The 57671-nt window shown below is 63.6% G+C and carries 51 protein-coding genes, 1 tRNA gene and 1 other RNA gene (2 of these 53 only partly in view); 28 read left to right on the top strand and 25 right to left on the bottom strand.

What is annotated here, in order from left to right; translation table 11 throughout:
• Positions 1-95: the end of an MraY family glycosyltransferase gene (locus AKL02_RS09745; protein WP_232621763.1), read on the top strand. The gene continues 964 nt to the left of window position 1, outside the view; only the last 95 of its 1059 coding nucleotides appear in the window; its start codon lies beyond the left edge, outside the window; its stop codon occupies positions 93-95.
• A gap of 462 nt (positions 96-557) precedes the next feature.
• Here the strand turns inward: AKL02_RS09745 and AKL02_RS09740 are convergent, their stop codons facing one another.
• The 4 genes from AKL02_RS09740 to AKL02_RS09725 form a co-directional block, all read right to left on the bottom strand.
• Positions 558-893, bottom strand: coding sequence for a hypothetical protein (locus tag AKL02_RS09740; protein ID WP_078541095.1), 336 nt, complete (start codon positions 891-893; stop codon positions 558-560).
• A gap of 99 nt (positions 894-992) precedes the next feature.
• Positions 993-1640: a YjbF family lipoprotein gene (locus tag AKL02_RS09735; protein WP_083077921.1), complete on the bottom strand. Its 648-nt coding sequence runs from the start codon at positions 1638-1640 to the stop codon at positions 993-995.
• Complete coding sequence (locus AKL02_RS09730) at positions 1637-3751, bottom strand: YjbH domain-containing protein (protein WP_083077920.1); 2115 nt, start codon at positions 3749-3751, stop codon at positions 1637-1639. Before AKL02_RS09730 ends, AKL02_RS09735 begins: the two co-directional genes overlap by 4 nt.
• 140 nt (positions 3752-3891) lie before the next feature.
• On the bottom strand, positions 3892-5322 hold the full coding sequence (locus AKL02_RS09725) for a mannose-1-phosphate guanylyltransferase/mannose-6-phosphate isomerase (RefSeq protein ID WP_083077919.1): 1431 nt from the start codon (positions 5320-5322) through the stop codon (positions 3892-3894).
• 196 nt (positions 5323-5518) lie between these two features.
• On the opposite strand from AKL02_RS09725, the gene nusG reads away from it, so the two are divergent.
• On the top strand, positions 5519-6025 hold the full coding sequence (gene nusG / locus AKL02_RS09720; RefSeq protein ID WP_083077918.1) for a transcription termination/antitermination protein NusG: 507 nt from the start codon (positions 5519-5521) through the stop codon (positions 6023-6025).
• A gap of 22 nt (positions 6026-6047) precedes the next feature.
• Here the strand turns inward: nusG and AKL02_RS09715 are convergent, their stop codons facing one another.
• Entirely contained in the window at positions 6048-7460 is a 1413-nt protein-coding gene (locus AKL02_RS09715) for a cryptochrome/photolyase family protein (RefSeq protein WP_083077917.1), read from the bottom strand.
• A gap of 206 nt (positions 7461-7666) precedes the next feature.
• Between AKL02_RS09715 and AKL02_RS09710 the strand changes: the two genes are divergently transcribed.
• Positions 7667-8719, top strand: a complete 1053-nt coding sequence (locus AKL02_RS09710) for an ABC transporter substrate-binding protein (RefSeq protein ID WP_083077916.1) — start codon at positions 7667-7669, stop codon at positions 8717-8719.
• A gap of 103 nt (positions 8720-8822) precedes the next feature.
• Complete coding sequence (locus AKL02_RS09705) at positions 8823-10004, top strand: Aq_097 family APC-type transporter (protein WP_198453280.1); 1182 nt, start codon at positions 8823-8825, stop codon at positions 10002-10004.
• A 19-nt stretch (positions 10005-10023) separates the two neighbouring features.
• Here the strand turns inward: AKL02_RS09705 and AKL02_RS09700 are convergent, their stop codons facing one another.
• The 3 genes from AKL02_RS09700 to AKL02_RS09690 are packed head-to-tail and all read right to left on the bottom strand — an operon-like array spanning position 10024 to position 13741.
• Complete coding sequence (locus tag AKL02_RS09700) at positions 10024-11034, bottom strand: sulfotransferase family 2 domain-containing protein (protein WP_083077915.1); 1011 nt, start codon at positions 11032-11034, stop codon at positions 10024-10026.
• The gene (locus AKL02_RS09695; RefSeq protein WP_165756978.1) at positions 11031-12176 is read right to left on the bottom strand and encodes a glycosyltransferase; all 1146 of its coding nucleotides are present in this window, start codon (positions 12174-12176) and stop codon (positions 11031-11033) included. The genes AKL02_RS09700 and AKL02_RS09695 overlap by 4 nt, the downstream gene beginning before the upstream one ends.
• Positions 12173-13741 carry a glycosyltransferase gene (locus AKL02_RS09690; protein WP_083077913.1) on the bottom strand — a complete coding sequence of 523 codons (1569 nt, stop codon included), beginning with the start codon at positions 13739-13741 and terminating at the stop codon, positions 12173-12175. The genes AKL02_RS09695 and AKL02_RS09690 overlap by 4 nt, the downstream gene beginning before the upstream one ends.
• A gap of 89 nt (positions 13742-13830) precedes the next feature.
• Between AKL02_RS09690 and ssrA the strand changes: the two genes are divergently transcribed.
• From ssrA to fumC, 5 genes are all read left to right on the top strand, one after another.
• Positions 13831-14186, top strand: a transfer-messenger RNA (tmRNA) gene (ssrA, locus tag AKL02_RS09685).
• 95 nt (positions 14187-14281) lie between these two features.
• Positions 14282-14707, top strand: a complete 426-nt coding sequence (locus tag AKL02_RS09680) for a nuclear transport factor 2 family protein (RefSeq protein ID WP_078523285.1) — start codon at positions 14282-14284, stop codon at positions 14705-14707.
• Between the two features lie 154 nt (positions 14708-14861).
• Complete coding sequence (locus AKL02_RS09675; protein WP_078541119.1) at positions 14862-15326, top strand: SspB family protein; 465 nt, start codon at positions 14862-14864, stop codon at positions 15324-15326.
• Positions 15327-15330: 4 nt separating this feature from the next.
• The gene (locus AKL02_RS09670; RefSeq protein WP_232621762.1) at positions 15331-15732 is read left to right on the top strand and encodes an ester cyclase; all 402 of its coding nucleotides are present in this window, start codon (positions 15331-15333) and stop codon (positions 15730-15732) included.
• A 96-nt stretch (positions 15733-15828) separates the two neighbouring features.
• Positions 15829-17223: a class II fumarate hydratase gene (gene fumC / locus AKL02_RS09665; RefSeq protein ID WP_083077911.1), complete on the top strand. Its 1395-nt coding sequence runs from the start codon at positions 15829-15831 to the stop codon at positions 17221-17223.
• A gap of 140 nt (positions 17224-17363) precedes the next feature.
• On the opposite strand, the gene AKL02_RS09660 is transcribed toward fumC, so the two are convergent.
• The 7 genes from AKL02_RS09660 to AKL02_RS09630 all read right to left on the bottom strand — a co-directional run bounded on the left by AKL02_RS09660 (position 17364) and on the right by AKL02_RS09630 (position 26348).
• Positions 17364-18110, bottom strand: a complete 747-nt coding sequence (locus AKL02_RS09660) for an alanyl-tRNA editing protein (RefSeq protein WP_083077910.1) — start codon at positions 18108-18110, stop codon at positions 17364-17366.
• Complete coding sequence (locus AKL02_RS09655; protein WP_232621761.1) at positions 18094-20643, bottom strand: DUF3772 domain-containing protein; 2550 nt, start codon at positions 20641-20643, stop codon at positions 18094-18096. Before AKL02_RS09655 ends, AKL02_RS09660 begins: the two co-directional genes overlap by 17 nt.
• Positions 20640-21671 (bottom strand): cysteine synthase A, encoded by a 1032-nt coding sequence (locus tag AKL02_RS09650; protein WP_078541125.1) that lies wholly within the window; start codon positions 21669-21671, stop codon positions 20640-20642. Before AKL02_RS09650 ends, AKL02_RS09655 begins: the two co-directional genes overlap by 4 nt.
• Positions 21672-21757: 86 nt before the next feature.
• Entirely contained in the window at positions 21758-22891 is a 1134-nt protein-coding gene (locus AKL02_RS09645) for an NUDIX domain-containing protein (RefSeq protein ID WP_165756977.1), read from the bottom strand.
• Positions 22892-22978: 87 nt separating this feature from the next.
• A complete protein-coding gene (locus AKL02_RS09640) occupies positions 22979-23464 on the bottom strand; it encodes a TrgA family protein (protein ID WP_083077908.1) in 486 nt (161 codons plus the stop codon).
• A 172-nt stretch (positions 23465-23636) separates the two neighbouring features.
• On the bottom strand, positions 23637-25085 hold the full coding sequence (gene guaB, locus AKL02_RS09635) for an IMP dehydrogenase (RefSeq protein ID WP_078550562.1): 1449 nt from the start codon (positions 25083-25085) through the stop codon (positions 23637-23639).
• A gap of 300 nt (positions 25086-25385) precedes the next feature.
• Positions 25386-26348, bottom strand: coding sequence for a TDT family transporter (locus tag AKL02_RS09630; RefSeq protein ID WP_083077907.1), 963 nt, complete (start codon positions 26346-26348; stop codon positions 25386-25388).
• A gap of 107 nt (positions 26349-26455) precedes the next feature.
• On the opposite strand from AKL02_RS09630, the gene speB reads away from it, so the two are divergent.
• Positions 26456-27445, top strand: coding sequence for an agmatinase (gene speB / locus AKL02_RS09625; protein WP_083077906.1), 990 nt, complete (start codon positions 26456-26458; stop codon positions 27443-27445).
• Positions 27446-27484: 39 nt separating this feature from the next.
• Here speB and AKL02_RS09620 read toward each other — a convergent pair whose 3' ends face one another.
• Positions 27485-28387 (bottom strand): GNAT family N-acetyltransferase, encoded by a 903-nt coding sequence (locus AKL02_RS09620; RefSeq protein ID WP_083077905.1) that lies wholly within the window; start codon positions 28385-28387, stop codon positions 27485-27487.
• 470 nt (positions 28388-28857) lie between these two features.
• Here AKL02_RS09620 and AKL02_RS09615 point away from each other — a divergent pair, with 470 nt between their 5' ends.
• The 7 genes from AKL02_RS09615 (at position 28858) to AKL02_RS09585 (ending at position 35474) form a co-directional block, all read left to right on the top strand.
• Positions 28858-29979, top strand: a complete 1122-nt coding sequence (locus tag AKL02_RS09615; RefSeq protein ID WP_083077904.1) for an outer membrane protein transport protein — start codon at positions 28858-28860, stop codon at positions 29977-29979.
• A 118-nt stretch (positions 29980-30097) separates the two neighbouring features.
• Positions 30098-31003, top strand: coding sequence for a DMT family transporter (locus AKL02_RS09610; RefSeq protein ID WP_083077903.1), 906 nt, complete (start codon positions 30098-30100; stop codon positions 31001-31003).
• A 50-nt stretch (positions 31004-31053) separates the two neighbouring features.
• Positions 31054-31908, top strand: a complete 855-nt coding sequence (locus AKL02_RS09605) for an ATPase (protein WP_083077902.1) — start codon at positions 31054-31056, stop codon at positions 31906-31908.
• Between the two features lie 54 nt (positions 31909-31962).
• A complete protein-coding gene (locus tag AKL02_RS09600; RefSeq protein WP_078541143.1) occupies positions 31963-32883 on the top strand; it encodes a homoserine O-succinyltransferase in 921 nt (306 codons plus the stop codon).
• The gene (locus AKL02_RS09595) at positions 32858-33841 is read left to right on the top strand and encodes an alpha/beta fold hydrolase (protein WP_083077901.1); all 984 of its coding nucleotides are present in this window, start codon (positions 32858-32860) and stop codon (positions 33839-33841) included. The genes AKL02_RS09600 and AKL02_RS09595 overlap by 26 nt, the downstream gene beginning before the upstream one ends.
• A 135-nt stretch (positions 33842-33976) precedes the next feature.
• Positions 33977-34873: a polyphosphate kinase 2 gene (gene ppk2 / locus AKL02_RS09590; protein WP_083077900.1), complete on the top strand. Its 897-nt coding sequence runs from the start codon at positions 33977-33979 to the stop codon at positions 34871-34873.
• Positions 34866-35474 carry a TetR/AcrR family transcriptional regulator gene (locus AKL02_RS09585; protein ID WP_083077899.1) on the top strand — a complete coding sequence of 203 codons (609 nt, stop codon included), beginning with the start codon at positions 34866-34868 and terminating at the stop codon, positions 35472-35474. Before ppk2 ends, AKL02_RS09585 begins: the two co-directional genes overlap by 8 nt.
• A gap of 100 nt (positions 35475-35574) precedes the next feature.
• Here AKL02_RS09585 and AKL02_RS09580 read toward each other — a convergent pair whose 3' ends face one another.
• Positions 35575-36168, bottom strand: coding sequence for an outer membrane protein (locus AKL02_RS09580; protein WP_158522152.1), 594 nt, complete (start codon positions 36166-36168; stop codon positions 35575-35577).
• A gap of 251 nt (positions 36169-36419) precedes the next feature.
• Here AKL02_RS09580 and AKL02_RS09575 point away from each other — a divergent pair, with 251 nt between their 5' ends.
• Both AKL02_RS09575 and AKL02_RS09570 read left to right on the top strand, forming a co-directional pair.
• Positions 36420-37166, top strand: a complete 747-nt coding sequence (locus AKL02_RS09575; protein ID WP_083077898.1) for an SDR family oxidoreductase — start codon at positions 36420-36422, stop codon at positions 37164-37166.
• Between the two features lie 109 nt (positions 37167-37275).
• Positions 37276-37365: transfer RNA gene (locus tag AKL02_RS09570), tRNA-Ser, on the top strand.
• Between the two features lie 162 nt (positions 37366-37527).
• Here AKL02_RS09570 and AKL02_RS09565 read toward each other — a convergent pair.
• The 8 genes from AKL02_RS09565 to dctP form a co-directional block, all read right to left on the bottom strand.
• Positions 37528-38664, bottom strand: coding sequence for an ATP-binding protein (locus AKL02_RS09565; RefSeq protein ID WP_083077897.1), 1137 nt, complete (start codon positions 38662-38664; stop codon positions 37528-37530).
• Entirely contained in the window at positions 38661-39671 is a 1011-nt protein-coding gene (locus tag AKL02_RS09560) for an ATP-binding SpoIIE family protein phosphatase (RefSeq protein WP_083077896.1), read from the bottom strand. The genes AKL02_RS09565 and AKL02_RS09560 overlap by 4 nt, the downstream gene beginning before the upstream one ends.
• Positions 39668-40087 (bottom strand): ATP-binding protein, encoded by a 420-nt coding sequence (locus tag AKL02_RS09555; RefSeq protein WP_232621760.1) that lies wholly within the window; start codon positions 40085-40087, stop codon positions 39668-39670. The genes AKL02_RS09560 and AKL02_RS09555 overlap by 4 nt, the downstream gene beginning before the upstream one ends.
• Complete coding sequence (locus tag AKL02_RS09550) at positions 40080-40424, bottom strand: STAS domain-containing protein (protein ID WP_232621759.1); 345 nt, start codon at positions 40422-40424, stop codon at positions 40080-40082. Before AKL02_RS09550 ends, AKL02_RS09555 begins: the two co-directional genes overlap by 8 nt.
• Before the next feature lie 10 nt (positions 40425-40434).
• On the bottom strand, positions 40435-41310 hold the full coding sequence (locus AKL02_RS09545) for an STAS domain-containing protein (RefSeq protein WP_078523189.1): 876 nt from the start codon (positions 41308-41310) through the stop codon (positions 40435-40437).
• Positions 41311-41588: 278 nt separating this feature from the next.
• Positions 41589-42944 (bottom strand): TRAP transporter large permease, encoded by a 1356-nt coding sequence (locus tag AKL02_RS09540; protein ID WP_078523188.1) that lies wholly within the window; start codon positions 42942-42944, stop codon positions 41589-41591.
• Between the two features lie 3 nt (positions 42945-42947).
• A complete protein-coding gene (locus AKL02_RS09535) occupies positions 42948-44270 on the bottom strand; it encodes a TRAP transporter small permease subunit (protein ID WP_083077895.1) in 1323 nt (440 codons plus the stop codon).
• 92 nt (positions 44271-44362) lie between these two features.
• Positions 44363-45460 carry a TRAP transporter substrate-binding protein DctP gene (dctP, locus tag AKL02_RS09530; RefSeq protein ID WP_078541260.1) on the bottom strand — a complete coding sequence of 366 codons (1098 nt, stop codon included), beginning with the start codon at positions 45458-45460 and terminating at the stop codon, positions 44363-44365.
• Positions 45461-46089: 629 nt separating this feature from the next.
• Here dctP and AKL02_RS09525 point away from each other — a divergent pair.
• From AKL02_RS09525 to AKL02_RS09485, 9 genes are all read left to right on the top strand, one after another.
• Positions 46090-46677 carry a hypothetical protein gene (locus AKL02_RS09525; RefSeq protein ID WP_133051958.1) on the top strand — a complete coding sequence of 196 codons (588 nt, stop codon included), beginning with the start codon at positions 46090-46092 and terminating at the stop codon, positions 46675-46677.
• A 685-nt stretch (positions 46678-47362) separates the two neighbouring features.
• Entirely contained in the window at positions 47363-48466 is a 1104-nt protein-coding gene (locus tag AKL02_RS09520; RefSeq protein WP_083077894.1) for a transporter substrate-binding protein, read from the top strand.
• Entirely contained in the window at positions 48463-49071 is a 609-nt protein-coding gene (locus AKL02_RS09515) for an ANTAR domain-containing response regulator (RefSeq protein ID WP_078541264.1), read from the top strand. The genes AKL02_RS09520 and AKL02_RS09515 overlap by 4 nt, the downstream gene beginning before the upstream one ends.
• The gene (locus AKL02_RS09510; protein WP_078550588.1) at positions 49049-49936 is read left to right on the top strand and encodes an ABC transporter permease; all 888 of its coding nucleotides are present in this window, start codon (positions 49049-49051) and stop codon (positions 49934-49936) included. The genes AKL02_RS09515 and AKL02_RS09510 overlap by 23 nt, the downstream gene beginning before the upstream one ends.
• On the top strand, positions 49936-50856 hold the full coding sequence (locus AKL02_RS09505; RefSeq protein ID WP_078523182.1) for an ABC transporter permease: 921 nt from the start codon (positions 49936-49938) through the stop codon (positions 50854-50856). Before AKL02_RS09510 ends, AKL02_RS09505 begins: the two co-directional genes overlap by 1 nt.
• 81 nt (positions 50857-50937) lie before the next feature.
• Positions 50938-52569, top strand: coding sequence for an ABC transporter substrate-binding protein (locus tag AKL02_RS09500; RefSeq protein ID WP_083077947.1), 1632 nt, complete (start codon positions 50938-50940; stop codon positions 52567-52569).
• A 6-nt stretch (positions 52570-52575) separates the two neighbouring features.
• Entirely contained in the window at positions 52576-53535 is a 960-nt protein-coding gene (locus tag AKL02_RS09495; protein WP_078523181.1) for an acetamidase/formamidase family protein, read from the top strand.
• Positions 53536-53540: 5 nt separating this feature from the next.
• Entirely contained in the window at positions 53541-55355 is a 1815-nt protein-coding gene (locus AKL02_RS09490) for an ABC transporter ATP-binding protein (protein WP_083077946.1), read from the top strand.
• A 356-nt stretch (positions 55356-55711) separates the two neighbouring features.
• A protein-coding gene (locus AKL02_RS09485; protein ID WP_083077893.1) for a choice-of-anchor F family protein crosses the window boundary here: on the top strand, positions 55712-57671 show its 5' portion. It continues 260 nt past the right edge of the window; the window shows 1960 of its 2220 coding nt (coding positions 1-1960); it begins with the start codon at positions 55712-55714; its stop codon lies off the right edge, out of view.

Below are 57671 nucleotides of genomic sequence, written 5' to 3'. Positions count from 1 at the left end.
TCGTCTGCTACATGCTGATCTACCGCCGCGTCGCGCTTGGCAGCAAACTGCGTCGCGCGATGGCCACTTCCCGCCGTGAACGGGTAAAAATCTAACGCAAATAGGCCCTTATCAACTCGGGCCTCAAAGTGGCGCAGCATGTCTGCGTGTATCTTTTCAGGTGGCGCCGAGCGCTGATTGGCGCATTAAGTCTTACCTATCCTGCGCGGATCGGCGCTCGTCACCACCTCGCCGGGGCCGTAACCGGCCCAAGCGGTCCCTACTTAGCCACCTCGCGATACGGCGCTTCGTCCTGCATCGGTGCGACACTCTCGCAGAGCATCATCCACACCAGAGCCGCGAGAGGAAAAATTGCGAGTCCCGTAAGCATCGCGTGAATCCCCATTCACCTCATACCCGTCACAAATATGTCATATCACAGGATGCGCGAATCGGCATGAAATAAAGTTGCTGGAGCCGCTGTCTATTTGGACAGTTTCTCTGGCCCGACTTAGGTTTAGCCCGAATCAAAAAGGCCCCGCAGATGCGGGGCCCTTCTTATTCTCGGCTCGAACGGATCAGTTCGTGCCGTTGGTCCCGTTGGTACCATTGGTACCGCCGCCGCTGCCCATCGCAGCCGCTGCAAGACCGACACCAATGATCACCGCTGCGACCGGGGTGGCGCCGCTAAGAGTGCTCTTCGTCGCCTTGGGCGTGCAAGTCACAGCGACGTTCCCGTCGGCGTTGTAAACGGCATCGGAAACGGCCGTTTCACAAACGTTATTGGCTTTTGCCCAAGCGACGAGCGCGTCATGGCTGAGATTGGCCGGCGCTTGCAAATCCTGCGCCGCGCCCGGAAGGGCGCCGGCGAGAGTAGCTGCCACTGCAATGGCACCGGTAAAGAACTTCGTCATCGAAACCTCCGATTAGGTTGGGATAGGTAAGACGTGATAATCTTATATTAATCTTTTGGTGAACCATAGGGTTAATTAATCCCGAACGGTTCAACCGGCTTAGTTGAGCACACCAATCGCGATCTGCCCGACAGTGGGGGAAACCCATTGCCGCCCGGCTTGGATCCGTCCCTTTTTATTGGTCCAATAAATATTGGTGACGGTCATTTTCGGATTGCTGCATTTTTCTTCGTGACGCAGCAAATTCTGCCCCGCGAGCGTTTCATTTCCGGCGGTCGTCATTTCGCAGCCAAGCAGGACATAATCCGAGTGGTCGTCCGCCGTGAGGAAGCGGTAGGTCCGGCGATAGGCGCCGATCTTCGCCCCGCGAAGGGCGGCGAGCGTCGGTCCGGAATCCGCAGCCATCAGATCATCGCCTAAACCTCTGGTTGCAACCACCACGCCACGATCCACGGACACCGTGATGTCGTCATCCGTGCGCCAGGTCTCGACCGTGCCGTTACGCCCGGCCAGAGACAGGGTCGCATTGGCGTCGCGCGACGGAATTACCACCTCGAGCCCGCGCGCGGGAGCGGTCTGCGTCACAACCTTCACGCCGACGCCCTCGCCTTGAGCTGTAGCAGTCGGCGCAGTCGCGCCCTGCCCCGCGGAACGGCTGCCCGAGAACGTCACGGTATTGCTCAGACTTTCGAGCTGCGCACAGCCCCCCAGCGCCAGCAGCGCCGCACCGAAAACGAGTGATCTCATCGCCAGAACCGCTCCCAATTGCCGTCGAAGGAGGCGGGCTGATCCTCGCGCACCATCCCGTAAAGCCGGTTCGACACCCCCAGCCGCGCCCCGCCATCGCGCACGATCGGCTGAATCACCGTCGAATAACGTTGCTTCGTCGTTTGACCCGTCGCCCAGTGCAGCGGGATCGTGATCATGAAGCCCTTGTCGAAGGAGCCCTCGCCGAAATCTGCCGAGGACACATCGGTCTTCGTCGCATAGACACCGACCTTCCAGCCATTGTCGAAAACGCGCGAGAAGCTCAGTGTCGCCCCCCAGTCGCCCGCGAGATACCGGCCCACATCGAGCTGCGTATAGAACTGGTCGGTGAACTGGTAATAGGCCGACAGATGGCCCGTCGTGACCTCGTAATCGCGCAGATCGAAACGCTGATCATAGCCGCGCTGGCGCACCCGGTTGAGCTCAGCCCCGAGCGCGAGACGGCTGTGTTCGGGCGCCCAGAGCAGCTCGGTTGAGACGCCCGCGAACATCGGTTCCAGATAGCCCGCGGTCACACGCCCGAAGAGATCGCGCCCCGGACGGAAGAAATAGGCCCCCGTCAGTTCGGGAACCGTCGGACCCGAGCCTTTATAATAGAGCCACGCATCCGAGCGCACATGCGGCAGCACCGAATCCGAGGGCCGGTTCGCCTGATTGAGATTGCCGATCACCTTCTGGTTCACGCGCCCGGTCAGCAGCAGGCCCGGCGCGATCTCGTATTGCGCATTGACGCTGACACCCAGATCGGCGCGCAACGGATCGTCGGGATCGAACAGGCCCGGGCGCAGATACGGCCCGACATTCCACGAGAACCGCGGATAGGCGCCCGGTGCGACCGGAAGCTGTACGGGCGCGCCGTCGATCTGAGCATGGGCGCGCATCAGCTCGCCGCCCACCGGGTGGAATTCATAGGCCTCGAGGTCGTCGCGGCGGATCGTCGTGGTCGAGACTGGCTGCGAATTTTCCGACAGGGTGATCGCGAAGCGGTCGACGCTCGCCGGGGCCTGCGCACTCAGCACGCGGGCGGCGCGCCCAATCGCCTCGGGCGGCGCGTTGTAGCGATCGTTGCGGATCTGGATCGCGAGGGTGGAGCCACTGAGCTTCGCGCCTTCCAGCACGAGGCCTTGCTGCGCCAAGTCCGGGCGGAGCTTCGCTGCGAGATAGGCCGGATCGTTCGTCCAGCTTTGCGCGGCCTCGACGCCCGCCCGCGGCACGACCGGCGGCGGCGCGTCGTTGAGCCCGCTCGGGTGCGCGTTGTGTTTCGGGTTCAGCGCATAGCTCAGCTGCACGCTCAGATCGGTTCCGTAGAGATAGCCCGCCGTGATCGAGGCGTTGTCGCTGAGCTTGTATTGCGCCGCAATGTTGATCGGGGATTTGCGATCGAAGGTCGGGCCGTCCTCGCGGGTATAGGCGTCGGAGGAATATTCCGCCATCAGACGCAGCCGGTCCGTCGCCTGCCACTCGACGCCGCCGAAAAACGCCGACGGGCCGCGAAACCATTGCTGCGGCTGGAAGGTGCCGCCCTTGCCGAAATCCAAATTGGGCCGCGAGTCAAGCCGATCCGAGATCACGCCCAGTGGATTGTCAAAACTGCCGAACGACCCCAGCCGCCCCCAGCCAATCCCTGCCGTCGCGCGCAGTTTCGGCGTGAGCGCTTTCGACGCCACGACATATTCTCCGGCATAGACGCCGGTGCCAGCCATGTCGTTGATTCCCACTGCCATCGCGGGCCGGATCCGGCCTTCGTCGAGGAAACGATACTGGATCGAGAAGCTGCGGTCGTAGAGTGTGCCGCCGCCCATGTAGTTCTTGATCGTCGAATACCGGAAGCCAGCCGACAGGCGCGGCGTGATCTGGAACGCGGCCGAGACGCGGGTTTGTCCTGCGAAGGTGAAGACGTTGAAGCCCAGTTCCGCATCCTCGCGGCTGCCAGCTACGGGCATGTCGATCAGCCCGGGGATGCCATAGCTGTTATAGCCCCACGCTCGGTCGGCCGATTGCGCGCCGGCGGGGCCAAACCCGACCCCTGCAAGCGCGCTGCTCGCCATCGCGAGGAAGAGGAAACGGGAGCGGTAGGGGCGCACCAACATGTGTGTAGAAATCCGGCTCGGTCACAATCAGTTGGAGACCTAGCAGAGAGTCATACTCCTCCGAAACGCGAATTCATGCTTTCGTAAGGAGCTGTCGCAGATTTGCACGGACGGGTGGCGGTGCACCGCCGAGTTGGCCGCTATTCGCCGGCCAAGCGCATGTAGACGTCTTCGTAGCGGATGATGTCATCCTCGCCCAGATAGGCGCCGGTCTGCACCTCGATCAGCACCATCGGTAGCTTGCCGGGGTTTTCGAGCCGGTGAGTCTCGCCGATCGGGATGTAGACGGATTCGTTTTCCGTCACGAGGCGGGTCTCGGGGCCCAGCGTCACCAGCGCGGTGCCTTGCACGACGATCCAATGCTCCGCCCGGTGGTGATGGCTTTGCAGGCTGAGCGCCGCGCCGGGCTTGACCGTGATCCGCTTCACCTGAAAACGATCACTAAGCACAAGGCGTTCGAACCAGCCCCAGGGCCGGTGATCGCGCGGAAAATCCGTAGCTTGCGCGGCATTTCGCGCCTTGAGCGCACTCACCGCCGCCTTCACATCCTGCGCGCGCGAGCGATGCGCGACAAGCACCGCATCGGGCATCGCCACCGCGATCACGTCCTCGACCCCGATCCCGACCATCTCGATGCGCGGGTCTTCGGAGCGCAGCAGACTGTCGCGGCAATCAATAGCTGTCGCGGGTCCAGAGAGCGTCACCCCATCGAGGCGCGAGGAAGCATGAGCACGGCGCACCGCTTCCCAGTCGCCAAGATCGGACCAGCCCGCCTGCACCGGCATGACGGAGACGGTCTCTGCCCTCTCCATGATCGCGTAATCGATAGAGATGTCGGGGGCGTCGCTCCATGCCTCCGGGTCGAGGCGTAGAAACCCAAGATCGGTGCGCGCCGCGGCAAAGGCCGCTTCAACCGGAGCGAGAACCGTCGGCGCATGGGTTCGGGCTGCGGCGAGAATTGCGCCTGCCGAAAACAGGAACACCCCGGCATTCCACAGGTAACCCCCGCTCTCATGCATCGCGCGGGCCTGCGCGATGTCGGGTTTCTCGATGAACCGGAGCAAAGGCACGACGCCCTGCGCATCTGCTTCCCTACCGGGTTCGAGATAGCCATACCCCGTTTCGGCACGGTCGGGTGTGACGCCGAAAGTCACCAGCCGCCCTGCCCGCGCCGCGGGCTCCGCCGCCGCGATCGCGCGCCGAAACGCGTCTGGATCGGCGATGACATGATCCGACGGAGCGACCAGCATCAGCGCCTGCTCCCCGGCCTGTTGCGAAACCCAAAGCGCGGCCGCAAGAATGGCGGGCGCGGTATTGCGGCCCTCGGGCTCGAGCATCACCGCGCCCGGGTCGATCCCGGTATCGGTGAGCTGCTCGGTCGCTATGAACCGAAAATCGGACTGTGTCAGGACCACGGGGGGCGCGAAACCCTCGCCCGAGAGCCGTTCGGCCGTCGCCTGAAACAACGTCTTGGGGCCAGTCAGTTCTGCGAATTGCTTCGGATAGCTGCGCCGTGATAGCGGCCATAGCCGAGTGCCCGATCCGCCCGCGAGAAGAACCGGAGTTATCATGTATGTCCTCCCCAAATCAGCGGCAGATTTTCTGCCCTCCGCGAGCCTGGCACAGGTATCCCTAACGCAAGGTTAACTTCACAACGGACAACCTAAGCGCGCACGTTTCCGCGCAGGTTCGCCTTGTCTGATTGACTTTCCGCGCCCGATCCCTCAGCCAATACGGGCGTAATTCGATTGAACAGAAAGCCCTTTCATGACCGATCAAAGCCCGGCCCGCGCGTGGCATGTGGCCCAGTTCAAGCCCAACAGCGCCGCGATCGCCCGGCGCAATCTGGAGCGGCAGCGGTTCGACATTTTCTTGCCGATGGTCGAGACGACGCGTCGCCAGTCGGGCAAATTCGTGACCCGCAGTGCGCCGCTCTTTCCGGGCTATCTTTTCGTGCGCGAACAAGAGAAATCGGCGCGTCTGGGCGCGGTGAACGGCACGCAGGGGATCACGCGGCTCGTGGCGCTCGCGGGGCGCCCGACACCGGTTTCCGATGCGATGATCGAGGCGCTGCGCGCGCGCTGCGATACGCAAGATCAGCTGCAGCCGCTGCCGGAATACGCGCCGGGAGACGAGGTCACGCTGGCGACCGGTCCCTTCGCGGATTTCGTGGCCACGGTCGAAAAGGTCGATGCCGAGAAACGGGTCTGGCTGCTGCTCGATTTCATGGGCCGCGAGACCCGGATCAAGGCGACATCCGACGCCTTGATCTGAGGCTCTCAATTACCGCGACAGCCTAGCCTTTGTGCTGCTCATACGCGGCCAAGGCGCGCGCGCGTCCCTCCTTCAGACCGATCAGCCGCTCGGGATAATCCTGATCCGGCGACAGTTGCCAACTCTCTGGGATCGCTTCGAAATAATCCGTCGCCGTCTCGGACGGGTTGGCCTGACCCTCGGCGATGAAATCCTTCCGGTAACGCCCGTCCTTGTCGAATTTCTCGAGCTGCGTCTCGGGGTTGAACACGCGGAAATAGGGCGTCGCATCCGGCCCCGGCCCGGCCACCCATTGCCAGCCCATCGCGTTGCTCGCCGGGTCCCAATCGATCAGGCAATCCTCGAACCAGCGCAGCCCCACCCGCCAATCGGTCATCAGGTGCTTGCTGAGATAGGAGGCCACGATCATGCGCGCGCGGTTATGCATCGTGCCGGTGACATACATTTCGCGCATCGCCGCATCGACGAAGGGCTCCCCGGTCATGCCGCGCCGCCACGCCTCGGCGTCATTGTTGTCGCGCCGCCAGTCGAATCCGTTCCACTCCTCGCGCCAATTGCGCTCGGCCATATCGGGCCAGTGGAAGAACAGATGCCACGCGAATTCGCGCCAGACGAGCTCTTTCAGGAAGGTCTCGGCGCCTTGATTGCCCTCCGCCATCTTATGATAGCCGGCGTGCCAGATCGTGCGCGGGGAAATCTCGCCATAGGTCAGGTTTTCAGACAGGCCCGAGGTGCCGCCCGAAGCGGGCACGTCGCGCTGCGTCTTGTAGTCCGAGAGGCGATCGCGCAGGAAATTCGACAGCCGCGACTGGGCGGCGCGCTCGCCGACATTGACATGTTTCGCGACGATTTCCGCACCGCGCCGCATCGCCGCGCCCATCGTCCAGTCGTCCAGCTTTTTGCTTTCTGGCCAAGTATTTGGAACGCGAAGTTCAGAGACCGTCTTAACTTCCGGCGGGATGTCCGTGCCCTTCACTGCGTTCCAATAGGGCGTGTAGACCTTGTAAGGCCCGCCCGTTTTCGTCTCCACGGTCCACGGCTCGAACAAAAGATGTCCGATGAAGCTTTTGGCCTCGATCCCCGCCTCGGAGAGCGTGGATTTGACCTCCGTATCGGTGTCGCGGCCTGGCTTGTCGTAGCGGCGCGACCAGTAGACCGCACCTGCCCCAATCTCCTCGATCAGTGCTTGCAGAACCTTCAGCGAATCGCCTTTGCGCAGGATCAGCTTTGAGCCTTTCTCCGCGAGGCTTTCCGCGAAGGCCTCCACGGCAAGACTGAGCCGCCATTTCGCCGCTGCCCCCAAGGCTTCGACCTGATCGTCATGGATGAAGACCGGGATCACCGGCGCGCCGGTCTTCGCGGCCGCCGCCATCGCCTCATGATCGTGGAATCGGAAGTCGCGCCGCAGCCATAACAGGACGGGGGTGTCATTCATGCTCGTCTCCTTTGCCTCCCTTTCCCTACGCGCGGCGCCCGATCCGGTTCAGTCACGCCCAATTTTTCCGCAACGCCCCTCCGCGTCGAGGCTTTTCCACACTTTGCCGCAGGGCTCCTGCCTATCTGCCGTGCAAATGCCTCTTGCGAGGGCGAAAAAGCCGCTCTAGCGTTTTCACAAAACGAACACAAAACAGGGAATATGCAATGAAGACTTCTGCTCTCCTTCTGGCGGGGATTGCCGTGGCCGCGCTGAGCGCCCCGGCCCGTGCCGCCGATCCGGACCTGACCATCTTCGATTGGGCCGGCTTCGAGATTCCGGGGCTCTTCCAGCCTTACATCGATAAATACGGCGACAGCCCGACCTACGCTTTCTTCGGCGATGACGACGAGGCCTATCAGAAGCTCGCTTCGGGCTTCAAAGCAGACGCGGCGCATCCCTGTTCGCAGATGATCTCGAAATACAAGGATGCCGGGCTGATCGAACCGTGGGACGTCTCGAAGATCCCGGAATTCAAGAATATCGACCCCAAGTATCTGAATTCGAAGATCTTCGTCGATGACGACAAGAACGTCTGGTATCTGCCGACCGACTGGGGGGCGACCGCGATCGCCTACAACCCCGACAAGGTCCCGGCCGAAGATGTGGCGAGCCTCAATGTCTTCGTGAACCCGAAATATGCAGGCCGCACTTCGCTGCCCGACAGCTCGGACGATGTCTGGGCGCTGGCCTATCTCGCGACCGGCGTGACCGACTGGACCAATGTCACCGACGAGCAGTTCCAGGCCGCCGCCGACTGGCTGCGCGAGGCCAACAAGAACGTCCAAAGCTACTGGACCGACCCCTCGCAGCAGGCGCAGCTGATGGCCTCGGGCGAGGTGCTGGTCGCGTGGTCGTGGAATGACGGCGTCGCCTATCTGCAGGACGACAACTACCCAGTCGCCTTCCAGCGCGAGGCGAAAGAGGGCTCGTCGACCTGGTTCTGCGGCTTCGTGAACCTCAAGGATGGCCCCGGCTCCGAAGAGAAGCTCTACGATTTCATGAACGCATGGCTGCGCCCCGAGGCGGGCCCGGTTCTCGTCGACGAGATCGGCTACGGTCACACGAACACCGAAGCGATGAAGCTGATCCCGCCGGAGCAGCTGGAAACGGCGGGCCTGACCGAGATCAACGCGCCAATCCTCGCCCAGACGCCGAACTCGCCGGAACTGCGCGAAAAGCAGCTGGCCGAGTTCGAGAAAATCAAGGCTGGCTTCTGATCACTGCGCCGAATAAATCACAGCGAAGGGCCGCGTCTGACGCGGCCCTTTTTAATTCCCCCTGCTGCGCTAGCTGCGTCCAATCGACCATTTGAGACAGCCCATGATACTCGACGCAGCCATTATCCTTCTCGCCCTGATCGTCCTTGCCGCAATGTTCCTGCCCCAACTGCGCGACCGCCCGAAATGGCGCGCGATGGTGACCCCGCTGGCCTCGATCATTGGCTCCGGCTTTCTGGTACTGGGCCCGATTTTGGAGGTCCGCTACGGCAGTTTCGCCCCGCTCGCAATGGCGGCTTTGTGCGGTCTGGGATGGTTTTTCGGCGCGGCAGTGCGCGCCAATATCCGCGCCGAGGAGGTGCCTGACACGCCCGTCATCAAACGCATCGAAGAGGTTGCGCAGCTCGCGCTCGCCTTCGCCTATGTCATCTCGGTCGCCTATTACCTCAATTTATTCGGGGCCTTCGCCGTTTCGCTTACGCCGTGGAACACGGATTTCGCGGCCCGCGCGGTAACCACGGCAATGCTCGCCATCGTCGCCATCGCCGGGTTCTCCGGCGGGTTCAAACGGCTCGAGCAGATGGAATATGCCTCGGTCGCGCTCAAGCTCGCGATCATCGCCGGGCTGATCCTCGGGCTGGCGGCCTATTTCGGCAAGGTGGCCGTCGCCGGCGATCTTGTGGTCGATGCACCGACGCTGGGGCCGTGGGACTCGCTGCGGCTGCTCTTCGGCCTGATCGTGACCGTGCAGGGGTTCGAGACCGCGCGCTATCTGGGCAAGAGCTACGATGCCGACACCCGGGTCGCCGCGATGAAATGGGCGCAGATGCTCGCGACCGCGATCTACATGGTCTATATCGCGCTGCTGGCTTACATCTTCACGCCCAACGCCCATAACCTGACCGAGACCGCGATCATCGATATGATGCGCGTCGTCGCTCCGATCCTGCCCGCGATGCTGGTGGCCGCGGCGCTGGCGGCGCAATTCTCCGCCGCCGTGGCCGATACCGGGGGCGCGGGCGGCCTGATCGCGGAGTTCTCGCGCGGGAAAATCCCGCAAAAAGCGGCCTATCCGGTGTTGATCGGCGCCGGGATCGCGCTGACCTGGACGACCGATCTGTTCCAAATCATCTCCTACGCGTCGCGCGCCTTCGCGGGCTATTACACGCTGCAGGCGGTGCTCGCCGCACTGCAAACCGAGGGCACGAAGCGCTACGCGTTCTGGGCGCTCGCTGCATTGGGGGTGGCGATCACGCTTCTTGGCATTCCGGCCGAAGGCGACTGATCGGCGGGGCCATCGCGGCTCAACTCTCGGAAAGCGCCTGCGCATGCAGCCGTGCATCGAGCGCGTAATAATCGCCGATGAAGCCGCGAATATCGTCGCTCAGAAAGGCGTCGTAAGGCGGCGTGCGCGCGCCCATCCACTCTCCCGGAAGCGCATCGGAGAGATTATGGGACGACCGCCCGCGCGCCTTTTGCGCGGCATTGGTCAGCCCCAACCGGATGTTGCGAAGCTCCTCCGGCAAGCGATCGCGCATGAAATACTCGAAACTCTCGATCTTCTCCAGCGCGAACAGCCGATCCCAGCGCCGATTTTGCAGGTAGCTCCACTGCGCGGCCCAATGGCTGTCCTGCACCTCGCGCGCAGTGGCGTTGATGTAGAAACAGAGCTGCCGAAAGCTCAATCCGCGTTCGATCATCTCCCGGTCCGGATCGCCCCCGCGCGCGAAAAACGCATAGACCGGCCGCGTATGATGCAGCACCGAGTCCTGCATTCGGTTGCGTCCGAACTTGTCGCAATAACAGCTCACCAACCGGTCGACAGGATCGCGCAACAGCGCGACCGAGACCCAGTCCGGCGCGTGATCGACGCGGTCGCGTGCGGCGAAAGCCCAATGGCGCGCCTGCATCCGGCTCTGTCCGGAATCGAGCCAGTAATGCGACATGCCGGGTTCGGGCCGCCCGTCGCCCACAAGCCGGAGCGCCCAATCCTTGACCGAGGTATTGGCGACCTTCGCAATGGGGCAGAAAACGGCGCGCGCAGGTGCGATATACAGCATCGCGCCGTCGTATTGGCTGCGATCGTGATCGCGCAGCAGCCGCGCCTTGCGGCGATATTCCTCCGATCCGCGCAGTTCCCGCTCGACATCGGCCACGCTCGCGCGCCGCTCCTTCAATGCGCTCTGCGCCCCCTCTTTCGCAGGGCGTCCGAGATAGGCTTGGAACAAGGTGTCGATCGAGGCGGGCGTGGCCTGCATCTGCGCGGCGAGATCGGGATCAGCAAAGATGAAGGGGTGCGGAGGTAAATCTTTCATGCGGCAAGACTTTCATAGCGGGAGATCAACGGCGCAAGCTGCGCGGGCCAGCCATATTGCGCGACCTCGTCCGGGCGGCGCTGCGAGCCTATCGCGCCGGTCATGGCATCGCGCAGCAGACGGCGGAACTGCTCCGGGTCGTCTGCGACATGCACGCCGCTGAGGCGTTCCGCCTCTTCGAACCCGCGCATTGCGGGGCGCATCGCGACGACAGGTTTGCAGGACATAAGCGCCTCGGCGGTCTTGAGATTGGTGCCGCCGCCCTCGGTGATCGGCAGGCAGATGACGCTGGCGCGATGCAGAAGACCGCTCAAGGCTTCTTCCTCCACCACACCAAGGGGCACGACGAATTCCGCATTCATCTGCGCATAGCGGCGGAAGCGGTCGTCGGCGGTGATCAGATGGGTCATTCCGCCTGCCACGGCGAGGCGGCTACGCGGTGGCAGGAAGCCGGGAATGTCGCCGAAGGACGCCCAATAGCCGCGCGCGTTCGGCGGATGGGCTGAGCCCGCGACAAGCGCGTAGAGTCCGTCGAGCGGCGCGGACGGGACCGTTTCGGGATCTGGCGCCCAGCAGCCGTTTGGCGCGACAACGACCTCTGTCGCACCCGGCAGACCGGCAAAATGGCGCGCGTCAGCCTCACAGACGGCGATGGTGAGATCGGCCCTCGCTACGAGCGCGGCCTCGAGCGCCTCAGCCTCCGCGCGCCAATGCGGATCGATCAGCGCGGCCTCGACATTATGCGCGGAATAGCTCAGCCGGGCGCGGCGCAAGACCGGATCGCGGTCCAACGCCTCGGCGAATAGCGGATAGAGCCACGGATGTTCGAACTGCACCGCATCGGGGGCGAAATCGCGCAGTTCCCTGATCAACCCTTCGATCAGCGGACGATCTTTGAGCGTGTCGGAGATATGAAGATCCTCGCGGCGCTGCGGATCGTGGAGACGCGAAAGCAACGCCTCCGGCACCGCCGTGCGGCGCTCATCGGGCGAGCCGTCGGGATAGCCGCGCGTCGAGTAGATCGGGACGTAGCGAAAGATGTGGCCCGCCGCGCGCGCCTGCCGGGCGATGGCCGCGACCCGGCGCTGGCCGCCATGCAGCGGGCGGTGGATCGGGTAATGACCGAAAGCTGCGATCTTCATGCGGCATCCTCGCGATAGGGAATCGGCTGGCGCGACTGGTGGGTCCATGCAGGGTCGCGGGTGGAGGTGTCATCGCCGGCCGCGTCGAACCCGGCGGTGAGCGCCTCTCGAAAATCGGCCCATCGATGCGGCGTGATCCGCTCCGCTTGCGCACAGGCCGCGCGATAGGCTGCCTCGTCCTCCATCAGCGCCTCGGCCCGGGCAAGCCACCGCTCGCCCTCGAGAAGCCCGATCGCCTCCGCGCAGCCCTCCGCCGCCTCGATCAAGGCGGGCGCATCCGATGTCAGACAGGGTTTGCCATGCAAAAGCGACTCGACAACTGGTAGCCCCCAACCCTCGTAATGGGACGGGTAGATCGTGTAGCGGCAATGCGCATAGAGCGCCTGCAACTCGGCGTCGTCGACATCATCGAGGATGCGGATCGCGCCATGCGGCAAGCCGGGGTCCGCGCGCACCATTTCCAGAAGCGGGCCGATCGACCAGCCGGGCTGCCCGACCCAGACCAGCGGCATGATATGGTCGCGGCGCGCAGCCAGTTCGCGCCAGAGCCGATAGGTGAAATCATGGTTCTTGCGCGGCTCCTGCGTGCCGACCATCAAAACGTAGCCCCCAGGCTCCAGATCGCGATGTGCGAAGAGGCCCGCGAGATCGGTGGCGGGCGCGGTCTCGCGCAGCGCGTCCGCGCCAAGCGTCACGACGCGCACTTTCTCCGGTTGCAACTCGGGATAGCCGCAGCTGGCGGCATGGACGAGCAGATCGCGCCGCGTCACCTCTGAATTCGTCCAGACCCGATCCACGCCCCAGAGCATCCAATGCAGCGCGGGCGGAAAGGTCTTGCGCGTCGTGGGTTCGGCGACATGCCCCCAAAGGATCGGGATCAGGTCATGGATGTAATAGCTCAGCCGCCACCCATGAGCGGCCCGCATCTCATAGGCGGCCCGGTAGCGCGCATCGCCCCAGAACCCACCGGCAGAGACATACTCGCCCACCTCTTCCGGCGCGATCCGATTTCGATCCGCGCAGATCTGGTCGTGGACCGTATGCACCAGCCCGTAATGCGCCCGGTGATTGAGAGCATCGAGCGCCCGGATGCGCGGTGCGATCCCCGGCGCGACCCGTTCCAGAGCCACGAGCCCTTGGCGCATCAGGGCATATTCCTCCCCGCTCAGCCGAAGCAATTCCTCCGCCACCGCGCTCTCGCGGCGCAGGCGCGTATCGGTCTCATCGCATCGCCCGCCCTGCCCGAGAGCCCGCGTCCTGCGCCGGGCGCGCCAGAGAAACCGGCCAATCCGCGCCCAGGAGCGCCAGCGCTTCGGCGCGGTTAGCGCGCGCGATGGCGCCTCCGGCTGACAGCCATTGCGGAAGATCACCTCCTCGAAGATTGCCTGCGGGATGCGATAGAACCCGCCGCGCGCCTCATCATAGACCGCCGGTACCGCGCGCGCCCCGAACCGGGCGGCAAACGCCCGCCAGACCTCATGCTCCACCCGCAAGATGCCCATCGGCCGCCAATGGCGGAACTGATAGCTGGTGCTGAGATCGATCAGGATCGACTTGTCGCTCATCGCGTCCCTCCGTGGCCAGTTCTTGGCCCGACTCGAGCTATAGCGCGCGGCAAGTTCACGTCCGGTTAATGCGCATCAGGCGCGCGCGACGCCTTGAAGGCCCCCGATCTTCCCCCTATATTCCAAGACGTTCCCGGCAACGGGGACTATGGGCATAAACGCGCATGAAATAAGCGGATCGGACCCGGGGGCGGTACCCGGCGGCTCCACCAATCAACCCTCGTTGGGGGAGAATGGGGCCGAAATAGGATCGACGAACGTGTAAAGATGTTTGCTTTGTCCCGGTGAGCTACCACCGTTATCGGTGCGATTTGTACAGTTGCCAACGACAACCGTGCTCCGGTCGCTCTGGCTGCGTAAGCAGCTCGGGTAACCGAAACTTAACTCCTTGCGCTTAGCCGCGTAAGGCGGGGCCCGCAGGAGCCTTGCAACAGAATCCTGCACTTTCCCCCCTCTTCTTTCGATGCGACCGGCGTTAACCGGTTTGAAATCCGTACCTGCCATGGTGCCCCCAGGACCGACGGGAAACGGAGAGGCGCGATGTCCCGGCTTGCGAGGATCGAAACGTGGCTCCATGCCGTATGGGGCGAAGGGCGGCTGGACGAGGTCGACGGGTTGTTCGATGCCGAGGCGCAGACCAACGGGCTGATGCCGGGGCTCGAATTGCGACCGCAGGAGTTTCGCGAGCTGGTTCCGGCCCTGCGCGCCCATCTGCAGGACATCAAGATCACCGTGCTGCGCCATGTCGAGACGGAGGATTGGCTTTGGACGCTTCTGAAAATCGCCGGAAAATCCGCACACTCGGCGCGCGCGGTGGAATTCACCGGGCAACTGACGATGCGGTTTCGCGGCGACAGGATCGTGGAGGCGTATAATAATTACGATGTGATCGCACTCTTCGAGGCGTTGGAGATGATGCCGCGCGACACCGTCGCGCTCTGCCTGTCGGGCGAAGTGCTGGGATAGGCGCCGCCCCCGCGAGGTTCTCCCCAAGGTTGCGCGAGATCCGATTCCGGCTCACCCGGCACATGCCCTCGACGTCAGCCTTCGCGCCACTCTGCCCGCCTTGCGGCCCGCCACGAATCCCCTATGCTGAGCCCGAGAAGAAAGGGACCCGGCCATGACGCAATCCATTGATTACGGCAACCTGATGCATCACGCGATGCGCGGGCTGATCCAGACAGTGCTGAGCGACATCGCAGCCAATGGCTTGCCGGGGGAGCACCACTTCTTCATCACCTTCGACACCCGTCACCCCGATGCCGAGCTGGCCGATTGGCTGCGCGAACGCTACCCCGAAGAAATGACCATCGTCATCCAGAACTGGTATGACAATTTCGAAGTGGGCGAGGACGGGTTCTCGATCACGCTGAATTTCGGCAATTCGCCCGAGCCGCTCTATGTGCCGCTCGACGCGATCACCACCTTTGTCGACCCCTCCGTCGAATTCGGCCTGCGTTTCGAGACGCAGGAATATGACGAAGACGACGAGATCGAAGAGGATGAGGTGGCCGAGGAGGAAGAGGCCGCCCCCGCCGAACGTGGCGAGGCCGAGGTCGTCAGCCTCGATCAATTCCGCAAGTAACCCGGTGGCTTCGGAGCCTCTGGACCGCGACACTCTCCTGTCGCTTTATCGCGGCTATCTCACTTGCCTGAATGAACAGAACTGGGCGCAGCTCGGCGATTTCGTGCATCCGGAGGTCACGCATAACGCGCGCCCGCTCGGCCTCGCGGGGTATCAAGCGATGCTCGAGGACGACCATCGCGCGATCCCCGACTTGCACTTCCGCGCAGAAACGCTAGTGGCCGATCCGCCAGTCATTGCCGCACGGCTGCGCTTCGACTGCACGCCCCTGGGGATGCTGTTCGACCTGCCAGTGGACGGCCGCCGCGTGACGTTCGACGAACATGTCTTCTATCGCGTCACCGATGGCCGCATCCGCGAGGTGCATTCCCTGATCGACCGCGACGCGATCGCCGCACAGATCTGAGAGCCACCCCAAGTATACCTCCGTATACCGTTGCAAAATCCCTCCGCGCGCCCTATCAGTGCGAGCGAAAGATTGCGCGCAATCATGGAGGCCCAGATGACCGCGACCCGCACCGAGACCGACAGCTTCGGCCCGCTTGAAGTTCCCGCCGACAAATATTGGGGCGCGCAGACGCAGCGCTCGATCATGAACTTCCCGATCGGCTGGGAGCGCCAGCCCGTCCCGATCATCCGCGCGCTTGGCGTGATCAAGAAAGCCTGCGCGATGGCCAACAAGGCGCAGGGCAAGATGGACGCGAAGATCGCCGATGCGATCATCGAGGCCGCGGGCGAAGTGATCGAAGGCAAGTTCGACGACAACTTCCCTCTGGTGGTCTGGCAGACCGGCTCGGGCACGCAGTCGAACATGAACGCGAACGAGGTGATCTCGAACCGCGCGATCGAAATTCTGGGCGGCGAGATGGGCTCGAAAGATCCGGTCCACCCGAACGATCACTGCAACATGGGGCAGTCCTCGAACGACACCTTCCCGACCGCGATGCATGTCGGGATCGCAATGCAGGCGCGCGACGTGCTGCTGCCCGGTCTGCGCAAGCTGCACGCGGCGCTGGAAGCCAAGTCCGAAGACTTCAAGGACATCATCAAGATCGGCCGTACGCATACGCAGGACGCGACGCCGCTGACGCTTGGTCAGGAATTCTCCGGCTACGCCCATCAGGTGAAAAAGGGGATCGAGCGCGTCGAGGCCTCGCTCGGCGACATCTACGAACTGGCCCAAGGCGGCACCGCCGTCGGCACCGGTCTGAACACGCAAGTGGGCTGGGCCGAGACGGTCGCGGCGAACATGGCCAAGATCACCGACCTGCCCTTCGTCACCGCGCCCAACAAGTTCGAAGCGCTCGCCGCGCATGATGCGATGGTGATGTTCTCGGGCGCGCTGAAGACCGTGGCCGCCTCGCTCTTCAAGATCGCGAACGACATCCGCCTGCTGGGCTCGGGCCCGCGCTGCGGTCTGGGCGAGCTGATCCTGCCGGAAAACGAGCCGGGCTCCTCGATCATGCCGGGCAAGGTGAACCCGACGCAGGCCGAAGCCCTGACCATGGTCTGCGCGCATGTCATGGGCAACGACGCAGCCGTCGGCATCGCCGGCTCGCAAGGGCATTTCGAGCTCAACGTCTACAACCCGATGATGAGCTACAACGTGCTGCAATCGATGCAGCTTCTGGGCGACAGCGCCTCGGCCTTCACCGACAACATGGTCGCGGGCATCGAGGCCAACGAGCCGCGCATCGAGAAGCTGCTGCACGAGTCGCTGATGCTGGTCACCGCGCTCGCGCCGACCATCGGCTACGACAACGCCACCAAGGTCGCGAAGACCGCGCATAAGAACGGCACCACGCTGAAGGAAGAAGCGATCAAGCTTGGCTTCGTCGACGAGGAAATCTTCGACAAGGTTGTGCGTCCCGAGCAGATGATCGGCCCGAAAGCCTGATCCAGCTTCCATGAATGACGAAGGGCGGCCCCGGTGGCCGCCCTTTTGCGTTCGGGGTGCTCGCCCCCTTCGTCTTGTTCAAATATCCCGGGGTGAATGCCGCAGGCAGCGGGGCAGCGCCCCTGCCCGGCCGGTAGCTCTCAGGCCAGGTGAAGATGAACGCGGCGGTTCATCTTGCCCTTCTTCTCGATCTTGCCGATCCTGAGGGCGCCGATCTCGCCGGTCGAGGCGACATGCGTGCCGCCGCAGGGCTGCAGGTCGATCCGGTCCGCCTCTTCGCCGATTGCCACGAGACGCACCCAGCCCTGACCCTTGGGCGGCGCGACCGAGAGCGTCTTGACCAGATCGGGCTGCGCCTCGAGTTCGGCATCGGTAATCCAATGCTCGACCACTTTCAGGTCCTGCGCGATCCAGTCGTTGAGCTGCCGTTCGATCGCTTCCAGATCTTCGGGTCGCTCGGGCATATCGAAATCGAGCCGTCCCTTTTCCGTACCGATCTGCCCGCCCGTCACCGGCAGCGGGATCGCGACCGATAGCAGGTGCAGCGCGGTATGGACGCGCATGTGACGGTGACGCCGCTCCCAGTCGAGATGCTGCTGCACCTGCGCGCCAACAGGCGGCAGTGGCTGCGGCTCGGCGGGCACCAGGATCACCGCACCGAGCGCACCGGACTCGGCCTTCACCGCCGTTGCGATCTCGATCTCACCGCCGTCCCAGACCAGTTTGCCGCTATCGCCGGGCTGGCCGCCGCCGGTCGGGTAGAAGATCGAATCCGCGCAATAGATGCCGCCCTCATCGGTCAGCCCGGTCACCCGGACCTCGAGATCGCGGGCATAGGGGTGAATGCGGTAGCTCTGCTGCTGCGGCTGTTTAGCGGTCTCCGGCATCGGCCTCTCCGTCTGAAGTGTCGTGGCGCTGCTCCTCCATCCCCTCGGGCCCTTCACCGGGCTGGGGCTTGCCGTAATCGGCGCGGGTCACGGGGTGCTTGGTGTCGCTGTCGTCTTCGCCCGCGTCCCCGGAGGTCTCCGCCTCCTCCGCGTCCTCTTCGGTCTGCTCGTCCTTGGGACGCAGAACCTCGGGGTTGCGCAGCCACACGTCGCGCTGTGCGAAGGGAATCTCGATCCCGGCCTCGGCGAAGCGTTGATTGATTTCGTGGTTCATCTCGCTCTGGACGCGGAGGATGAAGTTCACGTCCGAGAGGATCACGCGGACCTCGAAATCGAGGCTGTCCGCGCCGAAGCCTTTGAACATCACGACCGGCTCGGGGTTCATCATCACCAGCGACTGGTTCTCGGCCACTTCGTGAAGGATCTTCTCGACCTTGCGCGTGTCGGTGCCATAGGCCACGCCGACCGGCACGATCAGGCGGCCCGTGACATTGCCGCGCGTCCAGTTCGTCACCTGCCCCGAGATCAGGTCCGCATTGGGCACGATGACTTCGGTGCGGTCGAAGGTCTCGATCCGGGTGGAGCGCACGGAGATCGCCTTCACGATCCCCATCTGGCCATTGACCTCGATCCAGTCGCCCTCGGAGATCGGACGCTCGATCAGCAGGATGATGCCCGAGACGAAGTTCTGCACGATGGTCTGCAGACCGAAACCGACACCGACGGAGAGCGCACCGGCGACGATGGCGAGCGAGCTCAGATCGATCCCGGCCGAGGAGATCGCGATCACCGCAGCGAGGAATATCCCCAAATAGCCAAGCCCCGAGACGATGGCATTCTGGCCGCCCTTGTCGATCTTGGTCTTTGGCAGCAGCGAGGTCTTCAGCGCCCCTTGCAGGAGCCGCGTGACCATCAGGCCGATCACGAAGACGATCGCGAAGGTCAGGAAGATGCCGGGCGAGATCGTGACGCCGCTGACCGAGATGCCGTTCTGGAACCGGGTCCACATCTCTGCCAGATCGGCCGGGCGCGCGCCCCAGATCAGCGCCGCAGGCGGCATGGCGAGCAGGCCCAGCAAGAAGCCGATCAGCGCCGGGATCAGGGAGTCGCGGCCGTCATCCTCGCGCCGGGTGACCAGCACGTAGACATCGGTGAAGAACTGGTTGAGCACGAGAACCAGCGCGATCAGCCCCAGTGTCAGGATGGTCGGGAAGATCAGCGCATTGGCGGCGTTGATATAGCCGATCCCGCCAAGAACCGGCGCGACCACCGCGACGCCAATCAGCGCATTGCCGAGCGCGCCGACAAGACGGTCGCGAAACGCGCCTTCCTCGCTCCCGTTGGTCTCGTTGCGCAGGTGACGGCGCAGCAGCTGGCCGAAGCGGAACAGCGCGATCGCGGCAAGGACCTGCAGCGGGAAGACCAGAACGCCGAAACCGGCGTCGAGCGTGTGCCCCGCCGCATCGATCTCCTTGGCGGTTTTCGCGCTGCCCTCGAACACATCCTGCCCGCGGGCCACCAGCCAGTCGCCGAACGGGCCCTGAATTGCGGCGAACACGGCCAGCGAGATCGTCAGCACCCGGCCTTCTCGGCGCCGTTCGCTTTGCAGCGTGAAGGGCGCGGCCTGCCGGTCATTGCGCGGGAAGATGCGGCCCGAAAGCCAGAAGGCGACGAAGGCCGCGCTCAGAACCACGCCGATCGCGAGCAACAACTCCAACCAGCGCGCGCCGAACAGCTCCGTCTGCACCAGCGCCGCTTCAAGCAGCGCGATCCCGGCGATCGGCAGCAGGAGCTGACCCAGCGAGACGATGAAATCGATCACCCGCTGCGCGTTGCGCGCCAGACGCGCCTCCAGCACATCGGCCAATTTGTCGATCCATGTCCGCCCGCGCAGCACCAGCATAAGCGCCACCAACAAAAGGCCCACGATCGCAGGGGCGTTGTTGCGCGCATTGGCGTAGGGGTCCGGCTGATCGAGTTGCTGCCCCATCTCGGAGGCAAGCTCGGAGGTCAGCCCGGTGAGAACTTTCACCCCCTCGGGCCAGTTGATCGGATTGAGCGGCGAAGGTGTCAGCCGCAACAGCTTGTCTGTCTGGCGCGCGCGCAGAACCTGATCGATATTGGCGACGATGGAATCCGCGCGGCTGGCGGCCTCGGTCGCGCGCAGCGCTGGCGCCTGTAGCTTAGCGAGCTCGTCGTTCAGCTTCTTGCGCCGGTCGGCAATCGCCTGATCCTCGCTCTCGCCCTCCTTCGGCGGGGGCCCGAGCGCTTCGATCTGCGCCTTGACGGTAGAGATCTGGCTGGCGTTGATATCCTCGGCCGCCTTGAACTTCTCTCGCCAGTTGACGACCTCCTGCCGGATCTTGTCGAAGGCAGGACGCTGAGCCTTGTCGGCCTGCACCATCTGTTCGGCTTCGGTCGCGGTCTGTTCCCACGCCTTGTAATCGGGCGTGTCGGGGCTTTGCGCGAAACCAATCCCGGGGAGCGCCAGCGCGACGGCCAGCAAGAGCAGACGCGCCAGACGCAGGATCATCCCTCAAAAACCTCCGGCATCTCACGCGGAGCCCGGTCGAGCCATTCCGGCACAGGCAGCCCCTTGCCCTTGAGGAAGTCGGGGTTGAACAGTTTCGACTGGTAGCGGTTGCCGTAGTCGCACAGCACCGTCACGATGGTGTGGCCCGGGCCCAGCTCGCGCGCCATGTGCATCGCGCCCGCGATATTGATCCCCGAGGAGCCACCCAAGCAAAGGCCTTCTTCCTGCAGCAGGTCGAAGACCACCGGCAGCGCCTCGCTATCGGGGATGTTGAAGCTCATATCCGGGGTGAAGCCCTCGAGATTGGCGGTGATCCGCCCCTGCCCGATGCCTTCGGTGATCGAGGAGCCCTCGGATTTGAACTCGCCGGTCGTGTAATAGCTGTGCAGCGCCGCGCCGTCAGGATCGGCGAGGCCGATCTTCACGCCCTTGGGCTGCAGCGCCATGCCGGTCCCCGCGAGCGTGCCGCCTGAGCCCACCGCGCAGATGAAGCCGTCGACCTTCCCGCCGGTCTGATCCCAGATTTCGGGGCCGGTCGTCTCGATATGGGCCTGCCGGTTCGCGGTATTGTCGAACTGGTTCGCCCAGATCGCGCCATGCGGATCGGTCTTGGCGAGTTCCTTCGCGAGCCGCTCGGAATAGCGCACGTAGTTGTTCGGATTGCGATAGGGCGCGGCCGGAACCTGCACCAGTTCGGCCCCCGCCAGCCGCAGCATGTCCTTCTTTTCCTGGCTCTGCGTCTCGGGGATCACGATCACCGCCCGGAAGCCCATCGAGGCACCCACGAGCGCGAGACCGATGCCGGTATTACCCGCCGTGCCTTCGACGATCGTGCCGCCGGGCGCAAGCTCGCCGCGCTGGATCGCGTCACGGATGATGAACAGCGCTGCGCGGTCTTTCACCGATTGGCCGGGATTGAGGAATTCCGCCTTGCCGAGGATCGTGCAGCCGGTCTCTTCCGATGCCTTCCTGAGCTTGATGAGCGGGGTATTTCCCACCGCCGACGCCAGATCGCTGCAGATACGCATCGCGCATTCCTCCCGTATCGAGTAACCCCCAACGGGGCCGTTGAAATCAGACTTAGGACGCGGCGCGCGCCACCTCAACCCCGCGATTACGCGACGCCAGCCATCCGCTGCAGTGCGGCGCGCTGCCCGGCGAGCCAGAGCGCGAGCACGACCAGCGGCGCATTGCCCGCCTCGCCGGTCGCAACCAGCGTCATCAAGCGCTCGAACGGCACCAGATGCGCGCGGATATCTTCGTGCTCATCGGCCTTGCCGCCAAGCTGTGCGGCCTCATCGGGCAGATCGGTGATCCCGATATAGGAATAGACGAATTCGCTTTTCGCGCCGGGCGACGGGTAATAGCGCGGGGCCTCGATCAGGCGCGCAATCGTGATCCCGGCCTCCTCGCCCGCCTCGCGCAGCGCCGCTTCTTCGGGGGTCTCACCGGGATCGACCCGGCCCGCGATCGCCTCGATCATCCACGGGTTCGGCTCGCCCCGCGCCAGTGGCCCGGTGCGGATCTGTTCGATCAGCATCACCCGGTCGCGCACCGGATCGTATGGCAGAACGACGCTCGCATCGCCCGAGACGAAGGCGGCCCGGTCGAGCTTGGCGCTCATCCCGCCGGCGAACAGCCGATGTTCGAGTTTGTAATCCTCGACGGCGAAAAACTTCGCGTAAGCAGTCTGTTGCGCGTCGATCTTGATGTCGCCTTCATGCAGGTCCCGGCGCAAATGCTGCGCCATCGGGGTCGCGCGGGCGCGCAAGGTAGAGGCCGCGCGCACGAGGATCGCGTGATAGCGCGCATTGGCGGCGTCGGGCCCCACGGCCTGTGCCTCGGCGATGAAAAGCCGCGCGGCCTCGGTCTTCAGCGCGGCCCATTTCGGCGCCCAATCTCCGAGGGTCCACGCGTCGCCCACATCCCAGCGCCCCGCTTTCGGCAGCCAAAGCTTCGCCTCGCGCGGCCCCGATCCGGTCTCGAGTTCCCGGAAATCGGCGTCGTATCCATCCTCGTACCACGCGATGCGCTCCGCCTCGGCCTCGGTCAGATCGGCGATGACGCCGCGCGTCACCGCGTCCGGTGTCGCAATCAGGATCGGAAAGCCCAGGCCCTGCCCCTCGCGACAGGCCTCATGCGGGGCGAAACCTTCCAGCCGCGCCGGTACGAGTTGCGGCACACGTCCGATGACGGCCTCCAGCAGAGGCGGATGACACAGCGTGCCGTAAAAGAAATGTGGTTGCATGACCGTCCCCGCAGCTTGGCACATCATGCGCCACAACCTGCAAGGCAGGCGCGCGATGTCAAGCGGAGGGTGTGGTGGGTTTCGTGCTCAGCGCCCGTAGCGGCGATGCGCGAGTTCCGACAGGACGCCGGCGCCCATCGCGCCCAAGCCCAGCGTGATCACCGGCGCCACCCCAAGCGAGGCCAACCCGATCGCGGTGCCCTGCCCGATGACATCGGTCACGGCGGAGAGCACATCGTCATAGCGCATGCGCAGCGCAAGTTTCAGCATCTGCATCACGCCGAGGAAGGCGAATGTCCACAGCAGGACATAAAGACCGCCGCGAAGACCGTCATTGATCGCATCGACCCAGCGGCGCCCGGCGGAAACCCCGACCACGCGCCAGCCGAACAGCAGCCCGAACGAGCCCATGATCAGCCACAATTCCTTCGCCCCGTCGGTCCCGGCGGGAATCGCGGGCATGATCTGCTGCGCGGCAAAGAACCCGGTCGCCCCAAGCGCCAGCGCCGCGAAAAGTTTCGCGATCGTAGGGATTTGCGCCTGAGAGTTGCGCACGGCAATTCGGTGCATCATGTCGGGCCTCCATCTCGAAACCAAGGAACGGTTTGAGGGTGATCCCCTCTGGTTAACGGGCGATTACGGCGAAACTATGAAAAGTTTACGCTGCGTAATTTGTTATGGAAAAGGCCCGGACCATCGCTGGCCGGGCCTTTCGCGTCTATGGCAAGGTGGCGCTGCGCGCCCCTTAGCCGATCCGGTAGTTCGGGCTCTCGCGGGTGATCGCGACGTCGTGGACGTGGCTTTCCTTGAGGCCCGCGCCGGTGATGCGGACGAAATTGCAGTTCGTCCGCATCTCGGCGACCGTGGCGGAGCCGGTATAGCCCATCGCCGCGCGCAGACCGCCCACGAGCTGGTGGATCACCGCGCCTGCGGGGCCTTTGTAGGGCACCTGCCCCTCGATGCCTTCCGGCACGAGCTTGTCGTTCGCCGCATCCTTCTGGAAGTAGCGATCCGCCGAGCCGCGCGCCATCGCGCCGAGCGAACCCATGCCGCGATAGGATTTGAACGAGCGGCCCTGATAGAGGATCACCTCGCCGGGGCTTTCATCGGTGCCCGCGATCATCGAGCCGACCATGGCGCAGCTTGCGCCCGCCGCGATGGCTTTCGCGAAATCGCCCGAGAACTTGATGCCGCCATCGGCGATGATCGGCACGTCGCCCGCCGCACTTACGCAATCCATGATCGCGGTCAGCTGCGGCACGCCCACGCCCGCGACCATCCGCGTCGTGCAGATCGAGCCCGGGCCGATGCCGCATTTCACCGCGTCGGCGCCCACGTCGATCAGCGCCTTGGTGGCGTCGGCGGTGGCTACGTTGCCCGCGATCACCTGCACGTCGCTCGACAGTTGCTTGATGCGCTTCACCGCGTCGATCACGCCCTGGCTGTGACCATGCGCCGTGTCGACCACCACGATATCGCAGCCCGCGTCGATCAGCGCCTCGGAGCGCTCGAAGCCAGCATCGCCCACGGAGGTCGCAGCGGCCACGCGCAACCGGCCCAGATCGTCCTTGCAGGCGGTGGGGTTGAGGACGGCCTGCTCGGTGTCGCGCAGCGTCAGGAGGCCCGTCAGCTTGCCTTCGTCATCGGTCACCAGCAGCTTCTCGATCCGGCGCTCGCGCATCATCGCGATGGCTTGGGCGCGGTCGGCGGGCTCTTGCAGGATCGCGAGACGGTCGGTGGTCATCATCACCGAGACCGGGGTTTCGTCCTTCTGGGCAAACCGCATGTCGCGGTTCGTCACGATGCCCACGACGCGGCGGTTTTCATCGACGACCGGGAAGCCGGAGAAACCGTAGCGCTCGGTCAGTGCCTTCGCATCGGCGAGCGTCTGATCGGGGCGCAGCGTGATCGGGTTGTAGACGATGCCGCTCTCGAAGCGCTTCACGCGGCGGACCTCGTCGGCCTGCTGCTCGACGGTGAGGTTCTTGTGGATCACGCCCACGCCACCCGCCTGCGCCATAGCGATCGCCATGCGCGCCTCGGTGACGGTGTCCATCGCGGAAGACAGAAGCGGGATGTTGAGCCGGATTTTCTTCGTCACCTGGGTCGAGACATCTGCGGTTGCAGGAAGCACCGAAGAGGCTGCGGGAAGAAGAAGAACGTCGTCGAAGGTGAGCGCCTCGCGAATCTGCATGGGGGGTCTCCAGTGTCCAGATGCGTTTGGCAGTTTGCTGTTTCACGCAATGGACGCGAAGGCAACCCCTCGCGGACGCGCTGCGCAGGGGGTGTGCGCGAACGAGGGGTATAGCGCCATCGTGTCAGCCTCCTACGGTGGCGCGGGGCAACCAGCCCCGGGCCGCGCCCGAGCCTCCCCCCGGGAGGGCGCATTGGCGAAGACAGCGCAGGCACGACCGACTTACGGGCTTGCGGGATAAACCGCCCAGCACGTGCGGAGCAAAGCGCCCACCCGAGGCTCGGGCGCCGCCCTCTCGCCTTACGCAATCGCGGCGTTGGTCTTCATCGCGAGCTGACCCTTCGCCCAAAGCTGCAGCACTTTCAGCGCAATCGGCACCACGATCAGCGTCGCTGCCGTCAGCATCAGCGCGCCGGGCAACGCCCAGACCCCGCCAAGCGCGAGCCAGCACCCTGCCGTCGCAGCCGCCGGGAAAGTGAATGCCCCCCAGAGCGGCGAGAAGCCTCCTGCAAGCAGCCAGCGTATCGACACGACCAGCGCCAGAAGAAAGGCTGCCGCGAGGATCGCCATCGCCTGCGCGATCCCCATCGCGCCGAACGCGCTCGCCACCGTGCCGATCAGCGCGGCCGGCGCGAGGTGAATGGCCAGCAGTGGGCGCAGCGGCGCAGGCACGCGCTCGCGGGAGAATTGCTGCAGCGAGATCATCCAGATCACGACCGCCGACAGCATCGCGACCCAGAACATCACCAGCGCCACCGTATCGAGCCCGAGGATCACCCCCGCCACTGCGCCGACGATCCAGCCCGAGAAGGTCAGCTGCCATGTGGGATTGACGCGGCGCTGCTCGGCCGGGCCGGTTGCGAGCGTGTAGATCACCGCCGCGATCAGCCCCAGATGCACGATGACGCCCAGCCAGAAAATGACGGTGGCGAGCCCGCCATAGGGCGCAAGCGAAGCCGCGATCAGATAGATCGTCAGCGTCCCCGCGGCGAGCCCCGCACGCCCCGGCAGCACGCGCAGATCCTCGAACACCACGCCCGGACGCCGCACGACCTTCGCGCCATAGGCGATCAGCGTGAACAGCGCGAGCAGCGTCACCGCGCCCAGAAACAACTCCGCCAGATCGGGCGGCAGTGCGAATTGCCCGACACCGCGCCGCCACGCGATCCCGAGGCCCATCAGCCCCAGCACGGGCGGGAACATCGCGGGCGGGGTGCGGCGAAACAGTCCCTTGGGCGTCATCTTGGGCGGGGCGAAGGACATGTGCTTACCTCGGGCAATCGGCAAATCATTTCGGTCGCGCAGAAGCTTGCAATATTTCGCGCGCGGCGAAAAGCTGTCCGAGGTGCGACAGGGTGTCTGGAGGCAAGATGGCGGGACATGGATATGAATCGGGGCGGCTGAACCTGCCCTTCGTGGGGATTTCCACTTTCGGCAAGCGCGCTTACGTGGCCGATTGGGATGCGATCGAGGCGGATGTGGCGGTGATGGGCGCGCCCTTCGATTTCGGCACGCAGTTCCGCCCCGGCGCGCGGTTCGGGCCGCGGGCGGTGCGCGAGGCCTCGACGCTGTTCTCCTTCGGTCATGCCGGGGCTTACGATCACGAGGATGACGCGACCTATCTCGGGCCGGAGGTCACGATCGTCGATATCGGCGATGCGGATATCGTCCATACCGACACGGTGAAGAGCCATGCCAATATCGAGACCGGCGTGCGTGCGATGCTGAAGGCGGGCGTGCTGCCGGTGGTGATCGGCGGCGATCACTCGATCAATATCCCCTGCATCCGCGCCTTCGAGGCCGATTGCGCCGAGAAGGGCCCGATCCATATCCTGCAGATCGACGCTCATCTCGATTTCGTGGACGAGCGTCACGGCGTGACCGAAGGGCACGGCAACCCGATGCGCCGCGCCGCCGAGAAGGGGTATGTCTCGGGGATCACCGCGCTCGGCATTCGCAACGTGTCCTCGACCTCGAAAGAAGGCTATGACGCCGCCCGCGCGATGGGCGACGATTTCCTGAGCGTGCGGCAGGTGCGCAAGCTGGGGGCCGAGGGCGTGCTGGCCCGTATCCCGGAGGGCGCGCGGATCTATGTCACGATCGATATCGACGGGTTCGACCCCTCGATCGCGCCCGGCACCGGCACGCCGAGCCATGGCGGGTTTCTCTATTACGAGGTGCTGGAGATCCTGCAGGGCGTGGCGAAGCGGCACGAGGTGGTGGGCATCGATCTGGTCGAGGTCGCCCCCGATTACGACCCCACCGGCTCCACCCCGATCCTTGCCGCGCAAGTGCTGCTGAATTTCCTCGGCTTCATCTTCCACGCGCGACAGTCCGGCGGTGCGCCTGCGGCAGGTTGAGGGAGCCTCCGGCGGGGATATTTTCCTCAAGGAGAAGGGTTAACGGGGCAGCACCCACAGAGTCGCCCCGAGGCTGTGAGGCTGCGCGCCGGTGCCCAGTTTGAAGCGCATCCGCCCTGCCCCATCCTCGCCATCCACCGCGCCGAGATCGAGCTGCCGGATCCCACGCGCCGTCAGCCGCAGCGCCGCGTGCCAGAGCATCACGTTATGCGCGCCGGACGCGCGCCCCTGCGGCCCGGTCCAGCCGATATGATAGCTCGCCCCGTCGCCATGGAGCAGGAAGATGCCGCCCGCGAGGCGCTGTCCCTTGGCATCCTCGATGTGCAGCGCGAGAAGATCCGCCGGACTGCGGTCCGCCCAAGCGCGGGAGAAGCCGGGAGGCAAGGCGCGGTAGCCACGCGCCCGTTGCTGGGCGGCATCGGCGGCGAGGAGCCAGTCGATCTCGGGCTCTAACCTCACCCGCAGCCCCGCGCGCTCCGCCGCCACCAAGCGATTGCGCCATTTCCCGACGAGCCCGGCGCGCAGCGCTTCCGTCTCGGGCTGCAAGGACCAAAGCGCATGGTGGCGGGGCGTGATCAGCGGCACCAGCCCGACCCCCGCCAGCGGCGCGTCCGGCGTCGCGAGGACGATCCCCCATCGGCGCGCGATCCGGCGCAGCACCGCGATCTGACTGTCGCGATCAAGGCCAGGGGCGAAGACCGGTCCGCGCGACAAAAGCCACAGCCCGCCGCGCCCGATCATCTGGGCCAGTGCGATCCGCCTGCCCGCCTCCGCGATCTCGAGCCGCAGAACGCGCCGCCCCCGCGCGGCAGCAAGCGTCCCATAGAGCGCCGCCTGCTGAAAGGCCGGCGGGTGCCCCGGCGCGATCGCGCGCAACGCCCGATCCCAGCCCGTATCGGGGCCTGAAAATAGCGTGAGACGGACAGGTTTCATCGTCGCCATTAAGGCTTGCTTTACCTAAGCCGGGGTTAATGGCGCTGCAAAACATGACAACCTTGAGGCGAAAATGGCCCGCGCTCCTGAAAATCCCCCGCGCGCAAAGCGCAGACAGCCTCCGCCTGCCGGGACATCGTTGCAGGCGCGCAAGATTGACGGGCCGCCACATCTGCCAGCTCCGCGCGCCACGCTATGGAGTGCGCTTCTGGTCGCGCTTTTCGGCGCGGCTCTCTGGCTCGGCCTTCTTGCGATTCTCAAGTTTTCCAACGGCTTCTAAACGCTTCAGTTCAGAACTTGACGCGAACGTCACCTTCGAGTGGCCGCAAAGCCACATTTTTCCGTGCATGCCGGCAACAGAACGTGACGTCATCGTGAAGCGCAGATTGATTTAGATCTTCCGGCTGGTAGCGTCACCGAAAGGAATTCCTTCGAGACGTTAGGATCTCCTTCGGGACACGTTAGGGAAGAGGAACATTATGAAACGTGTGATGACTTCGATGGCCGCACTCGCGATTGGCGCAGGCGCGGCCCATGCGGGCGGGGTGGAGCGCTCGACGCAATCGGTCGGCATCCTGTTCGAACAGGGCAATTACGCCGAAATCGGCTTCGGTGCGTTCAATCCGGACGTGTCGGGGACGAACACCAGCCCCTTTGGCATTCCGGGCGCAAAATCCGGTGACATGGCACCGGGGTATGGCACCTTCACCTTCGGTTACAAGCAATCCCTCAGCGATCAATGGGATCTGGCGATCACCGTCGATCAGCCCATTGGAGCCAAAGTTAACTATCCAGCAGCTACGTCCACGGGCTATCCCCTTGGCGGCGCAAACGCGTCGATCGACTCCACTGCAATCACCGCTTTGGTGCGCTACAAGATGCCGAACAATGTTTCTTTTATCGGCGGCATTCGGAGCCAAGAAGCGAAAGGCAATGTTAGCCTAAACTTCCCCATCCCGGGATACTCGATGAAAACATCGAGCGAGACTGACTTCGGTTATGTGGTTGGCGTCGCGTGGGAAAAGCCCGAGATTGCTGCACGCGTTGCACTTACCTACAACTCGAAGATTACTCACGATTTCGATGCGACGGAGACGATCGGCCCGAATAGCTTCGATACGAGCTTCTCGACCACGACTCCGGAATCGGTGAATCTCGAGTTCCAGACTGGGATTATGAAGGACACACTTCTGATGGGGTCCGTACGCTGGGTCCATTGGACGCAATTCGACATTACACCGCCGGTCTATGCTGGTGTTGACCCTGACGGTCCCGGTCCGGCAGGGCCACTTGGTCCGCTCGTAAGCTACGACAACAACACCATCACCTACAATCTTGGTGTTGGTCGTCGGTTTAACGATCAATGGTCTGGTGCGGTCATGTTTGGCTACGAGAAGCATCAAGGCGGCATCGTCGGCAACTTGGGCCCAACCGACGGCTTCAAATCGGTTTCGCTCGCAGCCAGCTACCAAGCGACCAGCAACATCAAGATTACGGGCGGCGTGCGCTACGTCGATATCGGCGACGCAACCACCTCAGTCGGCGACTTCACCGGCAATGACGGTTGGGGCGCGGGCCTGCGCGTCGGGATCAACTTCTGATCGCAAGCCTCTGATCTTATTACAAAAGCCCCGCTTCGTGCGGGGCTTTTTCTTTGGACCTCGGCAATGCCGCAAGTTCCGGGTGGTGCGTGTCGCCGTCGCCCGCTAGATCGAAGCGATGAAACACGCACCCGCCCCTTTATCCCTCACCCCGCTTGCCTGGGCGCTGCTCACGACGCTGGCGCTGATCTGGGGTTCGTCCTTCCTGTCGAACCGCGCGGCCCTAGAGGGTGCGGGCGTCTTTACCGTGGTCTTCCTGCGCGTGGCTTCAGGAGCGGCGCTGATCTGGGCCTATGTCGCGCTGCGCCGCCTGCCGGTGCCACGGCGCCCGATCTATCTCGGGCATTTCCTGATCATGGGGCTGCTGAACAACGCCATTCCCTTCTCGCTCATCGTTTGGGGGCAGAAGCATATCGATAGCGGGCTGGCCTCGATCCTGAACGCCTCGACCGCGATCTTCGGGGCGCTCGTCGCGGCCGTTGTCTTTACCGACGAGCGGCTGAGCGCGCGCAAGGCCACCGGCATCGCGGTCGGCTTCGCGGGCGTCGTGGTGGCGATCGGGCCGGATGCGCTGAAAGGGTTCGATCTGACCTCTGCCGGCCAAGTTGCCGTGCTCGGCGCGGCGCTGAGCTACGGCTTCGCCGGGGCCTATGCACGATTTGCGATCAAGGGGTTACGACCCGAAGTTGCAGCGGCCGGGATGCTCACCGGCGGCGCGATCTGGACCCTGCCGATCCTGCTTTTCACCGAAGGGATGCCGAGCTTCGACTACGCGCCCTCGGTCTGGATCGCGATGCTCTGGCTCGGCTTTGGCTGTTCGGCGCTGGCCTACCTGCTCTATTACCGCATTCTCGCGCTGGCGGGGGCGGCCAACCTCGCCCTCGTCACCCTCCTGATCCCGCCCGTCGCGATCCTCGCGGGCTGGGCGGTCTATGGCGAGCGTCTCGGCTGGGCGGAGGCCTTGGGCTTCGCGATCCTCGCCCTTGGCCTGATGATCCTGAACCGCCGTCCCAAAACCCCGTGACGCGCGCGCCTTGCCGGGCTACACCGGGGCGAAAGACCAATGGGGACCACATGATCTATTCCAATCGCGCCGAGTGGCTGGCCGCCAAATCGAGGAAGGTTGCGCTGTTCGGCATGTCCGGCCTCGGCAAGACCTGGGCTGCGAACCTGCTGCGCGACGAGGGCTGGTTCCACTACTCCGTCGATTACCGGATCGGCACGCGCTACATGGGCGAATATATCGCCGACAACTTCAAGCGCGAGGCAATGAAGAACCCGTTTTTGGCGGAACTTCTGCTATCGGATTCGGTCTATATCGCGTCGAACATCACGTTTGAGAACCTCGCGCCGCTCTCGACCTATCTTGGCAAGCCGGGCGATCCGGCCAAGGGCGGGCTGCCCTTCGAGGAATATCTGGAACGGCAGAGCCAGCACCGCACGGCGGAGATGGCGGCGCTGCTGGATACGGCGCATTTCATCGACCGCGCGAAGCAGATCTACGGGATCGAGAATTTCCTGTGCGATTCCGGCGGCTCGATCTGCGAGGTCGTGGACCCCGACGATCCCGAGGATCCAATCCTGACCGCGCTGTCGCAAAACCTGCTGATGGTCTGGATTGAGGGCTCTGAGGCCCATACCGAGGAGCTGATCAACCGCTTCTCGCGTGCGCCGAAGCCGATGTATTATCAGCCCGAGTTTCTGGCCGCGAAATGGGCCGAATATCGCGCGCTGAAAGGCGTGGCGGAGGCGCAGGTCGACCCCGACGATTTCGTGCGCTGGACCTATGCGCAGGCGCTGGCGCATCGTCAGCCGCGCTATGCGGCGATGGCGAAAAGCTGGGGTGTGACGATCCGCGCCGAAGATCTCTACCTTGTCCGCGATGCAAAAGATTTTACATCGCTGATCGCTGATGCTTTGCCCGCGTGAGTCTGGACACTTCACGCATCGCTTTAACTTCACCCTGTAAGAGACTGAGAAAACATGCCGATCAAGTTGCCTGAAAACCTCCCCGCCTTCGACATCCTGTCGCGGGAAGGCGTGATGGTGATGTCGCCCGAACGGGCATCCCGGCAGGAAATCCGCCCCATCCGGATCGGCCTTCTCAACCTCATGCCGAAGAAAATCCAGACCGAGAACCAGTTCGCCCGGCTGATCGGTGCGACGCCTCTGCAGATCGACTTCCAACTGATCCGCATGAGCGAGCACCAGACGAAGAACACCGCCGCCGCGCATATGGAAGAATTCTACCGTCCGTTCGAGGAGGTCGAAGCCACCGGCGAGAAGTTCGACGGGCTGATCATCACCGGCGCTCCGATCGAACATTTGCCTTTCGAGGAAGTGACTTACTGGGAAGAGCTCAAGCGGATCTTCGACTGGACCCAGACCCATGTCTTCTCCACCTTCGGCGTGTGCTGGGGCGGCATGGCGATGGCCTATTACTTCCATGGCGTGAACAAGCATATGCTCGATCACAAGGCGTTCGGCTGCTTCCGGCATCGCAATTGCGCGCCCGCCTCGCCCTATCTGCGGGGCTTCTCGGACGATCTGCTGATCCCGGTCAGCCGCTGGACCGAGATGCGGCGCGACGAGCTGGAAGCGGCGGGGCTGGTGACGCTGATCCATTCCGACGAAACCGGGCCCTGCCTGGTCGAAGATCGTGCCCATCGCGCGCTCTATATCTTCAACCATCTCGAATATGACAGCGGCACGCTGAAAGAAGAATACGATCGTGACGTCGCGTCGGGGAAACCAATCAACGTCCCCGCGAATTACTATCCTGAGAACGACCCGAGCCGGGTGCCAACCAACAGGTGGAAAAGCCATGCCCACCTGCTTTACGGCAACTGGATAAACGAGATTTATCAGGAAACGCCGTATGATCTGGCCGAGATTGGTAACTAGCCTTGTCGTGTTGCTGCTCATCCTGAGCGGCGCGACTTGGGGGTTGGAGATCTGGCGGGCCCGCATGGCGGAGCAGCGCTATCCCCCCAACGGCATCTTCGTCGATGTCGGCGACCAGCGCGTTCATATGGTCATCAAGGGCGATCACGGCCCGGCGGTGGTGTTGATCCACGGCGCGTCGGGCTCGGCCCGCGATCTGACCTTCGATCTCGCCCCGGAACTGGCGAAACGCTATCGCGTTTTCGTGCCCGACCGTCCGGGGTTTGGCTATTCCGACCCGCTGCCCGTCGATCAGGACACGATCGAAAATCAGGCCAAGCTGCTGCAGAAAGCGACCAAGGTGGCGGGCGCGGACGATCCTATCGTGCTCGGCCATTCCTATGGTGGCGCGGTGGCGATTGCATGGGCGGTGTATCAGCCCGACACGCTCTCGGGGCTGGTGCCGGTCTCTGCGCCCTCGCATAGCTGGGATAGCGGGCTGCCGCTTCTCTATGAGATAACCTCGCCGCCGCTGGGTCAGGCGGTTGTCGTGCCGCTGATCTCGGCTTGGACCCCGCCTGCGATCATCCGCTCCGAGGTCGAGAGCGTTTTCACGCCGCAGGAGATGCCCATCGGCTATCTGCACTGGTTCGGCCCCGGCATGACGCTGCGGGTGCAGACGATGCGGGTGAATGCCCGTCAGCGCGCCAGCCTGAAGTCGGAAATTCAGGCGATGATCCCGCATTACCCCGATCTCGACCTGCCGGTGGTCTCGGTTCATGGCACGGCCGACACCATCGTAGGCGAGCAGATCCACGCGGTGCCGTTCACAAACGAGGTGCCGGGAGCGGAGCTGATCTCGCTCGACGGGATCGGCCATATGGTTCCGCATGTCGCGCTGCAGCAGACGGTCGCTGCGGTAGATCGTGTGGCCGAGCGCGCGGGCTATTCGATCCCGATGCGCCCGGCGGCGGAATGAGGGACGCCTGAGCGCCCGGCCTCCGGCTTTGCACGCAGATCACAGACGCGCGGTCGCCGCCCCTTGCGGATGCGGCGCCGCTTGCACCGCCCCTGCCCGCACAGCATACTGCCGTGAAACGACAAAAGGCAGATCATGGCCAAGGACAAGAGCGACCCGCCGTTCGACATCCCCTTCGTGGGCGAAATCACCCGCTACCTTGAAGACGAAGCGCCCGATGCCGTGCGCGAGGCGATCGAGGAGGCGGGCAAGGATGACATGCTCTCGCCCTCCTACCCCTATGACGAGGAGATGAAGCGCAAGAAATACGACCGCCAGATGGATGCGCTTCAGGTCGAGCTGGTCAAGATGTTCTGGGACGCCAAGGAAACCGGCAAGCGGATCGCGGTGATCTTCGAGGGGCGCGACGCGGCGGGCAAAGGCGGCACGATCGGGCGGATGCGGCAGAACCTGAACCCGCGCTCGGCCTATGTCGTGGCGCTGCCCAAACCCACCGAGACCGAAGCCACGCAATGGTATTTCCAGCGCTATATCGACTGGCTACCCGCGGCGGGCCAGATCGCGATGTTCGACCGGAGCTGGTATAACCGCGGCGTGGTCGAGCATGTCTTCGATTTCTGCACGCCCGAGCAGCGCGAGCATTTCTTTTACCAGCTCCCCGATTTCGAGAAGATGCTGGTGGATGACGGGGTCATCCTCGTGAAGCTCTGGCTGAACGTGGACCGCGCCGAACAGCTGCGCCGCTTCCTCAAGCGCGAGAAGGACCCGCTCAAGCAGTGGAAACTGAGCTGGATCGACGTCGAGGGGCTCAAGCGCTGGGACGCCTATTCCGAGGCGATCCAAGAGACGCTAGAGCGTTCCGACACCGACCATGCACCCTGGACCGTGATCCGTTCGGACGACAAGAAACGCGCCCGGATCGCCGCGATCCAGACGGTGCTGAACGCCGTCGATTACGCGCATAAGGACCCCGAGGCGATTGGCGAGATCGACGAAAAAATCTGCGGCGGCATCGACGTTCTGAATGTCTAAGCAAGGCTATCATCACGGCAATCTGCGTCAGGCGCTCGTAGCCTCCGCGCTGGAGCTGATCGAGGAGAAGGGCCCAACCGGGTTCACGCTCTCGGAGGCGGCGAAACGCGCAGGCGTGACCCCGGCTGCGGTCTATCGCCATTTCGAGGGGCGCGAGGACCTGATCGCGGAATGCGCGCGTCAGGGCTATCTGATTTTCGGCGATCTTCTGGATCATGCATGGAACGGTGGGAAGCCTTCGGCACTCGCGGCGTTCTCTGCGGTGGGCCGGGCCTATCTGGCTTTCGCCCGGAAATATCCGGGTCACTACATGGCGATGTTCGAAAGCGGCATCTCGCCCAACCGCTCGCCCGACCTTGCAGCGGTGGCGAGTAAATCGAGCACCGCGATGGAACGCGCGACGCGGGCCCTGATGGAACATGTGCCGCCGACAAAACGCCCTCCCGTCGCGATGGTCGCAGCGCATGTCTGGGCGATGAGCCACGGCGTGGTGGAACTCTACGCGCGTGAGGGAAATCGCTCGCCCTACGCCCCCGAGGATCTGTTGGAAAGCGGCATCGGCGTCTATCTGCGGGGCCTCGGCCTGATCGCCCCGGATTGAGCCGCCCTGCCCCGATTTTGCCGCGCCGCGGCATCACCCGCACATAGAAAAACGGGCGGAGGTTTCCCCCGCCCGCGTAGATCAGACGAACCGCCCGAGATCAGAACTTGTAGGACGCGGTGAGGTTCAGCGTCGTGGTGTTCAGATCGTTGGTGGTGCCGTCGAAGTTGTTGCCGTCACGATAGTCGAGCTCGGTCCCGACGGTCCACTTCGGGTTGATGGCATATTTCATGCCGATACCAACCAGCGGAACGGTGTCGGAATAGCCGTTGCCCGCACCGTCTTCGGCGTCGACATAGGACGCACCGAGCGTGCCGTAGAACAGCATGTTGTTGTAGGGCGCACCGGCGATCATCTTGAGGTCGGTCATCGATTTGACCTTCGCGCCGGAGTTGCTGTCGTCGATGTTCGCAGCGTTATAGGCCAGTTCGCCACCGAGGACATAGTTGCCGAAGTCATATAGGTAGCCAGCGTGGGCACCGCCGACGACGCCGTCGCCGTCGATCGACTCGTTGGCTTTGCCGTAGCCAAGTTGAACACCGGCGTAGAAGCCGTCCCAGCTGAACTGTGCGGGCGCCACTGCGACCGGAGCCGGGGTGACCTCGGGGGCCGGTGCCGGGGTGGTGTAACCGCCCGCCATTGCGGCGGAGCCAGCGAGTGCCAGAATGCTCGACGTAACGATGATACGTTTCATGTTTCTCTCTCTCCTGTCTTGGGGGTTCATCCCCCGTTGAGACGTTTTGGATCAGATCCGTTGCCCGGACCTATGCCCCCTGAATGCGAAATCAATCCGGTTGGTTCCAAGCATGAGCGGCGCTTTGCCGAACGTGTCACAAGACGTGATCGAAGTGACGAATGCTGCAGGCGCAAAATGCATTGGCAAGACTGGACAAAGCGGGGGTTCCTTTGGTTAATGAACACACGTTCATTTCCAGGGAGGATCACATGGAGTTGAGTGAAATTCGTGCCGTCATCACCGGCGGCGCCTCGGGTCTCGGGGCTGCGACCGCCCGGCACTTCGCTGAGTCGGGGGCGCAGGTGACGCTCTTCGACCGCGACCGCGCCGGCGGCGAGGCCTTTGCCGCCGAGATCGGCGCGACCTTCGCCGAGGTCGACGTGACCTCCGAGGACAGCGTCGCCGCCGGGATCGCCGCCGCTGTGAGCGCGATGGGTGGCATCGACGTCGCCGTCAATTGCGCAGGCATCGCCACCGGCGAGCGCGTCGTGGGCCGCGAGGGTCCGCACCGGCTCGAGAGCTTCGCGCGCACGATCGACATCAACCTCGTGGGCAGCTTCAACGTCGCCCGCCTCGCCGCCGCCGAAATGGCCCGCAATCCCGGCCCCGAGCGCGGCGTGATCGTCAACACGGCCTCCATCGCCGCCTTCGACGGGCAAAAGGGTCAGGCAGCCTATGCGGCCTCGAAGGGCGGTATCGTCGCGATGACTCTGCCGCTGGCCCGCGATCTCGCGAGTCAGGGCGTGCGCTGCTGCGCCATCGCGCCGGGCATTTTCGCGACGCCGATGATGAAGGGTCTGCCGCAGGAGGTGCAAGACAGTCTCGCCGCGGAAGTGACCTTCCCGAAACGGCTCGGCGATCCGTCGGAATACGCGAAACTCGCCGGTTTCATCGTCCAGAGCAGCTATCTGAACGGCGAAGTCATCCGCCTCGACGGGGCGCTGCGGATGCGTTGACGCAGCGATTATGACGGCTTTGCGAAAGATCTGAAAATTTCGTCGAAAAACGGGTTGCAAGGGCGCGCGAGGGCGGCTAAATCCCGCCCTACAAGACGACCCCTGATGCGGAGAGGTGGCAGAGTGGTCGAATGCGGCGGTCTCGAAAACCGTTGTCGGTGAGAGCCGACCCAGGGTTCGAATCCCTGTCTCTCCGCCACTTTCCTTTGTTGATCGACACATCAACACTCTGAAAGTGCGCAATCCCTGAAAATGCGACTGCAATCGGACCCTCGGGGCCCCACATGCGCGGCTCATGCTCCTGCGTCCTTCGCCGTGCACCCTTCTGCACCGCGCGCATCCCTGTGCCATGCCGCGACTGTCAGGCCTGCGCGGGGAACTCGATGCACACGCGCAGCCCATCCGTACCGTCCACGGTCAGGGTGGCGTCGTGCTGGAAGGTCAGCGTTCGGATCAATCGCCAACCCAGAGAATTCGACCGCTCCGGCCGCTCGGCATCCGAGGGCAAGCCGATGCCGTTATCGGACACCACCAAGGCGATACCGCTGTGCACATCGCCGGAGACATCGACGCGGATGGTCCCGCTATCCCTGCCGACAAAAGCATATTTGAACGCATTGGTAATGAGTTCGCCGATGATGAGCCCGATGTCGATCGCAAGCTTGCTGTCGAGTTGCAGCTCTGCGCAGCTCACCTCGATATTGGCGTCGAGGCTTCCGCCGCTGAAGGCGCGCTCCGACGTCCTTGCGACTTCCGCCGCCATCTCCGCCAGATCGACCTTACCGGTGTCGGTTCCGCGTTGCATCAGCTCGTGGGCCTTGGAGAGCGCCCCGACGCGGACTTCGAGCTCGGTCAGAACCTGTTGGGTTTCATCCTGTTTGGCCCGCGACTTGCTCATGCGAATGAGCGCGGCAATGAGCGCCAGATTGTTGCCCGTGCGGTGATGAAGCTCCTGCATCAGCAGGTCGCGTTCCGTGATTTCCTCGCTCAGCTCGCGGTTCTGCTCGTTAAGGGCCGCCGTCGGATCCTTGGCGCTGAGGGCGTCGAGCGCCTCGGTCGCCTGGTCGACGAGTTGGGCACCCGCCGGCAGAACGGTCGAAGACAGGAAAACCGCATCGATGCGCGTGCCCTCATGGCCGGTCTGGACATCGAAACGCGTGGCGATCCGCTGTACGCCGCGAAGGCCGAGGCCCATCCCCGTCGCCGAGGAGGGCGCGCCATCGGGCTGAAGGTTCTCCTTCGGGATGCCCCGACCCTGATCGGTCACGAGAAGACCGAGCGCCGGTTTGCCCCCCGCCTCGGTGAGCGAGAAGGTCGCGCGGCCTTTCTGGCCATGCTCGATCGCGTTGCGCCCGAGTTCGACGACGGCTGTGACGGTCCTTGTGCGCTCGAAGGAGCTGAACTGCAGCACGCTGGTCAATGTCATCGCGACATCGCGCAACCGGGCGACGTCGGTGCTTTTTTCAAGGGTCACGGTGGTGAGCTTCGTCGTTTTCACTGCTCGCGCTCCCGGTTGATGCGCAAGACGACGATGCTGGCGTCATCGCGTCCGCGGAAGGCCCGATCCAGAAGAAATCCGGCAATCAAGAGCGGGCTTTTCTTCAGCAGTCCGGGCGGGAAATGCGCCTCCCGCAGGGTTTTCAAACCGTCGCTATGCAGGATCACCATGTCCCCCGCCTCCAGTTGCACGACTTCCTCATAGCCATGGGTCGCCGCGCCACCGATGCGGCCGTCCCGTACCGCCATTCGGCGAATGCCATTCGCGCCGACCAGCAAGGAGGAGATATTGCCAAGCGCCGCGTAGCGCAGCTCCATCTGCGGCTGGGCGATATGCATCAGCGCGGCCACCGCGCCGCGCCGACCGACCAGCCGCTCGGTAATCTGGCGCATCAGCTTGCCCGGCTCGGACGACAGACCGCCCGCAGCGCCCGCGGCCTCGATGACCTCGCTGGCGGCTTCGGCGGCGGCAGGACCATGCCCGAGCCCGTCGCAGAGCAACACATCGGTTGCCCGCGGGGTCTGCCGGATCTGAAAATCATCGCCGCAGGTGTCTTCGTTCGGGTGGCACACGCGCAGCCCCACCGCGTCGACGCCGCAATCAGCCCCGTCGCGTCGCCCGCCGAAGGTGCACACGATGGTCGTTCCGGTGTCGGGCGAGCTGAAGATGTCGAACGTATCCGACAGGCGCACGATCGCCCCGAGCCCGAGCCCTGCGGAGTCGGTGGAGCTTTCGCCGTCCTGGAACATCCGGTCGATATCCGCGATCCCCGGCCCGCGATCGGTGAAGATCATGTTGATGACATCGGCGCCGGGCTGCCGCACGAGTTCGATCAGGGCGCGACCGCGCTCCGCGTAACGCAGGATGTTCGTCGCGGCCTCCGTGGCCACGATCGCGAGTTCGCCGACGCGTGTCTCGGGAAGACCGATCTCGACGCCATGACGTCGCGCAAGCCGCCGCACGACGGCCACGGCGCTGCGATCATCAATTTCGACCCATTGGTTCATAGCTTCACGCTCATGGAAACGGTTGTTCCTTTCCCGGGCGCTGAGTGGACCTCGAACCCATGTGAGAGGCGTTTGGCCCCGCCAAGACCTTTGCCGAGCCCGCCCGCGGTCGTATAGCCCTCGGACATGGCCAGCGTCACATTTTCGATCCCCGGTCCCTGGTCCCGGCATTCGACGCGCAGATACTCGTTACGACCGTCGAGATAAATTGAAATCTTGCCGCCGCCACCGTGGACGATGGCGTTGCGGGTGATTTCGCTCACAGCCGTCGCGAACCGGGTGATCCGCACCGCCGACAACCCGCGTTCCTTGAGAATTCGGGCGACCGCCTGGCGCGCGGCGACGACATCGCGACTGGTCGCGAGCGTTATCTCCGCAACCGCGGGTCTGCTGGATGTTTCGTTTGGATCAGGCACGCCGCAACTGAGTGAGTGCATGGGTCAGGCTGAGCGCCGTACGGGTCTCGGGCAGATACATTCCCAGTTCCACCAAGGTCACCGCAACCGCGGGCCGCATCCCCACAACGTAGGTTTCAGCGGCCAGCAGCTTGGAAATGCCAGCGAGCTGGGCAATGACGCGGCCGACGAAGGTGTCGACGATCTCCAGCGAACTGATGTCGAGGATCACGCCTTTGACGTTTTCCTTCGCGATCCGGTTCGACAGCGTGTCCTGCAGCTCAACGATTTCCGTATCGGTGACGTCGTCCTGAATGGAGACGAGAAGCGCGTTCTCGACCAGGTTTATGGACGTCACACCCGACACGTCAGGAAACCTCGCTGGTTTTGATGACGTAGCCGACCTTCTGCAATGCATCGGCCAGAGCCGTGCGGATGCTGGACCGGGTGGAGACCGTGCCCACGTCGATGCCGAGCTGCACCATGGTCTGCGCGATCATCGGGCTGATGCCGCTGATGATGCATTCCGCACCCATCAGGCGCACGGCGGCCGCAGCCCGCAAAAGGTGCTGCGCCACCTGCGTGTCGACCGTGCCGACACCGGTGATGTCCATGATCACCACCTCGGCCTGACGCTCGAGGATGGTCTCCAGCAGGTTCTCCATGACCTCCTGCGCGCGGGCGGAATCCAGCGTGCCGATCAGCGGCAGCGTGAGGACGCGATCCCAGAGCTCGACCACCGGAGTCGACAGTTCGAGCATTTCCTGACGCTGGCGCTCTATGATCTGGTCGCGCTCGCCGATGAAAATCTCGTTGGTGTAGATCGCGAAGGCGTCGACGAGACGGGTCACCATCAGCACGTCACTGATGAGCTTGCCGCTTTCGATATCCGTCATCGCCTCGAGCCGTGTGAACAGCGGGGCTTTGAGGGCCAGCACGAAGGTCGCCATCTCGGTCGGCGTCACGCCACGGCCGACGCGTTCCTTGCTGACATCGGCGAGGACGGCGCGCAGGTCTTCCCATTCGTCGTCGTCCAGGCTGAACTCTTCATTCACGACGCCCGCGCGGACACCCTTGGTGAAGGCTTTCAGAAGTTCCTGGTTCTGCGCACGGCTCTCGGAGTCGGAGAACAGGTCAGAGCGTTTCACGCCCTCTTTCACCTGAGTGCCAAGCCACTCCTCCACGACGCCGGAGAAATCGGATTCGAGGATGTTCAGGATATTTGCCGTCGCTGTTTGCGGCATGTGCGGGCACTCCAGTTCTTTTCAATACAGCAGGTAAGCCAATTAGCCGCGGTAAAGTCAACGGCTTGGACGGGTCGGTTGCCGCAACGGAGATTGATCCGGAGAAGTATCGCTCAAGGTCCGAAAGTCGCCGGCAGACTTTCGCAGACGGCGATTTTCTGCGTGAGGATGCCCCGTGGCACCCTGCCAAGGCTTACGGCAGGAACCTGAACCGACAGACAAAAAAGCCCCGCGCACTGCGCGGGGCTTGTCATTTCTTTCGGTCCGGGTGCGAGCGATCAACCGTAGACCAGCTTCGGCAGCCAGATGATGATCTCCGGGAAGAACATGCACAGCAGCAAGCCCACCACCTGAAGCGCCAGGAACGGCAGCGCCGAGCGGAAGATGTCGCCCATCGGGATTTCCGGCGGCGCCACCCCGCGCAGATAGAACAGCGCGTAACCGAAGGGCGGCGACAGGAAGCTCATCTGCATGTTCACGAGGTAGAGCACCCCGAACCACAGCACGAGATCGTCGGGATCGCTCAGCCCGAAGGCCTCGGCGCCGAGCGCCTTCACGATCGGCACGAAGATCGGCACGCAGAGCAGCAGAATGCCGACCCAGTCGAGAAACATCCCGAGAATGATCAGCACGAGCTGCATGATGATCAGGATGCCCCACGGCCCGAGCCCAGTCGCCTGCAACGCGTTCTGCACGAATTGCTGACCGCCTTCGAGCACGTAGAGCCCGACAAAGATCGTCGCGCCGAACATGATCCAGATGACCATCGCCGAGGCCTTGAGCGTCGTGACTGCGGCCTCACGGATCGTCTGCCAGTCGAGCTTGCGGTGGATCGCCGCCACGATGATCGCGCCGAACGTGCCGATGCCAGCCGCTTCCACCGGGGTCGCAACACCGGTGAAGATCACGCCCAGCACGATCACGATCAGCGAGATCGGTGCTGACATATTGCTCATCAGGCGGATCTTCTCGCGTCCCGAGATGCGCTCTTCCGGCGGGATCGGCGGACCCATCTCGGGGTTGATCGCGCAGCGGATCAGCACATAGGCCACATACATGCCCGACAGGAGAAGGCCGGGAATGACCGCGCCGATGAACAGCTCGCCCACCGATTGCTCGGCCACGACCGCATAGATGATCGCGAGGATCGACGGCGGGATCAGGATGCCGAGCGTGCCGCCCGCCATGATCGAGCCCATCGCGATCTTCGCGTTATATCCGCGATCGAGCATCGCCGGCAGCGCGATGATCCCCATCGTCACCACCGCCGCCCCGATCACGCCCACCATCGCGGCGAGCACGGTCGAGGCGATGATCGTGGCCGCAGCCAGACCGCCACGCACCCCGCCCAGCACCTTGTAGATGACGTCGAACATCTCGTTGATGATCCCTGCCCTCTCCAGCATTGACGCCATGAAGATGAACAAGGGGATCGCCGAGAGCTGATAGTTCGTCATCAGCGGGAAGATGCGGCTCGGCACGATGTTGAGCGCGCGTTCGTCGCCCAGCACGAACAGGAAGACACAGGCCAGACCGCCCGTGACGAAGGCCAGTGGAAGCCCTGCCATCAGCAGGACGACCAGCGAGCCGAACATGATGAGTGTCAGCCACTCAATTCCAATTTCAAGTCCCATGTATCAGCCCCTGCCCATTACGATCCGCAGATCTTGTGCGAATTTCGAAATGCCCTGCAGAACAAGCAGCAGAGCGCCGATCACCATGACCCATTTCATCGGCCACAGAGGCACCTCCCATTCGTTGAAGCTGATCTCGCCCCAGCGGACGTTCGCATCGGTCCATTGCCCGAGGTTCCAGTTCGCCAGCATCTCGCCTGTCGGAATTTCGCCGCGCGCCCATTGCGAGATGAGCCCGTTGCCCGTGGGCACGGCGATCGCGTCCATCGCGAAGATCCACGACGTCACCAGAAGCGTGCCCGCGAAGATGAAGAAGAAGACCGAGGTCAGCAGATCGACCCACGCTTTGCGCGGTTTCGACAGCGGCGCGTAGAAGATATCGACGCGCACATGGCTCTCGGTCAGCATCGCATAGGCGCCCGAGATCAGGTATTGCATCCCGAACATCAGATACATCGCCTCATGCGCCCAGTTGGTCGGGCTGTTGAAGACGTAGCGGCTGATCACCTCGAAATAATAGACGAAGACCGCGATGATCGCCCAGTAGCTGACGAATTCGCCCGCCTTGAGCGACAGTCGGTCGATCCAGCCCGTCCAGCCCGGCGAGACGTGGCGGGAGTCGTCTTTCATCTCCTCGTCTTCGAGCGCCTCAAGACGCCGCTCGACCTCGCTTTCCTCCTCATGCTCGGGCAGCGCGGCATTCGCCCGCCGCACCAGCATCGGAAGCAGGAGCGCGTCGATGACGATCCCCGCGAGCAGTACCCAGAAGGCATATTTCGAGATGCTGCGCCATTTCGCGAGCACGGCTGCCGCCGCGTCCCGCTTCGGGCGCGCCTCGACGAGATCGGCCTGCGCCTGTTCGATCACCGCCTCGCCATCCGTGACCCGCTTCTCGGCGCGATCGACATTTCGCTGCGCGCGCTTCTGAGCGAAGCTGCCTTCCTCGGCGGCGGCCAGCTCCTCGCGCAGCTTGGGCAGATCGGCCTGCGCCGTGTCGACGCGTTCCTGTTCGCGCTCCAGCGAGCGCTCGGCCATGCGCACCACGTTCGACATGTCGGAGACCGTGCCGCGCGCGTCGTGACCTTGCGCATTCGCATAGAGAATGGCGATGAAGACCGGGATGAAGAGAAAGCCCAGCAGGCTTTTCACGTAGAAGCGATGCAGTCCCAGCATCCCCCCGGTCACGAGAATGAAATAGCCCAAGGAGAGCGAATAACGCCGCTCCGTCTTACGTGGCCGGTTGGCCAGCGTCGCCGCAATGATCGGGAAGAGGATCAGCCCCGCCCAATAGGCCCAATGCGGTAGAGTAAAGTCGATACTGGGCATTGCCCACCCCCTGTTGCCGGGTCATGCCCGGCCATCAGTTGAACCGGGCCCGCGCCAAAGGGCGGGCCCGTCACACTGTCTGTCGGATCAAATCAGAGCTTCAGTTCCAGCCCGTCGACCAGATCGGGCGTCACATAGCCCAGCGAGCCGGACATCATGTAATCGAGCTGGGTCTTGAAGATCCGCGCGCTGTCTTTGTCGCGATTGGCGTATTTGAACCAGATCGGAACGGCGACTTCGGTCATCAGCTCCACATCGTCCTGGCTGAGGCGGGTGACCTCGGTGCCGTCGGCCTCGAACTTGGCCCAGGCCTCCTGGTCGGCCTTCTGGATCGCCGCGTGATGCATGTCGGAATAGACGTGGGTCTCCATTTCGACGAATTGCTTCATCTCGGGGCTGAGCTTGTTCCACGCATCCATGCCCACGGTGATGTCCATGATATCCACCGGCTGGTAGAGCGACATCATGCCGGGCGGGCCCATCGAGATGTAGCTGGTCACCTGGCTGAAGCCGAGCGCGTAGTTCACCGCCGGGCCCACATAGTCGGCCACATCGATCGTGCCCTTCTCGAGCGCCGGGAAGATCTCCGAGCCCGGAAGCACGGTGGTCTCCGCGCCGATCTCGCCGAAGACATCGGCGACCATGCCGCCCGGAAGGCGCATCTTGCGGCCGCGGAAGTCATCGATCGAACGGATTGGCACTTTCGAGTGGATGATGTTCGGGCCGTGATGGACGGGGCCCACGAAATACATGCCCTGCGCCGCATAAAGCTCGCGCGCCATCTCCAGCCCGCCGAGGCCGTAATAGAACACGTCGAATTCATGCGGGTTGCGCAGACCGAGCGGATAGGACGTCAGGAACACACCCGCCGGAATGATGCCCTGCACGTAGATGGTGAACGGGTTGACCGCGTCGAGCACGCCGTTCTTCACCGCGTCGTAAAGCTGGAAGTCGCCCACGACGTCATTCGCGCCGAAAGGCTGGAAGGCCAGCTCGCCGCCGGTCTTTTCCTGAATCGTGGCGCACCAGTCCTTGAAGGTCTGGAGACCGACGCCGCCCGGCCACGAGGTCTGGATTTTCCAGGTCGTGCCATTGGCTTGGGCCGAGGCGATATGCGGAGCAGCAAGGCTGGCAGCCCCCGCCGCGGCAAGAGTGCGTAACGCATGTCTGCGAGTGGTCAGATTTTTCATGGTTCCTCCCCGTTTGGTTGCGACCCCGACAGATGCGGGACCGAAGTGAGAGAGAGGTCGAAAACACGCGACAGCACTCCTCCAAGCGAATCGCGGTTTCGTGAGTCGGCGTGAACGCCAAGCTTCCGGCTTCTCCTCAAAAGCGGAAACTCTCTTTCCTCCCCCTGTGTGTGCGAGGTTTGCACGGGTTATGTCATTTCGCAAGTATTCACGATTTTGCGTGCGTCCGTGATCCCGGGAAAGGCGAACGTCCTGTCTCACCCCCGGAACTGCTGCGACGGAGCAGGTCGCAATCCGAAACTCCGGTCGCCATCAGGACCCGGGCGCCCTTCGATCTGGACCGTCATTGCAGACGATTTTTGAGAAATCGCCACGCGCGATTCTCACTGCAGTGTGAGACCAATCCGCGCTCACATGACGCTTTTGTGCACATTTTTATGTGGATTACTTCGAAAACCCGGCATTGGCTCTCAGTCTTTTTATGGAGTGAGACTTGAAGTGTTTCGTGGGCTCTCCCGAAGTGTGGCAGTGTAAATAAATGCCAAAATATTTAGAGAGGAAAGTCTTTGTTAAGAGAGCTGAGACTCGCAGTAATCTGCTTTCGAGAACGGCCGTGTTTGAGGTCTTTTTTGGAGCTATCTCTTCGGGTAGCGGCAGTATTCTTTATCTACGGCTGGCTCCTTCCCGCTTTTTTGGTTCTCATTTCCGGTGGTATTTTTGGCTCGTTGTTCTCGAACTTTGATGTATCAAGTTCGTCGTTCCTTCCAGCGTCATATTTGGATGCGACTTGGTTGCGTGGGAACGCCTGCGGTGCGCAGGTTCCAATGTTCTCTCTATGGCTTATGAATTTTGGTCTATTGTTTTATTCTGCCATAAGTGCATTTCTATCAATTATTTTTTTTCTGTCTCCTGTTCTCCGAACGAAGGGGGCGGCGGCCGTCGCTGTCGCGGCGAGGGATTTTTCTAAATTTAGTTTCCTAAACAACCCCGCTGGAGTGTCGATCGTTATTACTGGGTTTGGTACTTTAATTTTGTATAACTTTGGTTTTTCGAGTTTTACAGATTTTGACCTTTTTGATGGGAAGTTTTTGTGTGTTGCGCCTTTGCTGCTTATTGTTGTTCAAACTCTTGTGCTAGGCTTGGGGGCGTTCTTATTTATCTTTGGTGTGTCTTACTCTTTGATGAGTCTATATGTGTGGATAGAGGGGAAAGTATAATGCTCTCAACATTCACTAAGCGAGTTTGCGAGATGCGCCAGGCCTTGTTCGGGCGACCCACGCGCTGATCTGTGAGTAGGTAGGGATAGATAGGCGCCTCGCCACCGGCCTGCTGGTATTGGGTTACTGGTAGATCGGCATCGGCCTCATTCGGCGTATTAGCCGCCGAATGCTCCAAACCGAAGCCGATTGGAATAGACCGTCAGAAACTGGGATTTGCTCCACTTCAGAGCGCTCTCCATCGCGCTACCCCGCATGGCTCTCACCCAAATCGCCGAACGTCACCGTCGAGACCGTGACACGCTCAGACCAGGCAACCCGCCCCTCCGTCAGACGATGCCTGATCGCCCCCAAATGAGATCACCCGCGCTCCTGTTCGCGCCGCCATGTCCGAAGACACCGCCCGGTTCATCATGGACGATTCTCACTGCGGCGTGAGACCAATCCGCTCTCACATGACGCTTTTGTGCACAAATTTTATGCAACTCACCCCGAAAATCCCGCTCTGCCTCCCGATCCCGGCGCGGTTTCGCAATTTGCGCTTGTCGGCTGACGGGCGCGCTGCAAACCTTAAGACACATCGGAATAACCCGAACGGCATTCGCGCCTCGCTTTGACACCGCACATCCGCGGCAAGTCAGCGGGGCGTTTTGCGTTTTGGCTCAGAGGGTCTGCAAGAGTGGAAATGAAGAAACGGATTGAACTTGGCCTGCTGTATTCCCGCTCGGGAAGCTACTCGCTGATCTCCGAAGCCTGCCGGACCGGGGCGCTCAGCGCGATTGCCGAGATCAATTCGATGCCCGATCTCCCGATCACCTTCGCCCCGATCGAGCGCGACCCACAGGGCAATATCGACGCCTACGGCCCGCTCTGCGAGGAGATCCTGCGCGACAGCGATGCGCGACATGTCGTCGGCTGCGTCACCTCGTGGAGCCGCAAGGAGGTGATCCCGACGCTCGAGAAGGCGGGCGGGACGCTTTGGTATGCGGTGCCCTATGAGGGGTTCGAGGCCTCCGATCATGTCGTCTACACCCATGCCTGCCCGAACCAGCATCTGCTGCCGCTGCTTGGCTGGGCCTTTGCGCGGCTCGGGCGGCGGGGCTTCCTGACCGGCTCGAATTACATCTGGGGCTGGGAGATGAACCGTCTTGCGCGGGACGTGATCCTCAGCGCCAGCGGCGAAGTTTTGGGCGAGCGTTACCTGCCGCTCGGTTCGCTGGATGTCGAGCGGATGATCAATGAGATCCGCGCGACCCGGCCCGACTTCATCCTCAACAACCTGATCGGCCCGTCGCAATACGCCTTCCTCGAAGCCTATCACAAGCTCGGGCAGGAAGACGCGCATTTCCGCCCCGAGACCTGCCCGATCCTGTCGTGCAATCTGACCGAATGCGAACTGCCCGCGATCCACCCCGCCGCGATCGAGGGGCTGGTCGCCGCAGGGCCCTATTTCCGGGGCGCGACCGGCTGGCCGCAGGCGCAGCGCAATTTCGGCTCCTCGCACGAAGCGGCCGCATGGTCGTCGGTCTATCGCCTCGCGATTTTGCTCTCGGGGCATGAGGACGCCACCGAGCAGAGCCTCGCGCAGCTGTTGCACGATGCGCCGCAGGGCTCGGAAGGGATCGACCTGTCGACCCATCATACCGCCCTGCCCGTCCTGATCGCGCAGGTCGAGAACGGCGCCTTCGCGGTTCGTGAGCGGTTCGAGGCCGTCGCGGGCGATCCCTATCTCGCACGCGGCCGCAATCCGGTCGCGCCCGGAGCGCCCCGGCTGAAGGTGGTCTCATGAAGCGCAAGATCCGCATCCCCGATCTCGGCGGCGCGCGCGCCTACATCCTGCATCGCCCCCACGCGACCGTGCAGGCGCTCGAGCGGCAATTGCGCGCGATCGGCCTGACGGTCGTCCATTGCTGGCCCGAACTGCCCGCCGAGGCCCTGTCGGGGGATTTCGTCTTCTTCGACGCCGATCAGGGCTATGACGAGCAATTCCCGTGGAAGCCCGGCGAAAGCCCGATGCCGATGATCGCCTTGATCGGCACCGAAGCGCCCGGCCGGATCGAATGGTCGCTGGAGGCCGGCGCACATGCGCAGATCCTCAAACCCGTGGGCGATGGCGGGGTCTATTCGGCGCTGCTGATCGCGCAGCTCGCCTTCGAGGCGCGGGCGCAGCTCTCGGGCGAGATCGCGGATCTGCGTCGCAGGCTCGATGAGCGCCAGACGGTGGTGCGGGCGGTCACGCTGCTCGCCGCGCGCGGCAAGAGCGAGGCCGAGGCCTACGACCAGCTGCGCCAGATGGCGATGGCCTGGCGCGTGACGTTCGAGGATGCCGCGCGCCGCATCGTCGCCAACCATGACGAACAAAGGAAGAGTGATGACCGACGCGACCTTGGCTGAGGGACCGGCCCGACCGCAAAGCGCCTTGCGCCGCCTGATGCGCCGCAAGCTCGCGCTTCTGGGCTTCGCGATCATCGCGATCGTGACGCTCGGTGCGATCTTCGCGCCGTGGATCGCGCCATTCGAGCCGCAGGAGCAGATGTTCGACGGGCTGACGCTGGAAGGCTCGCCCATGCCGCCGGGCGAGAAGTTCTGGCTCGGCACCGACCTGCTGGGCCGCGACCTGTTCTCGCGCATCCTCTATGGCGCGCGGACCTCGCTGATCATCGGCGTGGTCGCGAATGGCCTCGCGCTGATCATCGGCACGCTGATCGGCGTCACCGCGGGCTATTTCCGCGGCTGGATCGGCGCGGTGCTGATGCGCTTCACCGACCTTATGATGGCCTTCCCGGCGCTGCTGCTGGCGATCTGTCTTGCCGCGATCTTCACGCCGTCGCTGTGGATCGTCGCGATGGTGATCGCGCTGGTGAACTGGGTGCAGACGGCCCGCGTGGTCTTCACCGAGACCTCCGCGCTGGCCGAGCGCGAATTCGTCGCCGCCGAGCGCACGCTGGGCGCAGGTACGGTGCGCATCCTGTTCCGCCATATCCTGCCGCATCTGGTGCCGATGATCATCGTCTGGGGCACGCTGGGGATTTCGACCACCGTGCTGCTGGAGGCGACGCTGTCCTATCTCGGCGTGGGCGTTCAGCCCCCGACGCCAAGCTGGGGCAACATCATCTTCGAGAACCAGACCTATTTCCAGGCGGCCCCGTGGCTCGTCTTCATCCCGGGCGCTGCGATCTTGCTGCTGGCGCTGTCCTTCAACCTCGTGGGCGACGCGCTGCGCGACGTGCTCGACCCGACGCAGAGAGGGCGTGAGTGATGCTGGCCTATCTGATCCGCCGCCTGATCCAGGCCGCCCTGATCCTGCTGGGCGTGTCCTTCATCACCTTCTTCCTGCTTTTCGTGCTGCCCGCCGACCCGGTGCGCCAGATCGCGGGCCGCTCGGCCACGCCCGAGACGGTGGCCAATATCCGCCACCAGCTTGGCCTCGATCAGCCCTTCATCGTGCAATACTGGCACTATCTGACCGGGCTGGTCCAAGGCGATATGGGGCGCAGCTACCTGCAGAAAACCGAAGTCGCGACCCTGATTGCCGCGCGTCTGCCTGCGACGCTTCTTCTGATGCTGGGCGCGATCGTGGCCGAACTGATCATGGGGCTCACGCTGGGGATCGTGGCCGCGATCCGGCGCGGCGGCGCGCTCGATCAGTCGCTTATGATCACCTCTTTCGTTGCGGTTTCGGCGCCGCAATTCGTGGTCGGGCTGCTGCTGCTCTATGTCTTCGCGGTCAAGCTGAGCTGGTTCCCGATCGGCGGCTACGGCAGCTTCTCGAACCTCGTGCTGCCTGCGCTCACGCTCGGGATCATGGGCTCGGGCTGGTACAGCCGGATGATGCGCTCCTCGATGATCGACGTGCTGCGCTCGGATTATATCCGCACCGCGCGCGCCAAGGGGCTGCGGCGCTTCCGGGTGCTGGCACTGCACGCGATGCCCAACGCCATCCTACCGATCATCGCAATGATCGGGATCGATATCGGCATCTTCATGTCCGGCATCGTCGTCGTGGAAAGCGTCTTCGGCTGGCCCGGTATCGGGCAGCTCGCCTGGCAGGCGATCCAGCGCGTCGACATTCCGATCATCATGGGCGTCACGCTCGTGTCCGCCTGCGCCATCGTGCTGGGCAACCTGCTGGCCGACCTGATCACACCTTTCATCGATCCGCGCATCAAGCTGCGCTGATCGCAATCAGATACCCCGGGCCAACCGGGGAGCGAACCAAAAGAAAAGTCCAACTGACGGAGAACACCTCAAATGAGCCTGATGAAAAACATCCTTGCCACAAGCGCGCTGTCGCTCTCGCTGGGTCTTGCCAGCTTCGCCTCGGCGCAGGACTACCAGCCCGATCCGAACGCCAAGCCCGGCGGCAATATCATCGTGACCTACAAGGACGACGTGGCCACGCTCGACCCGGCAATCGGCTATGACTGGCAGAACTGGTCGATGATCAAATCCGTCTTCGACGGTCTGATGGATTACGTCCCCGGCACCACCGAGCTGCGCCCGGGTCTTGCCGAGAGCTACGAGATTTCCGACGACGGCACGACCTTCACCTTCAAGCTGCGCAAGGGCGTGAAATTCCACAACGGCCGCGAGATGACGGCCGAGGACGTGAAATACTCGCTCGACCGCGTCACCACCCCCGCAACCCAGTCGCCGGGTGCTGGCTTCTTCGGCTCGATCAAGGGCTATGACGCGATGGCGGATGGCTCGGCCACCAGCCTCGAAGGCGTGACCGTCGTCGATCCCTACACGGTCAAGATCGAGCTTTCGCGCCCCGACGCGACCTTCCTGCACGTGATGGCGCTGAACTTCGCCTCGGTCGTGCCGAAGGAAGCGGTCGACGAATACGGCACCGATTTCGGCAAGCACCCCGTGGGCACCGGCGCGTTCAAGCTGTCTGACTGGACCATCGGTCAGCAACTCGTGTTCGAGAAGAACGCCGACTACTGGCGCGAGGGCGTGCCCTATCTCGATAGCATCACTTTTGAGGTCGGTCAGGAGCCCATCGTGGCGCTGCTGCGGCTGCAGCAGGGTGAGGTGGACGTGCCCGGCGACGGCATCCCTCCGGCGAAGTTCAACGAGGTGATGGACAATCCCGATGAGGCCAAGCGGGTCGTCGTGGGTGGCCAGCTGCATACCGGCTACATCACGCTCAACGTCCAGATGGAGCCCTTCGACAAAGTCGAGGTGCGTCAGGCGATGAACATGGCGATCAACAAGGACCGCATCGTCCAGATGATCAACGGTCGCGCCACGCCCGCCAACCAGCCGCTGCCGCCGTCGATGCCGGGCTATACCAAGGATTACGAGGGCTATCCCTTCGATCAGGAGAAGGCCAAGCAGATGCTCGCCGATGCGGGCTATCCCGACGGGTTCGAGACCGAGCTCTACGTGATGAACACCGACCCGAACCCGCGCATCGCGCAGGCGATCCAGCAGGACCTGTCGCAGATCGGTGTGAAGGTCGACATCAAGGCGCTGGCGCAAGCCAACGTCATCGAGGCGGGCGGCACGCCGAAGACCGCGCCGATGATCTGGTCGGGCGGCATGGCGTGGATCGCCGACTTCCCCGATCCGTCCAACTTCTACGGGCCGATCCTGGGCTGCGCGGGCGCGGTCGAGGGCGGCTGGAACTGGTCGTGGTATTGCAACGAGGAACTCGACGCGATGGCCACCGAGGCGGACTCGATCACCGATCCGGCCAAGCAGGACGAGCGCCTGCAGAAATGGTCCGACGTCTACATGAAGGTCATGGAAGACGCCCCGTGGGTCCCGGTGTTCAACGAGAACCGCTACACCATGAAGTCGGGCCGTATGGGTGGCGCGGATGCGCTCTATGTCGACCCGGTCTCGATCCCGGTGAACTACGACTACGTGTACGTGACGGAGTAAGCGCGCATGTGCAAAGCCTGTGACTATACGATCCATGGCGCACAGCACCATTTCGGCTGGGACAACTCGTTTGTCCCGGCCGAGACGGTGGCCCCGGGATCGACCATCGAATTCCACTGCCACGACAGCTCGGCCGGTCAGCTCGGGCCGTCCTCGACGGTGGAAGACGTCAAGACGCTCGATTTCGGCAAGATCAACCCGGTCTCCGGGCCGATCTATGTCGAAGGGGCGAAGCCCGGCGACGTGCTCAAAGTCACCATCGACAGCTTCACCCCGCGCGAGCAGGAAGGCTCCGCATGGGGCTGGACCGCGAATATCCCGGGTTTCGGCCTGCTGGCGGATCAGTTCGAAGATCCGGCACTGACGATCTGGAAATACGACGCGGCCTCGCCCGACAAGGCGCTCTGGGGCAGCGAAGGCAAGGTCGGCCTCAAGCCGTTTTGCGGCACCATCGGCGTCGCCCCGGCCGAAAAGGGCCTGCATTCCATCGTGCCCCCGCGCCGCGTGGGCGGCAATCTCGACATTCGCGATCTGGCGGCGGGCACCACGCTCTATCTGCCGGTCGAGGTCGACGGCGCGCTGTTCTCCGTAGGCGACACCCATGCCGCCCAAGGCGATGGCGAGGTCTGCGGCACCGCGATCGAGAGCCCGATGAACTGCGTGCTCAGCTTCGATCTGATCAAGAACGAGACGCTGAAATTCCCGCGCTTCACCACGCCGGGGCCGGTCACGCGCCACCTCGACACGGCGGGCTACGAGGTCACGACGGGCATCGGCCCCGACCTGATGTCGGGCGCGCGCGATGCGGTCTCGGGCATGATCGACCTTCTGTGTGCACAGCGCGGCATGTCGGCGGTCGACGCCTATATGCTGGTCTCGACCTGTGGCGATCTGCGCATTTCCGAGATCGTCGATATGCCCAACTGGGTCGTCAGCTTCTATTTCCCGAGAAACGTGTTCGAATGATCGAAATGAAACAAACGCAAGCCGGGGCTGTCACGGCCCCGGAGCCCGCCCAGCCGGTGCTGTCCGTCGAGGGTCTCACGATCTCGGTGCGTTCCGAGGGGCGCGAGCGGGCGCTGGTCAGCGATCTGAGATTCACGCTGGCGCGCGGCGAGACCATCGCCATCGCGGGCGAGAGCGGCTCGGGCAAATCGCTCACCTCTCTGGCGATCATGGGGCTGTTGCCGCCCCCTGCCCTGCGGGTCAGCTCCGGCGCGATCCGCTTCCAGGGCGAAGACCTCACCCGCCTGCCCGAAAGCCGGATGCGCGCGATGCGCGGCAACCGCATCGCGATGATCTTTCAGGAGCCGATGACGTCGCTCAACCCGGTGCTGAGCATCGGCCTGCAACTTTCCGAGGCGATCCGCGCGCATGAGCCGGTCTCGAAACGCGAGGCCCGCGCCCGCGCGCTCGAGGCGCTGCGCCGCGTGCGCATCTCCGAACCCGAGCGTCGGATGACCCAATATCCGCACGAGCTGTCCGGCGGTATGCGGCAGCGCGTGATGATCGCGATGGCGCTGGCGCTGCGCCCCGACGTGCTGATCGCCGACGAGCCGACCACCGCGCTCGATGTGACGGTGCAGCGCGAGGTGCTCGACCTGCTGCGCGATCTGCAAAGCGAGATGGGCACGGCGATCATCCTGATCACCCACGACATGGGCGTGGTGGCCGAGATGGCCGAGCGGGTCATCGTCATGAAACAGGGTCAGGCGGTCGAGACCGGCGCTGTCTCGCAGATTTTCACCGCCCCGCGCGAGGCCTATACGCAGGACCTTCTGGCCGCGGTGCCGCGCATGGGCGATGGCAGCGGTGCTGCGGGCGCGTCCCCGGATGCGAAACCCGTGGCGCGGCTGCGCGACGTGAAGGTGCATTTCGACATTCGCGGCGGGATCCTGTCGCAGGTGACGCATCGCGTCCACGCGGTCGAGGGCGTCAGCTTCGACATCATGGAGGGCGAGACCTTCTCGCTTGTGGGTGAAAGCGGCTGCGGTAAATCCACCATTGCGAAGGCGCTAACCGGCCTCGTGCCGCATCAGGGCCGCATCGAGGTCGCAGGTCATACGATGGGCGGGCTGAGCGGCGCGAAGATGAAAGAGATGCGCCGCGACGTGCAGATCGTGTTTCAGGACCCGATGGCGGCGCTCGATCCGCGGATGCGCGTGGGCGAACTGGTAGCCGAGCCGCTGGTGATCCACGGCATCGGCACCCCCGAGGAGCAACGCGAGAAAGTCGCGGGCCTGTTCGAGCGCGTCGGTCTCACGCGCGATCAGCTCGACCGCTATCCGCATGAGTTTTCGGGCGGTCAGCGTCAGCGGATCTGCATCGCCCGCGCGCTGGCGCTGAAGCCGAAACTGATCATCGCGGATGAAAGCGTCTCGGCGCTGGATGTGTCGGTGCAGGCGCGGGTGCTGGACCTGCTCGAAGCGCTCAAACGCGAATTCGGCATCGCCTATCTGTTCATCAGCCACGACATGGCGGTGGTCGAGAATATCTCGGACCGGATCGCGGTGATGTATATGGGCCAAATCGTCGAGATGGGCACGCGCGCGCAGATTTTCGGCGCGCCGCAACATCCCTACACCAAGCGCCTGATGGCCGCCGTGCCGATCCCCGATCCCGACAAGGTCCGCGAACCCACCCCGCGCCTGTCCGGCGAGGTGCCGAGCCCGGTCTACAAGCTGGGCACGGGCCCGCAGCGCCTGATGCTGCGCAATCTCGGAGACGGGCATCTCGTGGCGGATAGCGACCTGCCCGCGATGCCGACCGAGACGGCGGCTGAATAACACGAAACCGCGCACAGGGCGGGCGGAACTCTCCGCGCCGCCCTGTGCTTTCAAGGCCGTTTTCGGGTTGCAAATCGCAACCCCTTCTCAAGACCATTCATAGGCGGCAAAGCAAAAGCGACATCGACCCCGTTTCTTTTCCGCAACACCCCGAACACCCCACCAAATCATTGATGCAAATCAAAGAAAGCGACCGGGCAGACGTTTAGCGCGGGAGCTGAAGTCCGTGCGAGGGAACTTCAGAAACGCGCCGAGGCAAACGCACGGACAGGTTGTCAGTTCAATTACGTAAAGAGTGGCTCGATTGACGTACGATTTCTTGTCGTAGCGTTTGCCTTGGGGAATGGGGACAAAGAATGTCGAATACACTACTCACCAATTTGAAACGCACCGTAGCGCCCGCCGCTTTGCTGCTGTGCCTCGGGAATCCGGCCTGGTCGGGCACCTTTGATGACGCACCCGTCATCAGCGTGACCGGCGATGGTCTTATCTTCTCCGATCCGGCGGAAGGCGTGCAGCCGCCCGGCCTCAAGGCCGTGACGGGGGAGGTCAACGCCGACTTTCCCAACACGAACAATCCGAAGGATATCACCAACTGCCTGATGGCGAACACGCCGGATTTCACCTGCACGGCCCCTCCCGGCTCGGGCAAACGGGTTAAGACGCAGCTGACTGGCCCGACGCCGATGGATATCATGCTCTCGACCCAATCGAGCGGCGGCATCACGGAATACTATACCTACGGCAAGACCTCGAACCTCACCGGCGCCCGCATTATCGCCTTCAAGGTGCAGCTCGGCACCGGCTCGGGTGACAGCTTCACCCCCTTCGACCCGAGCGACCCCCAGACCGCGGCACTCTTCGATCCCGATTACATCTCGAAGTTCAACCTGCCCGACGGGCTCTTCGGCGATGGCGGTCAGGAAGAGGCAGGCATCGGCTTCTTCGACAGCACCTCCGCCGAGATGACCATCGCGAACACCGCCAACACGCTCGACGCGACGAACCTGTCGAATAGCGTTCTGGCCACCTATTTCGGCAACTCGCTGATCGACAACAGCATGCTGCCGAAAGCGATCTTCTGGGACGCGACCGGTACGGCCGTCGCCTCGGACGAGGCCCAGCTCATCGCGTGGTACAACCTGAGCGCCGGCCAGTGGCAATACGGCAATCTGGGCGTCGACAGCTCGACCTATCTGGACAGCAAGCTGCAGGCGATGGCCGACTCGCTGGGCGTGACGGTCGCGGATCTCGGCTATACCGGCGGCGGCGCGGTGCCCGCCGATATCGTCGCGGCGATGCAGGCCAATGGCCTCTACACGCAGGACGTGGTCGAGGATCTTCGCAACCTGAACCTGAACTACATCATCGATCTCGGCGATGTCGCAGGCAGCAACGTCACGATGCGCATCGCGCCGATCTTCGCGCCGATCGTCGAGCAGACCGCGACCCGCTACCAGTTCGCAACCGCCGGTCGCCTCGATGCGGCCGCCAACATCCCCTATCTCGATATCGGGAATGCGGAGACCTATCAGACCGCGATCAGCGACATCATGGCGATCACGGATCCGGTCGCGCGCAACGACATGCTCGAGACGACGGGCTACAGCTTCCTGCCCGCCTTTGGCGCTGTCGGCTTCGAGTTCGGGCAGAACATCACGAAAGGGATCGGTCGTCCGGTTGCGCAGACGCAGAACGGATCGGTCACGCTTTCGACGATGGGCGGGCCGACCTCGTGGAAGATCGGCGACGACACCTATGCCTTCGTCTCGGCGGGGGCGCAGAAAGCCAATTACGACCGCACCACCAATGCGATCGGCTACGACGTCAAATCGCATTACATGATGCTGGGCGGCGAGAAATTCGTCGGCAATCAAGTCTCGGTCGGCCTCTTCGGCGGCTACTCGGACGGCACGTCCGATGCCGATCAGAGCCGTGGCAGCATCGATGGCTCCGGCGGCTTCGTCGGTGGCTTCGTGCGAACAGCCTTCGGCAATGGCGGCGCGGCGCAGTTCATGATCGGCTATCAGGATCTTTCCTACGACATGAGCCGCAATGTCATGGGATCGACCGCACGGGCGAGCACGGATGGCCATCAGGTCTTCGGCGCGATCGATGCCGAGTACATGTTCGGGCAAGATCGTCTTCGCTTCGGCCCGACGGGTTCGCTCGAAATGTATCACCTCTCGGTGGACGGCTTCGACGAGACCGGCGCGGGCGCGTGGAACCTGTCCGTCGGGGATCAATCCGGCACCGTGACCGTCGCCTCCGCCGGGATGCGTGGCCAATATGCGCTGTCCTCCAGCGCACAGGCCC

The sequence above is a fragment of the Thioclava electrotropha genome (genome assembly GCF_002085925.2).
Taxonomy (GTDB): Bacteria; Pseudomonadota; Alphaproteobacteria; order Rhodobacterales; family Rhodobacteraceae; genus Thioclava; species Thioclava electrotropha.
This window is presented reverse-complemented; position numbering and strand designations above follow the sequence as displayed.

Excerpts from the sequence above, each read along its gene's own strand:
- AKL02_RS09740 (WP_078541095.1), bottom strand. The coding sequence starts at position 893 with ATGACGAAGTTCTTTACCGGTGCCATTGCAGTGGCAGCTACTCTCGCC.
- AKL02_RS09735 (WP_083077921.1), bottom strand. The coding sequence starts at position 1,640 with ATGAGATCACTCGTTTTCGGTGCGGCGCTGCTGGCGCTGGGGGGCTGT.
- AKL02_RS09730 (WP_083077920.1), bottom strand. The coding sequence starts at position 3,751 with ATGTTGGTGCGCCCCTACCGCTCCCGTTTCCTCTTCCTCGCGATGGCG.
- AKL02_RS09725 (WP_083077919.1), bottom strand. The coding sequence starts at position 5,322 with ATGATAACTCCGGTTCTTCTCGCGGGCGGATCGGGCACTCGGCTATGG.
- nusG (WP_083077918.1), top strand. The coding sequence starts at position 5,519 with ATGACCGATCAAAGCCCGGCCCGCGCGTGGCATGTGGCCCAGTTCAAG.
- AKL02_RS09715 (WP_083077917.1), bottom strand. The coding sequence starts at position 7,460 with ATGAATGACACCCCCGTCCTGTTATGGCTGCGGCGCGACTTCCGATTC.
- AKL02_RS09710 (WP_083077916.1), top strand. The coding sequence starts at position 7,667 with ATGAAGACTTCTGCTCTCCTTCTGGCGGGGATTGCCGTGGCCGCGCTG.
- AKL02_RS09705 (WP_198453280.1), top strand. The coding sequence starts at position 8,823 with ATGATACTCGACGCAGCCATTATCCTTCTCGCCCTGATCGTCCTTGCC.
- AKL02_RS09700 (WP_083077915.1), bottom strand. The coding sequence starts at position 11,034 with ATGAAAGATTTACCTCCGCACCCCTTCATCTTTGCTGATCCCGATCTC.
- AKL02_RS09695 (WP_165756978.1), bottom strand. The coding sequence starts at position 12,176 with ATGAAGATCGCAGCTTTCGGTCATTACCCGATCCACCGCCCGCTGCAT.
- AKL02_RS09690 (WP_083077913.1), bottom strand. The coding sequence starts at position 13,741 with ATGAGCGACAAGTCGATCCTGATCGATCTCAGCACCAGCTATCAGTTC.
- AKL02_RS09680 (WP_078523285.1), top strand. The coding sequence starts at position 14,282 with ATGTCCCGGCTTGCGAGGATCGAAACGTGGCTCCATGCCGTATGGGGC.
- AKL02_RS09675 (WP_078541119.1), top strand. The coding sequence starts at position 14,862 with ATGACGCAATCCATTGATTACGGCAACCTGATGCATCACGCGATGCGC.
- fumC (WP_083077911.1), top strand. The coding sequence starts at position 15,829 with ATGACCGCGACCCGCACCGAGACCGACAGCTTCGGCCCGCTTGAAGTT.
- AKL02_RS09660 (WP_083077910.1), bottom strand. The coding sequence starts at position 18,110 with ATGCCGGAGACCGCTAAACAGCCGCAGCAGCAGAGCTACCGCATTCAC.
- AKL02_RS09655 (WP_232621761.1), bottom strand. The coding sequence starts at position 20,643 with ATGATCCTGCGTCTGGCGCGTCTGCTCTTGCTGGCCGTCGCGCTGGCG.
- AKL02_RS09650 (WP_078541125.1), bottom strand. The coding sequence starts at position 21,671 with ATGCGTATCTGCAGCGATCTGGCGTCGGCGGTGGGAAATACCCCGCTC.
- AKL02_RS09645 (WP_165756977.1), bottom strand. The coding sequence starts at position 22,891 with ATGCAACCACATTTCTTTTACGGCACGCTGTGTCATCCGCCTCTGCTG.
- AKL02_RS09640 (WP_083077908.1), bottom strand. The coding sequence starts at position 23,464 with ATGATGCACCGAATTGCCGTGCGCAACTCTCAGGCGCAAATCCCTACG.
- guaB (WP_078550562.1), bottom strand. The coding sequence starts at position 25,085 with ATGCAGATTCGCGAGGCGCTCACCTTCGACGACGTTCTTCTTCTTCCC.
- AKL02_RS09630 (WP_083077907.1), bottom strand. The coding sequence starts at position 26,348 with ATGTCCTTCGCCCCGCCCAAGATGACGCCCAAGGGACTGTTTCGCCGC.
- speB (WP_083077906.1), top strand. The coding sequence starts at position 26,456 with ATGGCGGGACATGGATATGAATCGGGGCGGCTGAACCTGCCCTTCGTG.
- AKL02_RS09620 (WP_083077905.1), bottom strand. The coding sequence starts at position 28,387 with ATGGCGACGATGAAACCTGTCCGTCTCACGCTATTTTCAGGCCCCGAT.
- AKL02_RS09615 (WP_083077904.1), top strand. The coding sequence starts at position 28,858 with ATGAAACGTGTGATGACTTCGATGGCCGCACTCGCGATTGGCGCAGGC.
- AKL02_RS09610 (WP_083077903.1), top strand. The coding sequence starts at position 30,098 with ATGAAACACGCACCCGCCCCTTTATCCCTCACCCCGCTTGCCTGGGCG.
- AKL02_RS09605 (WP_083077902.1), top strand. The coding sequence starts at position 31,054 with ATGATCTATTCCAATCGCGCCGAGTGGCTGGCCGCCAAATCGAGGAAG.
- AKL02_RS09600 (WP_078541143.1), top strand. The coding sequence starts at position 31,963 with ATGCCGATCAAGTTGCCTGAAAACCTCCCCGCCTTCGACATCCTGTCG.
- AKL02_RS09595 (WP_083077901.1), top strand. The coding sequence starts at position 32,858 with ATGATCTGGCCGAGATTGGTAACTAGCCTTGTCGTGTTGCTGCTCATC.
- ppk2 (WP_083077900.1), top strand. The coding sequence starts at position 33,977 with ATGGCCAAGGACAAGAGCGACCCGCCGTTCGACATCCCCTTCGTGGGC.
- AKL02_RS09585 (WP_083077899.1), top strand. The coding sequence starts at position 34,866 with ATGTCTAAGCAAGGCTATCATCACGGCAATCTGCGTCAGGCGCTCGTA.
- AKL02_RS09580 (WP_158522152.1), bottom strand. The coding sequence starts at position 36,168 with ATGAAACGTATCATCGTTACGTCGAGCATTCTGGCACTCGCTGGCTCC.
- AKL02_RS09575 (WP_083077898.1), top strand. The coding sequence starts at position 36,420 with ATGGAGTTGAGTGAAATTCGTGCCGTCATCACCGGCGGCGCCTCGGGT.
- AKL02_RS09560 (WP_083077896.1), bottom strand. The coding sequence starts at position 39,671 with ATGAACCAATGGGTCGAAATTGATGATCGCAGCGCCGTGGCCGTCGTG.
- AKL02_RS09545 (WP_078523189.1), bottom strand. The coding sequence starts at position 41,310 with ATGCCGCAAACAGCGACGGCAAATATCCTGAACATCCTCGAATCCGAT.
- AKL02_RS09540 (WP_078523188.1), bottom strand. The coding sequence starts at position 42,944 with ATGGGACTTGAAATTGGAATTGAGTGGCTGACACTCATCATGTTCGGC.
- AKL02_RS09535 (WP_083077895.1), bottom strand. The coding sequence starts at position 44,270 with ATGCCCAGTATCGACTTTACTCTACCGCATTGGGCCTATTGGGCGGGG.
- dctP (WP_078541260.1), bottom strand. The coding sequence starts at position 45,460 with ATGAAAAATCTGACCACTCGCAGACATGCGTTACGCACTCTTGCCGCG.
- AKL02_RS09520 (WP_083077894.1), top strand. The coding sequence starts at position 47,363 with ATGAAGAAACGGATTGAACTTGGCCTGCTGTATTCCCGCTCGGGAAGC.
- AKL02_RS09515 (WP_078541264.1), top strand. The coding sequence starts at position 48,463 with ATGAAGCGCAAGATCCGCATCCCCGATCTCGGCGGCGCGCGCGCCTAC.
- AKL02_RS09510 (WP_078550588.1), top strand. The coding sequence starts at position 49,049 with ATGACCGACGCGACCTTGGCTGAGGGACCGGCCCGACCGCAAAGCGCC.
- AKL02_RS09505 (WP_078523182.1), top strand. The coding sequence starts at position 49,936 with ATGCTGGCCTATCTGATCCGCCGCCTGATCCAGGCCGCCCTGATCCTG.
- AKL02_RS09500 (WP_083077947.1), top strand. The coding sequence starts at position 50,938 with ATGAAAAACATCCTTGCCACAAGCGCGCTGTCGCTCTCGCTGGGTCTT.
- AKL02_RS09495 (WP_078523181.1), top strand. The coding sequence starts at position 52,576 with ATGTGCAAAGCCTGTGACTATACGATCCATGGCGCACAGCACCATTTC.
- AKL02_RS09490 (WP_083077946.1), top strand. The coding sequence starts at position 53,541 with ATGAAACAAACGCAAGCCGGGGCTGTCACGGCCCCGGAGCCCGCCCAG.